Source organism: Streptomyces sp. CB01635 (assembly GCF_002803065.1).
GTDB lineage: Bacteria > Actinomycetota > Actinomycetes > Streptomycetales > Streptomycetaceae > Streptomyces.
In genome coordinates, this window is sequence record NZ_NNBL01000006.1 from 1 (window position 1) to 56,153 (window position 56,153).

General features: G+C 70.8%; 55 protein-coding genes (1 of these 55 running past the window's edge). 24 read left to right on the forward strand and 31 right to left on the reverse strand.

From position 1 onward, the window contains the following. Positions 1-262 precede the first annotated feature (262 nt). Complete coding sequence (locus CG723_RS19200) at positions 263-811, forward strand: TetR/AcrR family transcriptional regulator (protein WP_199841831.1); 549 nt, start codon at positions 263-265, stop codon at positions 809-811. Between the two features lie 80 nt (positions 812-891). Here the strand turns inward: CG723_RS19200 and CG723_RS19205 are convergent, their stop codons facing one another. Both CG723_RS19205 and CG723_RS19210 read right to left on the reverse strand, forming a co-directional pair. After that, positions 892-1,857: a DeoR/GlpR family DNA-binding transcription regulator gene (locus CG723_RS19205; protein WP_100594700.1), complete on the reverse strand. Its 966-nt coding sequence runs from the start codon at positions 1,855-1,857 to the stop codon at positions 892-894. A gap of 182 nt (positions 1,858-2,039) precedes the next feature. Beyond that, positions 2,040-3,488 carry an NAD(P)H-quinone dehydrogenase gene (locus CG723_RS19210; protein WP_100594701.1) on the reverse strand — a complete coding sequence of 483 codons (1,449 nt, stop codon included), beginning with the start codon at positions 3,486-3,488 and terminating at the stop codon, positions 2,040-2,042. 117 nt (positions 3,489-3,605) lie between these two features. Between CG723_RS19210 and CG723_RS19215 the strand changes: the two genes are divergently transcribed. The 3 genes from CG723_RS19215 (at position 3,606) to CG723_RS19225 (ending at position 6,655) form a co-directional block, all read left to right on the forward strand. Further along, positions 3,606-4,043 (forward strand): gamma-glutamylcyclotransferase, encoded by a 438-nt coding sequence (locus CG723_RS19215; protein ID WP_100594702.1) that lies wholly within the window; start codon positions 3,606-3,608, stop codon positions 4,041-4,043. A gap of 92 nt (positions 4,044-4,135) precedes the next feature. Next, entirely contained in the window at positions 4,136-4,972 is an 837-nt protein-coding gene (locus CG723_RS19220) for a purine-nucleoside phosphorylase (RefSeq protein WP_100594703.1), read from the forward strand. Positions 4,973-5,011: 39 nt separating this feature from the next. Then, positions 5,012-6,655, forward strand: a complete 1,644-nt coding sequence (locus CG723_RS19225) for a phospho-sugar mutase (protein WP_100594944.1) — start codon at positions 5,012-5,014, stop codon at positions 6,653-6,655. Between the two features lie 74 nt (positions 6,656-6,729). On the opposite strand, the gene CG723_RS19230 is transcribed toward CG723_RS19225, so the two are convergent. Beyond that, on the reverse strand, positions 6,730-7,353 hold the full coding sequence (locus CG723_RS19230; protein WP_100594704.1) for a PH domain-containing protein: 624 nt from the start codon (positions 7,351-7,353) through the stop codon (positions 6,730-6,732). Between the two features lie 462 nt (positions 7,354-7,815). Here CG723_RS19230 and deoC point away from each other — a divergent pair, with 462 nt between their 5' ends. The 3 genes from deoC to CG723_RS19245 are packed head-to-tail and all read left to right on the forward strand — an operon-like array spanning position 7,816 to position 11,118. Further along, complete coding sequence (deoC, locus tag CG723_RS19235) at positions 7,816-8,766, forward strand: deoxyribose-phosphate aldolase (protein WP_100594945.1); 951 nt, start codon at positions 7,816-7,818, stop codon at positions 8,764-8,766. A gap of 3 nt (positions 8,767-8,769) precedes the next feature. After that, positions 8,770-10,221 carry an aldehyde dehydrogenase family protein gene (locus CG723_RS19240; RefSeq protein WP_100594705.1) on the forward strand — a complete coding sequence of 484 codons (1,452 nt, stop codon included), beginning with the start codon at positions 8,770-8,772 and terminating at the stop codon, positions 10,219-10,221. Further along, entirely contained in the window at positions 10,222-11,118 is an 897-nt protein-coding gene (locus tag CG723_RS19245; protein WP_100594706.1) for an aldehyde dehydrogenase family protein, read from the forward strand. Between the two features lie 116 nt (positions 11,119-11,234). Here the strand turns inward: CG723_RS19245 and CG723_RS19250 are convergent, their stop codons facing one another. Next, complete coding sequence (locus CG723_RS19250; protein WP_100594707.1) at positions 11,235-11,969, reverse strand: TetR/AcrR family transcriptional regulator C-terminal domain-containing protein; 735 nt, start codon at positions 11,967-11,969, stop codon at positions 11,235-11,237. 121 nt (positions 11,970-12,090) lie between these two features. Here CG723_RS19250 and CG723_RS19255 point away from each other — a divergent pair, with 121 nt between their 5' ends. Then, on the forward strand, positions 12,091-12,678 hold the full coding sequence (locus tag CG723_RS19255; protein WP_234374396.1) for an NADPH-dependent FMN reductase: 588 nt from the start codon (positions 12,091-12,093) through the stop codon (positions 12,676-12,678). Positions 12,679-12,712: 34 nt separating this feature from the next. After that, positions 12,713-14,275, forward strand: a complete 1,563-nt coding sequence (locus CG723_RS19260) for an MDR family MFS transporter (RefSeq protein ID WP_100594709.1) — start codon at positions 12,713-12,715, stop codon at positions 14,273-14,275. On the opposite strand, the gene CG723_RS19265 is transcribed toward CG723_RS19260, so the two are convergent. Beyond that, positions 14,272-14,688, reverse strand: coding sequence for a hypothetical protein (locus CG723_RS19265; protein WP_100594710.1), 417 nt, complete (start codon positions 14,686-14,688; stop codon positions 14,272-14,274). The genes CG723_RS19260 and CG723_RS19265 overlap by 4 nt on opposite strands. A 155-nt stretch (positions 14,689-14,843) precedes the next feature. On the opposite strand from CG723_RS19265, the gene CG723_RS19270 reads away from it, so the two are divergent. After that, positions 14,844-15,479 carry a uridine kinase family protein gene (locus CG723_RS19270; protein ID WP_100594711.1) on the forward strand — a complete coding sequence of 212 codons (636 nt, stop codon included), beginning with the start codon at positions 14,844-14,846 and terminating at the stop codon, positions 15,477-15,479. A 159-nt stretch (positions 15,480-15,638) separates the two neighbouring features. Here the strand turns inward: CG723_RS19270 and CG723_RS19275 are convergent, their stop codons facing one another. Next, positions 15,639-16,412: a SigE family RNA polymerase sigma factor gene (locus CG723_RS19275; RefSeq protein WP_100594712.1), complete on the reverse strand. Its 774-nt coding sequence runs from the start codon at positions 16,410-16,412 to the stop codon at positions 15,639-15,641. 238 nt (positions 16,413-16,650) lie between these two features. On the opposite strand from CG723_RS19275, the gene afsQ1 reads away from it, so the two are divergent. From afsQ1 to CG723_RS19300, 5 genes are all read left to right on the forward strand, one after another. Continuing rightward, a complete protein-coding gene (gene afsQ1, locus CG723_RS19280; RefSeq protein WP_030682803.1) occupies positions 16,651-17,328 on the forward strand; it encodes a two-component system response regulator AfsQ1 in 678 nt (225 codons plus the stop codon). After that, a complete protein-coding gene (locus tag CG723_RS19285; protein WP_100594713.1) occupies positions 17,325-18,905 on the forward strand; it encodes a sensor histidine kinase in 1,581 nt (526 codons plus the stop codon). Before afsQ1 ends, CG723_RS19285 begins: the two co-directional genes overlap by 4 nt. Next, complete coding sequence (locus tag CG723_RS19290; RefSeq protein WP_100594714.1) at positions 18,902-19,513, forward strand: hypothetical protein; 612 nt, start codon at positions 18,902-18,904, stop codon at positions 19,511-19,513. The genes CG723_RS19285 and CG723_RS19290 overlap by 4 nt, the downstream gene beginning before the upstream one ends. A gap of 77 nt (positions 19,514-19,590) precedes the next feature. Further along, positions 19,591-20,133 (forward strand): VanZ family protein, encoded by a 543-nt coding sequence (locus tag CG723_RS19295; RefSeq protein ID WP_100594715.1) that lies wholly within the window; start codon positions 19,591-19,593, stop codon positions 20,131-20,133. Positions 20,134-20,241: 108 nt separating this feature from the next. Then, complete coding sequence (locus CG723_RS19300) at positions 20,242-20,442, forward strand: PspC domain-containing protein (protein WP_100594716.1); 201 nt, start codon at positions 20,242-20,244, stop codon at positions 20,440-20,442. Between the two features lie 118 nt (positions 20,443-20,560). Here the strand turns inward: CG723_RS19300 and CG723_RS19305 are convergent, their stop codons facing one another. Continuing rightward, positions 20,561-20,905 carry an ATP-binding protein gene (locus CG723_RS19305; RefSeq protein WP_100594717.1) on the reverse strand — a complete coding sequence of 115 codons (345 nt, stop codon included), beginning with the start codon at positions 20,903-20,905 and terminating at the stop codon, positions 20,561-20,563. A 142-nt stretch (positions 20,906-21,047) separates the two neighbouring features. Next, complete coding sequence (locus CG723_RS19310; RefSeq protein WP_100594718.1) at positions 21,048-22,205, reverse strand: adenosine deaminase; 1,158 nt, start codon at positions 22,203-22,205, stop codon at positions 21,048-21,050. 113 nt (positions 22,206-22,318) lie between these two features. Here CG723_RS19310 and CG723_RS19315 point away from each other — a divergent pair, with 113 nt between their 5' ends. Next, positions 22,319-23,077 carry an alpha/beta hydrolase gene (locus CG723_RS19315; protein ID WP_100594719.1) on the forward strand — a complete coding sequence of 253 codons (759 nt, stop codon included), beginning with the start codon at positions 22,319-22,321 and terminating at the stop codon, positions 23,075-23,077. On the opposite strand, the gene CG723_RS19320 is transcribed toward CG723_RS19315, so the two are convergent. Beyond that, positions 23,078-24,049, reverse strand: a complete 972-nt coding sequence (locus tag CG723_RS19320) for a LysR family transcriptional regulator (RefSeq protein WP_100594720.1) — start codon at positions 24,047-24,049, stop codon at positions 23,078-23,080. It lies immediately after the preceding gene. A 62-nt stretch (positions 24,050-24,111) separates the two neighbouring features. On the opposite strand from CG723_RS19320, the gene CG723_RS19325 reads away from it, so the two are divergent. Beyond that, positions 24,112-25,401: an MFS transporter gene (locus tag CG723_RS19325; RefSeq protein ID WP_100594721.1), complete on the forward strand. Its 1,290-nt coding sequence runs from the start codon at positions 24,112-24,114 to the stop codon at positions 25,399-25,401. 149 nt (positions 25,402-25,550) lie between these two features. Further along, the gene (locus CG723_RS19330) at positions 25,551-26,543 is read left to right on the forward strand and encodes a sigma-70 family RNA polymerase sigma factor (RefSeq protein WP_100594946.1); all 993 of its coding nucleotides are present in this window, start codon (positions 25,551-25,553) and stop codon (positions 26,541-26,543) included. Here CG723_RS19330 and CG723_RS19335 read toward each other — a convergent pair. Beyond that, positions 26,445-26,816 (reverse strand): STAS domain-containing protein, encoded by a 372-nt coding sequence (locus CG723_RS19335; RefSeq protein ID WP_234374397.1) that lies wholly within the window; start codon positions 26,814-26,816, stop codon positions 26,445-26,447. The genes CG723_RS19330 and CG723_RS19335 overlap by 99 nt on opposite strands. Before the next feature lie 187 nt (positions 26,817-27,003). On the opposite strand from CG723_RS19335, the gene CG723_RS19340 reads away from it, so the two are divergent. Continuing rightward, positions 27,004-27,927 (forward strand): AEC family transporter, encoded by a 924-nt coding sequence (locus CG723_RS19340; protein ID WP_100594723.1) that lies wholly within the window; start codon positions 27,004-27,006, stop codon positions 27,925-27,927. Positions 27,928-27,984: 57 nt separating this feature from the next. Here CG723_RS19340 and CG723_RS19345 read toward each other — a convergent pair whose 3' ends face one another. From CG723_RS19345 to CG723_RS19400, 12 genes are all read right to left on the reverse strand, one after another. After that, on the reverse strand, positions 27,985-29,262 hold the full coding sequence (locus CG723_RS19345; protein WP_100594724.1) for a thymidine phosphorylase: 1,278 nt from the start codon (positions 29,260-29,262) through the stop codon (positions 27,985-27,987). Positions 29,263-29,355: 93 nt separating this feature from the next. Further along, on the reverse strand, positions 29,356-29,745 hold the full coding sequence (locus tag CG723_RS19350; protein ID WP_100594725.1) for a cytidine deaminase: 390 nt from the start codon (positions 29,743-29,745) through the stop codon (positions 29,356-29,358). Continuing rightward, complete coding sequence (locus tag CG723_RS19355; RefSeq protein ID WP_100594726.1) at positions 29,742-31,031, reverse strand: ABC transporter permease; 1,290 nt, start codon at positions 31,029-31,031, stop codon at positions 29,742-29,744. Before CG723_RS19355 ends, CG723_RS19350 begins: the two co-directional genes overlap by 4 nt. Next, entirely contained in the window at positions 31,028-32,173 is a 1,146-nt protein-coding gene (locus CG723_RS19360) for an ABC transporter permease (protein ID WP_100594727.1), read from the reverse strand. Before CG723_RS19360 ends, CG723_RS19355 begins: the two co-directional genes overlap by 4 nt. After that, positions 32,170-33,738, reverse strand: coding sequence for an ABC transporter ATP-binding protein (locus tag CG723_RS19365; protein WP_100594728.1), 1,569 nt, complete (start codon positions 33,736-33,738; stop codon positions 32,170-32,172). Before CG723_RS19365 ends, CG723_RS19360 begins: the two co-directional genes overlap by 4 nt. 193 nt (positions 33,739-33,931) lie before the next feature. After that, complete coding sequence (locus CG723_RS19370) at positions 33,932-34,993, reverse strand: BMP family lipoprotein (RefSeq protein WP_100594729.1); 1,062 nt, start codon at positions 34,991-34,993, stop codon at positions 33,932-33,934. 209 nt (positions 34,994-35,202) lie between these two features. Further along, complete coding sequence (locus CG723_RS19375) at positions 35,203-36,462, reverse strand: amidohydrolase (RefSeq protein ID WP_100594730.1); 1,260 nt, start codon at positions 36,460-36,462, stop codon at positions 35,203-35,205. A 336-nt stretch (positions 36,463-36,798) separates the two neighbouring features. Then, positions 36,799-37,581, reverse strand: a complete 783-nt coding sequence (locus CG723_RS19380) for a glycoside hydrolase domain-containing protein (RefSeq protein ID WP_100594947.1) — start codon at positions 37,579-37,581, stop codon at positions 36,799-36,801. Between the two features lie 181 nt (positions 37,582-37,762). Then, complete coding sequence (locus tag CG723_RS19385) at positions 37,763-38,851, reverse strand: hypothetical protein (RefSeq protein ID WP_100594731.1); 1,089 nt, start codon at positions 38,849-38,851, stop codon at positions 37,763-37,765. 86 nt (positions 38,852-38,937) lie between these two features. Then, the gene (locus CG723_RS19390; RefSeq protein WP_100594732.1) at positions 38,938-39,876 is read right to left on the reverse strand and encodes an N-acetylneuraminate synthase family protein; all 939 of its coding nucleotides are present in this window, start codon (positions 39,874-39,876) and stop codon (positions 38,938-38,940) included. A gap of 14 nt (positions 39,877-39,890) precedes the next feature. Next, a complete protein-coding gene (locus CG723_RS19395; RefSeq protein WP_100594733.1) occupies positions 39,891-41,189 on the reverse strand; it encodes an N-acylneuraminate cytidylyltransferase in 1,299 nt (432 codons plus the stop codon). Positions 41,190-41,215: 26 nt separating this feature from the next. Continuing rightward, positions 41,216-42,532, reverse strand: coding sequence for a DUF6716 putative glycosyltransferase (locus CG723_RS19400; RefSeq protein WP_100594734.1), 1,317 nt, complete (start codon positions 42,530-42,532; stop codon positions 41,216-41,218). Between the two features lie 198 nt (positions 42,533-42,730). Here CG723_RS19400 and CG723_RS19405 point away from each other — a divergent pair, with 198 nt between their 5' ends. From CG723_RS19405 to CG723_RS19420, 4 genes are all read left to right on the forward strand, one after another. Then, positions 42,731-43,711, forward strand: a complete 981-nt coding sequence (locus CG723_RS19405) for a glycosyltransferase family 2 protein (RefSeq protein WP_100594735.1) — start codon at positions 42,731-42,733, stop codon at positions 43,709-43,711. After that, complete coding sequence (locus CG723_RS19410; RefSeq protein ID WP_100594736.1) at positions 43,708-45,045, forward strand: polysialyltransferase family glycosyltransferase; 1,338 nt, start codon at positions 43,708-43,710, stop codon at positions 45,043-45,045. The genes CG723_RS19405 and CG723_RS19410 overlap by 4 nt, the downstream gene beginning before the upstream one ends. Continuing rightward, on the forward strand, positions 45,042-46,187 hold the full coding sequence (locus CG723_RS19415; protein WP_100594737.1) for an acyltransferase family protein: 1,146 nt from the start codon (positions 45,042-45,044) through the stop codon (positions 46,185-46,187). The genes CG723_RS19410 and CG723_RS19415 overlap by 4 nt, the downstream gene beginning before the upstream one ends. A 94-nt stretch (positions 46,188-46,281) precedes the next feature. Next, positions 46,282-47,181, forward strand: coding sequence for a class I SAM-dependent methyltransferase (locus CG723_RS19420; RefSeq protein WP_100594738.1), 900 nt, complete (start codon positions 46,282-46,284; stop codon positions 47,179-47,181). A gap of 21 nt (positions 47,182-47,202) precedes the next feature. Here the strand turns inward: CG723_RS19420 and leuE are convergent, their stop codons facing one another. Together leuE and CG723_RS19430 are read right to left on the reverse strand one after the other, a co-directional pair. After that, positions 47,203-47,859, reverse strand: coding sequence for a leucine efflux protein LeuE (gene leuE, locus CG723_RS19425; protein WP_100594739.1), 657 nt, complete (start codon positions 47,857-47,859; stop codon positions 47,203-47,205). A gap of 65 nt (positions 47,860-47,924) precedes the next feature. Next, the gene (locus CG723_RS19430; RefSeq protein WP_100594740.1) at positions 47,925-49,505 is read right to left on the reverse strand and encodes an acyl-CoA mutase large subunit family protein; all 1,581 of its coding nucleotides are present in this window, start codon (positions 49,503-49,505) and stop codon (positions 47,925-47,927) included. A gap of 233 nt (positions 49,506-49,738) precedes the next feature. Here CG723_RS19430 and CG723_RS19435 point away from each other — a divergent pair, with 233 nt between their 5' ends. After that, a complete protein-coding gene (locus CG723_RS19435; protein ID WP_100594741.1) occupies positions 49,739-50,590 on the forward strand; it encodes a L,D-transpeptidase family protein in 852 nt (283 codons plus the stop codon). Positions 50,591-50,848: 258 nt separating this feature from the next. Here the strand turns inward: CG723_RS19435 and CG723_RS19440 are convergent, their stop codons facing one another. From CG723_RS19440 to CG723_RS19465, 7 genes are all read right to left on the reverse strand, one after another. Further along, entirely contained in the window at positions 50,849-51,994 is a 1,146-nt protein-coding gene (locus tag CG723_RS19440; protein ID WP_100594742.1) for a hypothetical protein, read from the reverse strand. Then, positions 51,994-52,680: an RNA polymerase sigma factor gene (locus tag CG723_RS19445; RefSeq protein WP_100594743.1), complete on the reverse strand. Its 687-nt coding sequence runs from the start codon at positions 52,678-52,680 to the stop codon at positions 51,994-51,996. The genes CG723_RS19440 and CG723_RS19445 overlap by 1 nt, the downstream gene beginning before the upstream one ends. A gap of 278 nt (positions 52,681-52,958) precedes the next feature. Further along, positions 52,959-53,726 (reverse strand): hypothetical protein, encoded by a 768-nt coding sequence (locus CG723_RS46270; protein WP_159032489.1) that lies wholly within the window; start codon positions 53,724-53,726, stop codon positions 52,959-52,961. After that, positions 53,723-54,340 (reverse strand): RNA polymerase sigma factor, encoded by a 618-nt coding sequence (locus CG723_RS19450; protein ID WP_199841820.1) that lies wholly within the window; start codon positions 54,338-54,340, stop codon positions 53,723-53,725. The genes CG723_RS46270 and CG723_RS19450 overlap by 4 nt, the downstream gene beginning before the upstream one ends. A gap of 113 nt (positions 54,341-54,453) precedes the next feature. Beyond that, positions 54,454-54,903 carry a hypothetical protein gene (locus CG723_RS19455; RefSeq protein ID WP_234374398.1) on the reverse strand — a complete coding sequence of 150 codons (450 nt, stop codon included), beginning with the start codon at positions 54,901-54,903 and terminating at the stop codon, positions 54,454-54,456. 153 nt (positions 54,904-55,056) lie between these two features. Continuing rightward, the gene (locus CG723_RS19460; RefSeq protein WP_100594745.1) at positions 55,057-55,515 is read right to left on the reverse strand and encodes a hypothetical protein; all 459 of its coding nucleotides are present in this window, start codon (positions 55,513-55,515) and stop codon (positions 55,057-55,059) included. Beyond that, on the reverse strand, positions 55,512-56,153 hold the 3' portion of the coding sequence (locus CG723_RS19465) for a hypothetical protein (RefSeq protein WP_234374399.1). The gene runs 192 nt beyond the window's last position; 642 of the gene's 834 nt are visible here — the last part of the coding sequence; the start codon falls outside the window, past its right edge; the stop codon is at positions 55,512-55,514. Before CG723_RS19465 ends, CG723_RS19460 begins: the two co-directional genes overlap by 4 nt.

Below are 56,153 nucleotides of genomic sequence, written 5' to 3' on the forward strand. Positions count from 1 at the left end.
CAGCGCCGAGATCGGCGCCTCCATCACCTCCGGCGCCACCATCTGCGAGATCAAGGACTGACCCTGATCTGCTGTCAGGGCACCTGACGCGAACGCCCGGCGGACCGGAAGACGGTCCACCGGGCGTTCGCGTCATTTCGGTCCGTGGTCCGGCCGTCGCGGGATCAGGCATCCTGGAGAGCGCGCGCACGACCAGGGAGGACCGATGACGACCGGCACGGACCAGACGGACCGGCCCCGCCCGGCCCCTTCCGTACGCCCCATGCGGGCCGACGCACGCCGGAACTACGAGCGACTGCTCGCGGAGGCGCGTACGGCGTTCGCGGAGCACGGCACGGGCGCGTCCCTGGAGGACGTGGCGCGGCGCGCGGGCGTCGGCATCGGGACGCTCTACCGGCACTTCCCGAACCGGCACGCGCTGATGAGCGCGGTCTTCGAGGACGCGGTGAATGATCTGCTGGCGCGCTCGCGGGCGCTGCTCGCGGACCCGCAGCCATGCTCGGCGCTCGTGGCATGGCTGCGCGACATCATCACTCATGCGGGTGAGTACCGCGGGCTCTCACGTGCCCTCATGTCGGCGTCGCACGACGCCAGTTCGGCCCTGTCGCGGTGCAGTACGCCGATGCGCGAGGCGGGCCAGGCTCTGCTGTCCAGGGCGCAGCGGGCAGGTGCCGTACGCGCGGACGTGTCGATCGGCGATCTGCTTCAGCTGACCAACGCGATCGCGCTGGCGGCGGAGGAGACCCCGGACGACCCGGAGCTGGCGGACCGGCTGCTCCGGCTGACGCTGCGAGGCATCACAGCAGGCTAGGACTGCGGCCCACGACCGGCGACCGGCCCCGACGACCCGCAGCCGTACCGAGAAGGGCTCAGCCCCGCACGGAGTGCTGCTCAGCGCCGCCGGAGGTCGGCCACCCTTGCCGCGCGCTCAGGGGGTGCCTGGTCGAGGGCGGAAGCGCTGCGCAGCTGGGGACCGCCCGGGAGCTGGGTGCGGCGCTGGCCCGGCAGAGGTACGTCCCGGCGCGCCTGCCGCGCCGGGACGGGATCTCCCCCCGCCGGCCCGGTTCCGGTCGCCGAGGCTCCGGCGATCGCGATCTGCACCCCCTGGTCGGCGAGTGCCTGGAGTTCGGTGAGGGCGCGGTCGTCGTGGCCGGGCGGTTCGTCCGTCACGAGGCGCGTGATCACATCGGTCGGCACCGTCTGGAACATCGTGTCGGTGCCGAGCTTGGAGTGGTCGGCGAGGACGACGACCTCGGCCGCGGCCTGCACCAGCGCGCGGTCGACCGAGGCCGACAGCATGTTGGACGTGGAGAGGCCGCGTTCGGCGGTCAGACCGCTTCCGGACAGGAAGGCGCGGGTGACTCTGAGTCCCTGGAGGGACTGCTCGGCCCCGCTGCCCACGAGTGCGTAGTTGGAACCGCGCAGAGTGCCGCCCGTCATGACGACCTCGACCCTGTTGGCATGGGCCAACGCCTGTGCCACCAGAAGGGAGTTGGTGACGACGGTCAGCCCGGGGACGCGCGCGAGCCGGCGGGCCAGCTCCTGCGTGGTCGTACCCGCTCCCACCACAATGGCTTCGCCTTCTTCGACGAGGCCCGCGGCGAGGTCGGCGATGGCCGTCTTCTCTGCGGTCGCGAGATGTGATTTCTGCGGAAAGCCGGACTCCCGCGTGAATCCGCCCGGCAATACCGCACCGCCATGCCGGCGGTCGAGGAGTCCTTCTGCCTCCAGTGCGCGCACGTCCCGCCGTACGGTCACTTCGGAGGTCTGGACGACGCGGGCGAGCTCTCGGAGCGATACCGCTCCATTGGCCCGCACCATTTCGAGGATCAATTGACGACGTTCTGCAGCGAACACGAAACTGACAGTAACCCCAACGACCGTCTGCTTTCAGCAGTTTGCGCCGAATAACAGAAGTTGTTCGCACGGAACGACAGGAAGTGGTATAGACGCCTATCTCCAGCGCCTATGCCCGCCGCACGGGTGGCAACAGGCTGTGACCTGCGGGAAGTTGATCGTGTCCGGTGAAAGCGCGGTCGTCAGGCTTCGTCGGCCGTCTTCCGCGTATGCAGCTGACGCGCCACTTCGGCGATCGAGCCCGAAAGGGACGGGTACACGGTGAACGCCTTCGCGATCTGCTCGACCGTCAGGTTGTTGTCGACCGCGATCGAGATGGGATGGATCAGCTCGCTCGCCCGCGGGGCGACGACCACACCGCCCACCACGATGCCCGTGCCGGGCCGGCAGAAGATCTTGACGAAGCCGTCGCGGATGCCCTGCATCTTGGCGCGCGGGTTGCGCAGCAGCGGCAGCTTCACCCCGCGGGCGTCGATCTTCCCGGCGTCGACGTCGGCCTGCGTGTAGCCGACCGTGGCGATCTCGGGGTCGGTGAAGACGTTCGAGGAGACCGTCTTGAGGTTCAACGGGGCCACCGCGTCGCCGAGGAAGTGGTAGACGGCGATGCGGCCCTGCATGGCGGCCACGGAGGCGAGCGCGAAGACGCCGGTCACGTCACCGGCGGCGTACACGCCGGGAGCGGTGGTCCTGGAGACCTTGTCGGTCCAGATGTGCCCGGAGTCCTTGAGCTTGACCCCGGCCTCCTCCAGGCCCATCCCGCTGCTGTTCGGGATGGCGCCGACGGCCATCAGGCAGTGGGTACCGGAGATGACGCGGCCGTCGGAGAGGGTGACCTCGACGCGGTCGCCGACGCGCTTGGCGGACTGGGCGCGCGAGCGGGCCATGACGTTCATGCCGCGGCGGCGGAAGACGTCCTCGAGGACGGCGGCGGCGTCCGGGTCCTCGCCGGGCAGGACGCGGTCGCGGCTGGACACGAGGGTGACGCGCGAGCCGAGGGCCTGGTAGGCGCCGGCGAACTCGGCGCCGGTGACACCGGAACCGACCACGATGAGCTCCTCGGGGAGCTCGTCGAGGTCGTAGACCTGGGTCCAGTTGAGGATGCGCTCGCCGTCGGGCTGGGCGTCGGGCACCTCGCGCGGGTGGCCGCCGGTGGCGATCAGGACGGCGTCGGCGGTGAGGGTCTCCTCGGTGCCGTCGGCGGTGCGCACGACGACCTTGCGGGAGCCGTCGGCGGCCTGCTGGCCTTCGAGGCGGCCGCGGCCGCGCATCACGCGGGCGCCGGCCCGGGTGACGGACGCGGTGATGTCGTGGGACTGGGCGAGCGCGAGGCGCTTCACACGCCGGTTGACCTTGCCGAGGTCCACACCGACGACCCGCGCGGGGCTGTCGATGTGCGGGGTGTCGTCGGCGACGATGATCCCCAGCTCCTCGTACGACGAGTCGAAGGTGGTCATCACCTCGGCCGTCGCGATCAGGGTCTTGGACGGGACGCAGTCGGTGAGCACCGACGCCCCGCCCAGGCCGTCGCAGTCGACGACGGTCACCTCCGCGCCGAGCTGGGCAGCCACGAGGGCCGCCTCATATCCGCCAGGTCCGCCACCGATGATCACGATCCGAGTCACGTACTCCATTGTCCCGCACGCTTCAAGTGCTTTCGCCCCGGGGGCCTCCGTCCGTGCGCGTCCCACGTCGGAGGGGTCTTGTGTTACAGGAGGGACCCCGGCCCCACCTGCCGTACCCTCGACCACATGTCGCTCTACGCCGCATACGCAAGCAATCTCGACGCGCGGCTGATGACGCGCCGCGCACCGCACTCGCCGATGCGCGCGACGGGCTGGCTCAGCGGCTGGCGGCTGACGTTCGGGGGCGAGCACATGGGCTGGGAAGGCGCGCTCGCGACCCTCGTCGAGGCGCCCCGCTCACAGGTCTTCGTCGCGCTGTACGACATCGCGCCGATGGACGAGGACTCCATGGACCGCTGGGAGGGCGTGGGGCTCGACATCTACCGGCGCATGCGCGTACGCGTGGACACGCTGGAGGGTGAGGAACCCGCCTGGGTGTACGTGCTCAACGGGTACGAGGGCGGCTTCCCCTCGGCCCGCTATCTCGGCGAGCTGGCGGACGCGGCGGAGTCGGCCGGAGCCCCGCACGACTACGTGATGGAACTGCGCAAGCACCCCTGCTGAGCGTGCTTCGTCGGAAACGACAACACAACGATCCCGATCCCGTGAGGTCTGTCATCTACGCGCGTAGGACCGAACCGGCTACCCTCGATCGCGTGAACGCATCTGTTACTCCGGACAACATCCAGGGCGCCACCCGTTTCGATCCCCGGGTCGCCGCCGACGCCGCCGCCTCGCGCCTGCGCGAGCTCACGGGCGCCGACACCCACGACGTCGCCCTCGTGATGGGCTCCGGCTGGGCACCGGCCGTGGACGCCCTCGGCACCCCCGAGGCCGAGTTCCCCGTCACCGAGCTGCCCGGCTTCCCGCCGCCGGCCGTCGAGGGCCACGGCGGAAAGATCCGCTCGTACAAGATCGGTGACAAGCGCGCCCTCGTCTTCCTCGGCCGCACGCACTACTACGAGGGCCGCGGTGTCGCGTCCGTCGCGCACGGCGTCCGTACCGCCGTCGCCGCGGGCTGCAAGACCATCGTGCTGACCAACGGCTGCGGCGGTCTGCGCGAGGGCATGCGTCCCGGTCAGCCGGTCCTGATCAGCGACCACCTGAACCTCACGGCGACGTCGCCGATCGTCGGCGCGAACTTCGTCGACCTCACGGACCTGTACTCCCCGCGCCTGCGCACCCTGTGCAAGGAGATCGACCCCTCCCTCGAAGAGGGCGTCTACGCGCAGTTCCCCGGCCCGCACTACGAGACGCCGGCCGAGATCCGCATGGCCCGCACGATCGGCGCGGACCTCGTCGGCATGTCGACGGTCCTCGAGGCCATCGCGGCCCGCGAGGCGGGCGCCGAGGTGCTCGGCATCTCCCTCGTCACGAACCTGGCGGCAGGCATGACGGGCGAGCCCCTCAACCACGAAGAGGTGCTCCAGGCCGGCCGCGACTCCGCCACCCGCATGGGCGAGCTCCTGGGCAAGGTCCTGGACCGCATCTGATCCCGTAGAGACACGCGAGAGGCTGGACGAACCGTGACCTTGCAGGACACCGAACTGCTCGCCAGGGCCGAGGCCTGGCTGGCCGAGGACCCCGACCCGGAGACCCGCGAGGAGCTGGCGAAGCTCATCGAGAGCGCCGACACCCCGGCGCTCGCCGAACGCTTCGCCGGCACGCTCCAGTTCGGCACCGCGGGCCTGCGCGGCGAGCTCGGCGCGGGCCCCATGCGGATGAACCGCTCCGTGGTCATCCGCGCGGCGGCGGGCCTCGCGGCGTACCTCAAGAGCAAGGGCGAGGCGGGCGGCCTGGTCGTCGTCGGGTACGACGCGCGCCACAAGTCGGCGGACTTCGCGCGGGACACGGCGGCCGTCATGACGGGCGCCGGCCTGCGCGCCGCGGTACTGCCGCGCCCGCTGCCCACCCCGGTCCTCGCCTTCGCCATACGGCACCTGGGCGCGGTCGCGGGCGTGGAGGTCACGGCCAGCCACAACCCGCCCCGCGACAACGGCTACAAGGTCTACCTGGGCGACGGCTCCCAGATCGTGCCGCCCTCGGACGCCGAGATCGCGGCCGAGATCGCGGCGATTCGCACCCTCCACGACGTACCCCGCCCGGACTCCGGCTGGGAAACGCTCGGCGAGGACGTCCTGGAGGCCTACCTGGCCCGCACGGACGCGGTCCTGTCCCCGGACTCCCCGCGCACGGCGCGCACGGTCTACACGGCGATGCACGGCGTCGGCAAGGACACCCTGCTCGCCGCGTTCGCACGAGCGGGCTTCCCCGAGCCGACCCTCGTGGCCGAGCAGGCGGACCCGGACCCGGACTTCCCGACGGTGGCGTTCCCGAACCCGGAAGAACCGGGAGCAATGGACCTGGCCTTCGCGACAGCCGGCGAAGCCGCCCCCGACCTGATCATCGCGAACGACCCGGACGCGGACCGCTGCGCAGTAGCCGTAAAAGACAACGACGACTGGCGAATGCTGCGAGGCGACGAGGTAGGCGCGCTGCTGGCGGCCCACCTGGTGGCACGAGGAGCAAGGGGCGTGTTCGCGGAGTCGATCGTCTCGTCCTCCCTGCTCGGCCGTATCGCCGAAGCGGCCGGCCTCCCCTACGAGGAAACCCTGACGGGCTTCAAGTGGATCGCCCGGGTGGACGGCCTGCGCTACGGGTACGAGGAGGCGCTCGGCTACTGCGTGGACCCGGAGGGCGTACGGGACAAGGACGGCATCACGGCGGCGCTGCTGGTCACTGAACTGGCCTCGACGCTCAAGGAAAACGGCCGCACCCTCCTGGACGCACTCGACGACCTGGCGGTGGCCCACGGCCTGCACGCGACGGACCAGCTCTCCGTACGGGTCGAGGACCTCACGATCATCGCGAGGGCGATGACCGCTCTCCGCGAGACACCGCCGACAGAACTGGCGGGCCTCCCGGTGGTGAAGGCGGAGGACCTCACCCACGGCACGGCAACGCTCCCGCCCACAGACGGCCTCCGCTACACGCTGGACGGCGAGTACCGAGCCCGGGTGATCGTCCGCCCGAGCGGCACAGAGCCCAAGCTGAAGTGCTACTTGGAAGCAGTGATCCCAGTGGCGAAGCGCTCAGACCTCCCCTCCGCCCGAGCAGAGGGAACGCGGGTACTCAACGCAATCAAGCAAGACCTGTCAGCCGCGGCAGGAATCTGAAAAAGGGCAAGCGAAAGGCCGGGGTCGAAAGCCGACCCCGGCCTTTCCCATACCTGAGCGACTACGCCCAAAGGTCAGCCAATGGCGACCAGCACGGCCATGAGAACCGCACCCACAGCCACAGGCGCAACAATCTCGTAGGCCCAGCGGATCGAGGGCTCGCCCTGGGCGGACGGCTTGTCGGCGCGGTCCCGGGCCAGCTCGCGGATCTCGTCCAAGGACTGATCGCCGGCGGCCCTGCGAGGCACGGAATCGGCCTCCCCCTTCAGGCCGCCGCCCTTGCGCCCACCCGCCGCCCGGTTGGCCTTCTTACGGGCGCGCATGGAGACCGGGATGGCCCAGAGCTGGTACTTGTCCCCACCCTCGGTGAAGACCTCGCTGGAGTAGCCGGCCCGCAGATCGGCGACGGACGCCCAGGGCAGGGTGATCACACGGAACGGATTACGAACGCGCAGCCGGTCCTCATTCGCGTACACCGCGGGCCGGACCGTGAACGCGACGACGAGCGGCGCGACGAAAAGCAGCCCCGCGACGGCCAGCCAGGCGGTGCGTGCGTCGCCATTGAGCAGGGCGTCGAAACCGAGCCAGGCCCCCATCACGAGCAGCAGGACGCCACCTGCGATACCGGCGGGAGAACGGTAGGTCCGCTCCGCTGCCACGGGTTGCGTGACGGAGTGCTGGGATTCCGGGGTCTTCATACTCCGATGATGCCTGAAGCCGACAAGGACGTTCATCACAGCCTGAGAACAACCACAGGAGCCTCTGCATACCCGTGAGCCCCACCGGCGCTCAGCCGCGTACGAGACTTGGCCGGAGACAGCGAAGTCCCACCGGCCGTGAGACGCCGACGAAACGGGAGGGGACGTGGGGGCATGTGCGCGCGCAGCCACCAGCACCACGCACAGGCAATCAGCTGGCTGACGAAAACCCATAGAACAGCGAGCACGTACATGCCCCCACGGCCCCGCACCCAAAAACGCACCTGACGAGCCCACACCGAGCCCGCACCCGCACCCGCACCCGCACCCGACAACGAAGGAACCCGCACCCGACGAAACAACGCCCCCCACGCAGCGGCACCGGAACCCGCCGGAGAGACCCGCCACTCCCCCCTCCCCCTGTACAGCAGCTACGCGCGTAGATATGCTCCCCTCGTGACCATGCCCACTGCACCCGCACCCGCATTCGCCGACGCGGTCGCTTCGGACCGTTCGCTGCGTCGCTTCCTTCACGGGCTGCCCGGGGTCGACACGGTCGGCCTGGAGGCTCGCGCCGCGTCCCTAGGCACGCGGTCGATCAAGACCACGGCCAAGGCGTACGCCATCGACCTGGCGATCTCGATGATCGACCTGACGACCCTCGAAGGCGCCGACACAGCCGGCAAGGTCCGCGCGCTCGGCGCGAAGGCCGTGCACCCGGACCCCACCGACCGTACGACTCCCCGCACAGCCGCCGTCTGTGTCTATCCGGACATGGTGGCGACGGCCAAGGAGGCCGTGGCCGGGAGTGACGTGAAGGTCGCCTCCGTGGCCACCGCGTTCCCGGCGGGCCGCGCCGCCCTGGAGGTGAAGCTCGGGGACGTCCGCGAGGCGGTCGCCGCCGGCGCGGACGAGATCGACATGGTCATCGACCGCGGAGCGTTCCTCGCGGGCCACTACCTGAAGGTGTACGAGGAGATCGTCGCCGTGAAGGAGGCCTCGGGCGCCGCACGCCTGAAGGTCATCTTCGAGACGGGCGAGCTGTCGACGTACGACAACATCCGGCGAGCGAGCTGGCTGGGCATGATGGCCGGGGCGGACTTCATCAAGACGTCGACCGGCAAGGTCGGGGTGAACGCCACCCCGGCCAACACACTGCTCATGCTGGAGGCGGTACGTGACTTCCGCGCCCAGACGGGCGTACAGGTAGGCGTGAAGCCCGCCGGAGGCATCCGGACGACCAAGGACGCGCTCAAGTTCCTCGTGCTGGTCAACGAGACCGCCGGCAGCGACTGGCTGGACAACCACTGGTTCCGCTTCGGCGCTTCGAGCCTGCTCAACGACCTGTTGATGCAGCGTCAGAAGTTGAGCACCGGCCGCTACTCCGGCCCCGACTACGTGACGGTGGACTGACCCATGACGTTCGAGTACGCACCCGCACCGGAGTCCCGCTCCGTCGTCGACATCGCCCCCAGCTACGGCCTGTTCATCGACGGCGAGTTCGCCGAGGCGGCCGACGGCAAGGTCTTCAAGACGGTGAGCCCGTCGACGGAGGAGGTCCTCTCCGAGATCGCCCAGGCGGGCGAGGCGGACGTGGACCGCGCGGTGAAGGCCGCCCGCAAGGCGTTCGAGAAGTGGTCGGCGCTGCCGGGCGCGGAGCGCGCGAAGTACCTGTTCCGGATCGCGCGGATCATCCAGGAGCGCAGCCGCGAGCTCGCGGTCCTGGAGACGCTGGACAACGGCAAGCCGATCAAGGAGACGCGCGACGCGGACCTCCCCCTGGTGGCGGCGCACTTCTTCTACTACGCGGGCTGGGCGGACAAGCTCGGCCACGCGGGCTTCGGCCCGAACCCGGCGCCGCTGGGCGTCGCGGGCCAGGTCATCCCGTGGAACTTCCCGCTGCTGATGCTGGCGTGGAAGATCGCCCCGGCGCTGGCGACGGGCAACACGGTCGTCCTGAAGCCGGCCGAGACGACCCCCCTGTCCGCCCTGTTCTTCGCGGACATCTGCCGCCAGGCGGGCCTGCCCAAGGGCGTGGTGAACATCCTCCCGGGCTACGGAGACGCGGGCGCGGCCCTCACGGCACACCCCGACGTGAACAAGGTCGCCTTCACCGGCTCGACGGCAGTCGGCAAGGCGATCGCCCGGCAGGTGGCCGGCACGGACAAGAAGGTCACGCTCGAACTGGGCGGCAAGGGCGCGAACATCGTCTTCGACGACGCGCCCATCGACCAGGCGGTCGAGGGCATCGTCACGGGCATCTTCTTCAACCAGGGCCAGGTGTGCTGCGCGGGCTCGCGCCTCCTGGTCCAGGAGTCGGTGGCCGACGAGGTGCTGGACGCGCTGAAGCGCCGCCTCACCACCCTCCGCCTGGGCGACCCCCTGGACAAGAACACCGACATCGGCGCGATCAACTCCGCGGAGCAGCTCGCGAGGATCAAGACGCTCGCGGACACGGGCGAGGCCGAGGGCGCGGAGCGCTGGTCGGCGCCGTGCGAACTCCCGGACAGCGGCTACTGGTTCGCGCCCACGCTGTTCACGAACGTCACGCAGGCGCACACGATCGCGCGGGACGAGATCTTCGGCCCGGTGCTGTCCGTCCTCACGTTCCGCACTCCGGAGGAGGCGGTGGCGAAGGCGAACAACACGCAGTACGGGCTCTCGGCCGGCATCTGGACGGAGAAGGGCTCGCGCATCCTCTCGGTCGCGAACAAGCTCCGGGCGGGCGTCGTCTGGGCCAACACGTTCAACAAGTTCGACCCGACCTCGCCGTTCGGCGGCTACAAGGAGTCGGGGCACGGCCGCGAGGGCGGCCGCCACGGCCTGGAGGCATACCTCGCCCCGTCGAGCCCGGAGGGCACGCGATAAATGAGCACTGTTGAGCGACTCACAGTCCTGAAGACCTACAAGCTGTACGTGGGCGGGAAGTTCCCGCGTTCCGAGAGCGGCCGGGTGTACGAGGTGTCGGACTCGAAGGACAAGTGGCTGGCCAACGCCCCGCTGTCGTCCCGCAAGGACGCGCGTGACGCGGTAGTGGCGGCGCGCAAGGCGTTCGGCGGCTGGGCGGGCGCGACGGCGTACAACCGCGGGCAGGTGCTCTACCGCGTGGCGGAGATGCTGGAGGGCCGCCGCGACCAGTTCGTGCAGGAGGTGGCGGACGCCGAGGGCCTTTCGAAGTCGAAGGCGGCGGCGGTCGTGGACGCGGCGGTCGACAGGTGGGTCTGGTACGCGGGCTGGACGGACAAGATCGGCCAGGTCGTGGGCGGGGCGAACCCGGTCGCGGGCCCGTTCTTCAACCTGTCCACGCCCGAGCCGACCGGAGTGGTGGCCGTGCTGGCCCCGCAGAAGTCGTCGTTCCTGGGCCTGGTCTCGGTGATCGCCCCGGTGATCGCGACGGGCAACACGGCCGTGGTGATCGCGAGCGAGACGTCCCCGCTGCCGGCGCTGTCGCTCGGCGAGGTGCTCGCCACGTCCGACGTGCCGGGCGGCGTGGTGAACGTGCTGTCCGGCAGGACGTCGGAGATCGCTCCGACGCTGGCCGCGCACCAGGACGTGAACGCGATCGACCTGACGGGCGCGGACACCGACCTGGCCCGTGACCTGGAGATCGCGGCGGCGGACAACCTGAAGCGCGTGCGCCGTCCCCAGACTGTGGACACGGACTGGACGACGGACCCGGGCACGGACAGGCTCACATCGTTCCTGGAAACGAAGACGGTGTGGCACCCGACGGGTTCGCTTGGCGCATCGGGCTCTTCGTACTAGGCCCGAGCCAGAACCCGAGGCCCGACCCGAACCCGAAGCCCCGCCCCTCCTCCGTCCAGGAGGGGCGGGGCTTCGTCATGCCCCACCGCCCCACAGCGCACGGATCCGCACACGGATCAGACCCCGAGCCGCGCGGCGATCCCGTCGAGGATGCAGTCGAGGCCGAGGTCGAACTCCCAGGTGGGGTCGTCCTTGTGGGCGGCGCCGAGCCCGTAACGCTGATAGTTCGGGTAACGGCCCGTGTCCATCAGGTAGTTCATCTGCGGGGCGAGCGCCTGCCGGGTCTCGGCGCCGCTGGACCACCCGTGCCGCTCCTTGTACTCGCGCAGGGCGAGTTCGGACTGGGTCGCGCCATGGACGTAGGAGCTGACGGTGCGGAACGCGGCCATCATCGAGTCGGCGTCAAGACCGGTCGTCGCGAGTACCTCCAGCTGCCGCTCGGCCACGGCCATCCGGGCCGGGGTGAGGGAGATGAGCGGCGTGGGCACCTGCCCCATCCAGGGGTGACGCAGCATCAGTTCCCGTGTCTGCACGGCGAAGGACCGCAGCACCTCGCGCCAGCCGGCCACCTCCGGGGGCACGGAGAGCTCGGCCGAGACGCGGTCGGTCATGAGCGCCCAGAGGTCGTCCTTGCCGGACACGTGCCGGTACGCGGCCATGGGTGCGACGCCGAGCTGCGTGGCGAGGCGGCGCATGGTGACGGCCGCGGCGCCCTCGGCGTCGGCGATCTCGACCGCGGCGGCGGCGATCCGCTCCAGGGTCAGAGTGGCGCGGGCGGGCGCGGGCCGTTCGAGCCGCTCCCACAGCGAGGGCTCCACCAGACCCTCGTCACCCTTCTTCTGCGCGGCCACGGTGCGGCCCCTCCCTGCTCTCCCACGATGACGTGTACAGCGTATCCCCAGTAGACGCCGTACACATGGATGTGTACGTTGTACTCACATCGATACACCGTACACATCCAGGGGGTTCACCGTGTCCACTCCGCTCCACGTCGCCGTACTGGTCGGCAGCACTCGAGAGGGCCGCTTCGCGCCGGTCGTCACCAAGTGGCTGGCCGGCCGGCTCGCCGAGCACGGTGACATGACCGCCGATGTCGTCGACCTCGCCGAGACGCCGCTGCCCACCGTCCTCCCGGCGTTCGGCCAGGAGCTGCCGCAGGACAGCAAGGAGCTGCTCGCCGCCGTCTCGCCGCGCCTGGCCGCGGCCGACGCGTTCGTCTTCGTCACGCCGGAGTACAACCACAGCTTCCCGGCGTCCCTGAAGAACGCCGTCGACTGGCACAACGAGCAGTGGCACGCGAAGCCGATCGCGTTCGTCTCGTACGGCGGCCTGTCGGGCGGCCTGCGCGCGGTGGAGCAACTGCGCGCCGTGATGCCCGAGTTGAACGCCATGACGATCCGGAACACGGTCAGTTTCCACAACGCGTGGGCCGAGTTCGACGCCTCGGGCGAGCACGCGGACCCGGCGGTCGAGGCCGCGGCGAAGGCGATGCTCGACCAGCTGGCGTGGTGGGCGCACGCCCTGCGGGACGCCAGGTCGGTACGCCCGTACGCGGCTTGAGACACCTACATCCGGACGGAACCAGGGGGAGCCGATGAACCAGCGCACGAAGGAAGCCGCACAAGCCGCACAACAGAGCCCGCCGAAGACCCCGACGACGTCGCCGGATACGACCCCGCCGAATGAGCCACCCTCCCGCCTGGTCGTCCTCGGCCTGCTGCTGGGCATCGTGCTCGCCACCCTCGACGGCACCATCGTCGGCACCGCCCTGCCGACGATCGTCGGAGACCTGGGCGGCCTCGACCACCTCTCATGGGTCCTCACGGCCTATCTGCTGACCACCGCGGTCTCGACCCCGATCTGGGGAAAGTTCGGGGACCTGTACGGACGCAAGGGCAGCTACCTCGCCTCCGTCGGCGTCTTCCTGACCGGCTCCGTCCTGTGCGGACTCGCCCAGGACATGGGCCAGTTGATCGCCTTCAGGGCGGTGCAGGGGGTCGGCGCGGGCGGCCTCTTCGTGGGCGCCCTCTCCCTCATCGGCACACTCCTGACCCCGGCGGAGGCCGGCCGCTCCCAGTCCATGATCGGCGTGCTGATGCCCGCGGCCCTGATCGGCGGCCCGCTCCTCGGCGGCTTCCTCACCGACCAGCTCGACTGGCGCTGGGTGTTCTACGTCAACGTGCCGGTCGGCGCTGCGGCGCTCGCGATCGTCGGACTCGGCGTGCGCGTGCACGCCCCGCGCGTCAAGGCGCGGATCGACGTCGCGGGAGCGGCCCTGCTGACCGCGGCGATCCTGTCCCTGACGCTGCTCGCGAGCTGGGGCGGTACGACGTACGGCTGGCCGTCGCCGCAGATCATCGGCCTCGCGCTGGTCTCGGCGGGCGCGCTCGCCGCGTTCGTACGCGTGGAGCGGCGGGCCGCCGAGCCGGTGATCCCGCCCCGCCTCTTCGCCGACCGCAACTTCACGCTCGCGCAGATCCTGAGTTTCGTGACCGGCGCCGCGATGATGGCGACGGCCGGCTACCTGCCGCAGTACATGCAGTTCGTGCAGAACATGTCGTCGACGGCCAGCGGGCTGCTGCTGCTCCCGCTGATGCTGGGCATGATGGGGGCGCAGCTGGCGATCGGTCGGCGGGTCACCAACGGGGGCCGCTACCGCGCGTATCCGATCATCGGCGGCGCGCTCGCCACGGCGGGCGCCCTGGCCCTGTTGACGCTCGGCGTCGGCACGCCGGCCGGCCTGGCCTCGGGCGTGACGTTCGTCCTCGGCCTCGGCGTCGGCTGCCTGATGCAGCCGTCGATGCTCATCACGATGAACAGCGCCGAGCCCCGCGACATGGGCGCCGCCAGCGGCACCACGACCCTGCTGCGCACGGTCGGCGGCTCACTGGGCGTCGCGGTGCTCGGCTCCGTCTACGCGAGCCGCATGTCCGCCGAGCTCACCGACCGCCTCGGCTCCGACGGAGCGCACCTCACCGGCGGCTCCCTCACCCCCGCCCTCCTACGGGACCTCCCGGCCTCCGCACAGGACGCCGTCCGCACGGCAGTGACCGGCGGCCTGCACGGTGTGGCCCTGGGCACGGCCGCCCTGTGCGCGGTCACGTTCGCCGCGGCCTGGCTGATCCGCGAGGTCCCCCTGCGGACGAAGGCGTCCTAGCCGGGCAGCAGAGAGGCGGCCGCTCCCACCAGCGGGAGGTCGGCGAGGGCGCCGCCCTTGGCCAGGGGGCCGGTCGCGACGGCCGTGGTCACGGGCTTGAAGTCGGCGACCTGGGTGCCGACCGCGTTGTCGAGCGGATCGACCCCGGTACCGGAGAGCGGGTTGAGCTTCAGGTGCTTGACCGGGGCGAGACCCCCGCTCGCAGCGCTCCCGAGCGCCCCCGTCACCGCTCCCCCGGCCGCAGCGGTGTCGAGGTCGCCGACCGGCGAGGCGAGAGGCGTGGCGGCGGGCTCCGCCGCACCGGCGCTCACCGCACCCCCGCCGAGCGCCGCCCCCGCGGCGGTGAGGGTGAGCCCCGCGCGCAGCAGCGCCCGCTGGGCCGCCGAGGACTTCTTCGCTGAGTGTCGTGCCATGAAGTGCCGCCCGTTTCCGGTACCGGCGGCCGGTTGCCCCGCCGCCGCAGATCGAGTAATCGTGAGCGTACGCAGAGTAGTTGAGGCGTGGCTGTGCCACAAAGGCCGACCCGCGGGGTCCACCGGGGGCGGAGGATGCAGCACACTGGTGTCTCGTGAGTTCTCATCCCCCGATACCGACCCGGGTCGTCCTGCTGGCAGGTCCTTCCGGCTCCGGCAAGTCGTCGTTCGCGTCCCGCTCCGGACTTCCCGTGCTGTGCCTGGACGACTTCTACAAGGAGGCCGACGACCCGACGCTGCCGCAGGTGCCGGGCAGCTCGGACATCGACTGGGACTCGCCCCGCTCCTGGGACACGGAGACGGCCGTTACCGCGATCGCGGAGCTGTGCCGCACGGGCCGCACCCGCATTCCCGTCTACGACATCGCGACCAGCTCACGGGTGGGCGAGGAGACGCTCGACATCGAGCGCACGCCCCTATTCATCGCGGAGGGCATTTTCGCCGCGGACATCGTGGAGCGCTGCCGGGACCTCGGGCTGCTGGCCGACGCGCTGTGCCTGCGCGGCCGCCCGTCCACGACGTTCCGCCGCCGGCTGCTGCGGGACCTCAGGGAAGGCCGCAAGTCCGTGCCGTTCCTGCTGCGCCGCGGCTGGCGCCTGATGCGCGCGGAGCGCGGCATCGTGGCCCGCCAGACGGCGCTCGGCGCGCACGCGTGCGGCAAGGAAGAAGCCCTCGGCCGCCTGGCCGCGGCCGCCGCGGGCCGGTGCGTGAAGGCCCGCGCCCAGGCGTGAGCGCCCCGCAGACCCCGTACACATGAAAGCGGGACCGGAGAGACCCCCCGGCCCTCCGGTCCCGCTTCATTCCCCCGTGAAGATCCCCCGTGATCCCCCCGGTACCGCTCCCCCGTACAACCGTCGCGTCCCCCCGGAGCGACGGCCCGCCCCCAGCCTTCAGGCCACCAGCTCGCCGAAGGACTCCTCCAGGTCACGGCCGAAGCTGAGGGCCTCGTCCTCGCGCAGCCGGCGCAGGGAGCGCCAGATGCTCGACTTCACCGTGCCGACACTGATGTCGAGGATGTCCGCGATCTCGGGGTCGGTACGACCCTCGTAGTAGCGCAGGACGAGCATCGTGCGCTGCAGTTCGGGGAGGCGGGCCAGGGCCTGCCAGAGAACCGCGCGCAGCTCCGTCCCGCGCATCGCGTCCGTGTCGCCCGCCGTCTCCGGCAGTTCCTCGGTCGGGTACTCGTTCAGCTTGCGGCGGCGCCACGCGCTGATGTGCAGATTGGTCATGGTGCGGCGGAGGTAGCCCCCGACCGCCGCCTTGTCGCTGATCCTGTCCCAGGCGCGGTACGTCGAGAAGAGGGCGCTCTGGAGCAGGTCCTCGGCCTCGAAGCGGTCACCGGTCAGGTGGTAGGCGGTTGCGTACAGGGAGGCGCGGCGTTCCTGTACGTAGGCCGTGAACGCCGCTTCGGCATCTGCAGCCTCCGACAGGGACTTCTTCCGCTCCCCCGATTCCTCCCCGTACGCGGCTCCCCCGTCGGATGCCGCCTGGTTCGCGTCAACCACCGTCATGTACGCGGTGTGCTGACGCCCGGTGCCGCGAGCGCACCCCCGCCCGCTCACGGCACCGGACAGCTCGTGCTTCCCGGAACCGGGACTCCGCACGAGAGCGTCATGAAGACGTGTGACAACTGCGCCAGTGGTGGTGCTGTGCAGCGTGTTCATCTCGCGCCCCCCGTCGTGGAGTCTCGGTTTCCCGTGGCTCGTAAGGACTTGCGTCCTTGCGATGTCCAAAAGCTTGCCCGGGCCACTTCATGACGGTGTCCGTCGACTGTCACAGACCTGTCACAGGGCCCGGGCGTGTGCGAGTCGTGTGTGGATGGGGCCCGAAGCCCCCTCATTACGAGCCTGGGAGCGCTCCAACGGTCGAACTTGAGCCGTGCCATGGGACAGAATGACGTCTGTGCCTTCCCTGTTGCTGATCGAGGACGACGACGCCATCCGAACGGCCCTGGAGCTGTCCCTTACGCGCCAGGGTCATCGGGTTGCCACCGCTGCCACCGGCGAGGACGGTCTGAAGCTGTTGCGCGAGCAGCGGCCGGACCTGATCGTGCTGGATGTGATGCTGCCCGGCATCGACGGGTTCGAGGTGTGCCGGCGCATCCGGCGCACGGACCAGCTGCCGATCATCCTGCTCACGGCGCGCAGTGACGACATCGACGTGGTGGTCGGGCTGGAGTCCGGCGCCGACGACTATGTCGTGAAGCCGGTGCAGGGGCGGGTGCTCGACGCCCGGATCCGGGCGGTGCTCCGGCGGGGCGAGCGGGAGGCCAACGACGCTGCGTCGTTCGGCAGCCTCGTCATCGACCGGGCCGCGATGACGGTCACGAAGAACGGCGAGGACCTCCAACTGACGCCCACGGAGCTGCGGTTGCTCCTCGAACTGAGCCGCAGGCCGGGACAGGCGCTGTCGCGGCAGCAGTTGCTGCGTCTGGTGTGGGAGCACGACTACCTCGGTGACTCGCGGCTCGTCGACGCGTGTGTGCAGCGGCTGCGCGCGAAGGTCGAGGACGTGCCGTCGTCACCGACGCTGATCCGTACGGTGCGCGGGGTCGGCTACCGGCTGGACACGCCTCAGTGAGTGATGCGCACGACCGACTGCGGGGGTGGGCCGCGGCGAAGAAGGCGATACTCGCCGGCCTGCGCTTCACGAGCCTGCGGCTGCGGCTCGTCGTCGTCTTCGCCCTGGTGGCGCTGACCGCGGCGGTGTCGGCGTCCGGGATCGCGTACTGGCTCAACCGCGAGGCGGTGCTGACCCGGGCGCAGGACGCGGCGCTCAGCGACTTCCAGCAGGAGATGCAGAATCGGGCCGCGGCGCTGCCCGAGCATCCGACGCAGGGCGAGTTGCAGCATGCGGCGAACCTGATGGCGAGCAGCAGCCAGCACTTCAGTGTGCTGCTGATCAGCGACGACAAGGACGGCCGGCGGATCGCCGGGAACTCCGACCTGGACGCGATCACGCTGGCCGAGGTGCCGCGTTCGCTGCGGGACGCGGTGAACAGGGAGCAGCCCCTCACGGACGGCAACAAGCATCCGTACCACCTGTACTGGCAGCGGATCGTCAGCAATGACACGCCGTATCTGGTCGGTGGGGCGCGGGTGATCGACGGGGGGCCGACGGGCTACATGCTCAAGTCCCTGGAGCCGGAGGCGAAGGATCTCAACTCCCTTGCCTGGTCGCTCGGGATCGCGACGGCGCTCGCGCTGGTCGGTTCGGCGCTGCTCGCGCAGGCCGCGGCGACGACGGTGCTCAAGCCGGTGCACCGGCTCGGGAGGGCGGCGCGGCGGCTCGGCGAAGGAAAGCTGGACACGCGTCTGCGGGTGTCCGGTACGGATGAACTGGCCGATCTTTCCAGGACGTTCAACAGGACCGCGGAGAATCTGGAGAAGAAGGTCGCCGACATGAGTGCGCGCGAGGAGGCGTCGCGGCGCTTCGTCGCCGACATGTCGCACGAGCTGCGTACGCCACTGACGGCGATCACCGCCGTGACGGAGGTACTCGAGGAGGAGCTCGACGCGGAGACCGGTTCGGTCGACCCGATGATCGAGCCCGCCGTACGCCTCGTGGTGAGCGAGACGCGCCGGCTGAACGACCTGGTGGAGAACCTCATGGAGGTCACCCGCTTCGACGCGGGCACCGCCCGGCTCGTCCTCGACCAGGTCGACATCGCCGACCAGATCACGGCCTGCATCGACGCCCGTGCCTGGCTCGACGCGGTGGACCTGGACGCGGAGCGCGGCATCATGGCCCGCATCGACCCGCGCCGCCTCGACGTCATCATGGCGAACCTGATCGGGAACGCGCTCAAGCACGGCGGCTCGCCGGTGCGGGTGTCCGTGCGGCTTGCGGACTCGGAGCTGGTGATCGAGGTCCGTGACCACGGGCCCGGTATCCCGCAGGACGTGCTCCCGCACGTCTTCGACCGGTTCTACAAGGCGAGCGCGTCGCGGCCGCGTTCGGAGGGCAGCGGGCTCGGGCTGTCGATCGCCCTGGAGAACGCGCACATCCACGGCGGCGAGATCACGGCCGCCAACTCCCCTGAGGGCGGGGCCGTGTTCACGTTCCGGCTGCCGCTCGACGCGTCACCGCTGACGCTGCCGCCCGATGACGAGGGCGCCGACGTCGGCGGTTCCGGTGAGGAGGGCGGCCCGCGATGACCGCACGCAGGACAAGAAGGCGTTACGCGGTGCTGGGCGCGGCGGTGCTCGCCGTGCTGCTCGCCGGGTGCGGGATCAGGCCGACGGAGGTGCCGACGGACTTCGGGGCCGCGCCGTCGCGGGTGCCGTGCACGCTGTCGGACCCGGATCTGGAGTCACGCACGGGCGGTGAGTTCGCCGTGCAGGTGTATCTGGTCTGTACATCGCAGCTGGTGAGCGTCGACCGGACGGTGACCCTGCCGAAGGGGCGGGGCGCCTCGGACCGGGTGCGGCTCGCGCAGGCGCTGCTCGACGAGCTGGAGCAGTCTCCGGCCGGCGCCGAGCGGCAGGCGGGGTACACCACGGACGTCAGGCCCGGGATGACCGTCTCGGGGCCGGGCAAGGGTGACCCGGACAACGCGCTGCGGCTGAGCGTCCCGCCGGACGACCTCTCGCCGTACGCGCTGGCCCAGATCGTGTGTACGTATGCGAACGGCGGGGCCGCGGCAGAGGACGACAAGGTCGTGCTCGGCGGCCCTGGCGACGACGCTCTGCGCGCGTACGACTGCTCCCCGGAGATGCGGACGCGACCGGGGCTCGTACCGGCGCCCGCCGAGACGGTCGGCTGACGGGGGCGGGCGCGGTTGTCGCGGGCGGACGCCGGCGACGCGGAACCGATCGTCCCGCCGTCCGCGTCTAGGGGGGCGTGCAGCGCCATCGCCCGGGCGGCTCCAAGGCCGCCATCCGCTTCCGTACGGCAGGGATAGTCCTCCTTGCCGCGCATCTGCTTCTCGTCTGCTGGATCACGCTGCGACCACTGGACGTGCCGTGGGTCAGCGCCGCGAACCTGCATCCGTTCGCCGGGATCAGGGCGGATCTCGCGCTCGGTCCGGCGGAGGCGGTGCGGCGCATCGGCAAGGAGCTGGTGCTGCTCGCGCCTCTGGGGGTGCTGCTGCCGATCGCCGGAGGGCGGCTCGTCGTCTCGCCGCTGGGTTCGCTGGTGCGTACGGTCGCCGCCGGAGCGCTGCTCTCGCTCGGCATCGAGCTGCTGCAGACCGGGGTGCCGGGACAGGTCGTGGACATCGACTCACTGTTCCTGAACACGCTGGGCGTGGCCCTCGCGCACGCGGCCGTGGTGCCGACCCTCAGGGGCAGGCTCCGCCGCAGGGCCGAGGTCCCCGCCCTCCCCCGGGAGGAGCCCTCTCAGGGGCGGACCCCGACGATTTCCAGGGTCGGCATCGCCCCGTGAGCTGACGCTTCGCCCGGTTCGTCACCGTAGCTTTGAAGCCATCAGAGACGTCCCGGCCGTCCCGGCCAAGGGGGCGCCTCACCGCTACGGTTCGCGAAGGAGCCCACCATGACCGCCCTTGCCCGCCCCACGAACGGACGGATGATCGGCGGAGTGTGCGCAGCGCTGGCAAGGCGCTTCGGCACCTCCGCGACCACGATGCGCGTGATCTTCGTGCTCTCGTGTCTGCTTCCCGGTCCCCAGTTCCTGCTGTACATCGCGCTGTGGATCCTGCTGCCGAGCGAGGGCAAGGTCCGCCAGGCGTGGTGACGACGGGGCCCGCAGGCTGATGTGCGACAAGGCAGGCTGACGTACGACAGGGAGGGGCGCACCCGCGCGAGCGGGTGCGCCCCTCCTGTGTGTCCGTGTGTGCGCCGTGTCGGGTGGGTCAGCCGACGGGCAGGGCGCCGCCGGCGGGCAGCGACTTGACGGGCAGGCCGCCGAGGAGCCCGGAGACCGGGTCGCTGCCGTTGGTGGGGAGGGCCTTCGTGACGGCGGGCGTGGCGGCCTTCAGGCCACCGGCGACGGCGTTCTTGCCGGCGGTGAGGGACTCGGTGCCACCGGCGGGCAGTACCTGCGCGACCTGCTCGGCGGGGAGCGTGCTGGTCACGGTGTCCAGGGCGGAGCCCGCATCCGGGAGGGCGGGGGCGGCGGACGCGGCACCGGCGCCCGCGGCGGCGAAGGCGGCACCGAGAGCGGCGACACCGAGGGTCTTGACAGCAGACTGCTTCATTGTGAAATGAGTCCTCGTGAACGGGGGCTTGAGCGGTCCACGACCGTAAACATGTGTCAGGGCGCGTCGCAACCGGCGAAAAACGCGGAGAAGCGGCCGGGAGTTAATGCTCCCGGCCGCTTCGGATTCGCACAAAGAGACGCTACTGCGCGACAGAACCCCTGGTCGATGCGGTCTGACGGAACAGCCATTCGGATTTCAACTCGGCATATCCGGGCTTGATGACGTCATTGATCATGGCCAGTCGTTCATCGAAAGGAATGAATGCTGATTTCATCGCATTGACAGTGAACCACTGCATGTCGTCGAGCGTGTAGCCGAATGCGTCGACCAGGTGCTCGAATTCGCGGCTCATGCTGGTGCCGGACATGAGGCGGTTGTCGGTGTTCACCGTGGTGCGGAAGTGCAGCTTGCGGAGCAGGCCGATGGGGTGGGCCTCGAAGGAGTCGGCGGCGCCTGTCTGGAGGTTGGAGCTGGGACACATCTCCAGGGGGATGCGCTTGTCGCGTACATAGGAGGCGAGGCGGCCGAGCTTGACCGTGCCGTCGTCCTCGACCTTGATGTCGTCGATGATCCGCACGCCGTGGCCGAGGCGGTCGGCTCCGCACCACTGGAGGGCCTGCCAGATGGAAGGCAGGCCGAAGGCCTCGCCCGCGTGGATCGTGAAGTGGTTGTTCTCGCGCTTGAGGTACTCGAAGGCGTCGAGGTGGCGGGTGGGAGGGAAGCCGGCCTCCGCGCCCGCGATGTCGAAGCCGACGACGCCCGTGTCGCGGTAGCCGTTTGCGAGTTCGGCGATCTCCAGGGCGCGGGCCGCGTGCCGCATGGCGGTGAGCAGGGCGCCCACGCGGATGCGGTGGCCGTTGGCCCTGGCGCGGCGCTCGCCTTCCCGGAATCCTTCGTTGACCGCCTCGACGACCTCTTCGAGGGTGAGGCCCTGTTCGAGGTGCTGCTCGGGGGCGTAGCGGATCTCGGCGTAGACGACGCCGTCCTCGGCGAGGTCCTCGGCGCACTCGGCGGCGACCCGGAACAGCGCCTCGCGGGTCTGCATGACGGCGCAGGTGTGGGCGAAGGTCTCCAGGTAGCGCTCGAGGGAGCCGGAGTCGGCGGCCTCGCGGAACCAGATGCCGAGCTTGTCGGGATCGGTCTCCGGGAGGTTCTCGTAGCCCTGTTCCAGGGCGAGTTCGACGATGGTGCCGGGGCGAAGGCCGCCGTCGAGGTGGTCGTGCAGCAGCACCTTGGGGGCGCGAACGATCTGCTCGGGGGTCGGAATCTGCGAGTTTCCGCTGGTCTGGCTCGTCATTTCCGCACTCTAACGCCTACGCGCGTAGATACTCGGTGACGTCCGCCTGTCGATACGTAACGGTGACCCTGCGGACGGGTGGCGTACACCGCGCCTTCTGACACTGTTCTGTCATGGGACAGCAAGCGACGACGGTCCGTGAGGCCCGGCTCGGGAAGGCGATGGGGCCCGTTTCCGCGACGGTGAGCGGTGTGGTTCTGCTGCTTCCCGCAGGTGAGGAGACCTCCGCGCGCAGGCCGTCACCCCTGGCCTCGGCGGCCGTACGGACCCTGGGGCGCGCCCTCGTGCGCGAGGGACGGCGGGAAGGCCTTGCGGCGCATGTCGTGCACTACCGCGGCCGCGGCTGGAACGGCGCGCAGGCACAGCTCGCGCGCGACGCCGACTGGGCCGCGGACGAAGCCGTACGGCGCTACGGCGACATCCCCGTCTGCCTCGTCGGGGTCGACATGGGTGCCCGCGCGGCGCTGCACGCGGGCGGGCACAGCGCCGTGAACTCGGTGCTCGCGCTTGCCCCTTGGCTGCCCGAGGAGGACGTCGCCGCGCCACCTGAACCGGTGAAACAGCTCGCGGGCCGCCGCGTTCTGATCGTGCACGGCACGAACGACGAGCGCACGGATCCCGAGCTGTCGTTCCGCCTGGCCGCCCGCGCGAAGAAGTCCAACCGCGACATCTGCCGCTTCGAGGTGCACTCCGACGGCCACGCGCTCCACCAGCACCGCACCGAAGTCCACGCCCTGGCCCGCGACTTCGTGCTCGGCTCGCTCTTCGGCCGGGCGTTCTCGCGGCCGCTGCAGGACGCGCTGGCCGCGCCGCCGCCGCTGGGGCTGCGGATGCCGCTGGCCTCGGGCTTCGGCAGGTCGCTCGCGCGGTGACTACTCCTGCGCGCGCGTCCACTCGGAGAGCAGCTTGCCGCGCCGGGAGAGCAGGAACTTCTTGAACGCCGCGACGGGCGGGGTGTCGGGATGGCCGTCGAGCCAGGCCACGCCGATCTCGCGCACCGCCCGCTGCCCGGTCACGGTCAGCTCCACAACCCCCGGGCGCGGTACTGCGGGTGGCGGCAGGAGCGCCACACCGAGGCCCGCCGCGACCAGGCCGCGCAGGGTCTCCGTCTCCTCCCCTTCGAAGGCGACACGCGGCTTGAACCCCGCCTCCGCGCACAGGCCGTCGGCGATGCGCCGCAGCCCGTAGCCGGGTTCGAGGGTCACGAACGGCTCGTCGGCCGCCTCCGCGAGGCGGACGCGCTTGCGGCCCGCGAGGCGGTGGTCGTCGGGGACGACCAGGCGCAGACGCTGCTCGTCGAGGCGGCGCGCGACGAGGCCGGGCTCGTCGGGAACGGGCGAGGTGAGGCAGAGGTCGAGCTCGCCGGCGCGCAGGCGCTCCAGCATCGCCTCGCCGTAGTTCTGGACGAGGCTGAAGCGGATACGGGGGTGGTCGGCGCGGAAGGCTCGGATCAGGCCGGGCACGGTCTCGGAGCCCATGGTGTGCAGGAAGCCGAAGGCGACCTTGCCCGACGCGGGGTCGGCGTCGGCCCGTACGGACTCGGCGGCGCGGCCGACCTCGGCGAGCGCCCTGTCGACGGACGTGAGGAACGTACGGCCCGCCGGGGTGAGCGAGACGGTGCGGCCGTGCCGCGCGAACAGCTCCACGCCGAGGTCCTGTTCGAGGCGGACCAGGGCACGCGACAGCGTCGACTGGGGGATCTCCAGCTCGTGCGCGGCCCGCGTGACGTGCTCGGTGCGGGCGACCGCGGCGAAGTACGACAGGCGGGGCGCGAGCGTCGTCACGATGTCTTCTGTGTCACTGGACGGTGACAGACGAGTCTCTGAACTCTGCTTATGCGCCATGGGATTGATTATGGCGTTTTCATGCATTGGACGCATGAAACACGGAGGCCTACCTTCGAGATATGCCTCCTGCCAGTAGCGGGGCGGCCGCCACCCACGCGGTCGCCGCCCGTAAGCCGTCGTCCCCCGAAGCCCCCGACACCCGTCTGAACCCGGGCGGACCCGGTTACCGCCGGATGAGCTTCGCCCTCTTCCTGGCCGGGGTCGCGACCTTCGCCCTCCTCTACTCCACGCAGGCCCTGCTCCCCCTCGTCTCCGCCGACTTCGGCGTCAGCGCGAGCGCCGCGAGCTGGACGGTCTCCGGCGCGACGGGCGCGCTCGCTCTGTGTGTACTGCCGCTGAGCGCCCTGTCGGAGCGGTTCGGACGGCGCACCGTGATGACGGCGTCCCTGTCGGTGGCGGTCGCGGTCGGCCTGCTCGTCCCCTTCGCCCCCTCGCTCGGCGCGCTGATCGCGCTGCGGGCCCTCCAGGGCGCCGCGCTCGCCGGTCTGCCGGCTTCCGCGATGGCGTATCTCGCGGAGGAGGTGCGACCCAAGGCGCTGGTCGCCGCGATCGGTCTGTTCGTGGCGGGCAACTCCATCGGCGGGATGAGCGGCCGGGTCATCACCGGGTGGGTCGCGCAGGAGTGGGGCTGGCGCGCGGCGGTCGCCACGATCGGCGTGATCGCCGTGGCGTGCGCGGTCGCGTTCCGGCTGCTGCTGCCGCAGCCCCGGCACTTCACCCCGGGCTCGCTGCGGCCGCGGGTCCTGGCCCGCACCGTGCGCGGCCACCTCGCGAACCCGCTCCTGTGCCGTCTGTACGTGATCGGCGCCCTGTTCATGACGGTCTTCGGCGCCGTCTACACGGTGATCGGCTACCGGCTCACGGCCGCGCCGTTCTCGCTCCCGCAGGGCATCATCGGCTCGATCTTCCTGGTGTACCTGGTGGGTACGGTCTCCTCGGCCGCGGCCGGCAAGCTCGTCGCGCGGCTCGGGCGGCGCGGGGCGCTGTACCTGGCGGTGGGCACGACGGCGTCCGGGCTGCTGCTCTCGCTCGGCGACGCGATCGCCATGGTGCTGCTCGGCCTCGTCCTGATCACGGCCGGTTTCTTCGCGGGGCACGCGGTGGCCTCGTCCTCGGTCAGCCACACGGCGACGCACGGGCGGGCGCAGGCGTCCGCGCTGTACCAGTCCGTGTACTACATCGGCTCCAGCGTGGGCGGCACGCTCGGCGCGGTGGCCTTCCACGCGGGTGGCTGGGCCGGGACCGTGGCCCTCGGGCTGGTGGCGGTGCTCGGCGTCGTGTCGGTGACCCTGTGGGGCTCGCACGCGGCGCGGGTGCAGCAGCGGCAGACGCTCGTGGCGGCGCACTGACCGCGTTCGGATCATGCTGAGAACGGCCCCCGGACAGGCGTATTTCGCCGGTCCGGGGGCCGTTGTCAGTGCCCTGCGGTAGCTTCCAAAGTGCTGGGACTTGCATGGACTTTCGGGACTTGCCAGAAGCCGCAGGGCGGGGTGTGGACATGAGTGACATCGCAGGGACGACCACCGAGGTGGACGTCCGTCTCGAGAAGTACCGGGTCGAGCTGACCGGGTACTGCTACCGGATGCTGGGCTCGGCCTTCGAGGCCGAGGACGCGGTGCAGGACACGATGGTCCGCGCCTGGCGCAGCTTCGACAAATTCGAGGGCCGCTCCAGCCTGCGGTCCTGGCTGTACCGCATCGCGACGAACGTCTGCCTGGACATGCTGAACGCGGGCAACAAGCGGGCCCGGCCGATGGACCTGACGGCGGCGGCGCCGCTCGCGCAGGCGGCTCTCACACCCCGGCCGGACAATGTGTGGCTGGAGCCGATGCCGGACGCGCGCGTGCTGCCGACCGTGCACGACCCGGCGGAGGCGGCGGTGGCGCGGGAGTCGGTGCGGCTCGCGTTCGTGGCGGCGCTCCAGCAGCTCCCGGCCAAGCAGCGGGCCGTGCTCATCCTGCGGGAGGTCCTGGCCTGGAAGGCGCAGGAGGTCGCCGAGCTCCTCGACACCTCGGTGGCGTCGGTGAACAGCGCGCTCCAGCGGGCCCGCGCCACGCTCGCCGAGGTCCCGGCCGAGAAGACGAGCGCGGACGACGAGCTGGACGAGGAGCACCAGGCGCTCCTCGAGCGCTATGTCGCCGCGTTCGAGGGATACGACATGAAGGCGCTCACGGCGCTGCTCGCCGAGGACGCCATCATGACGATGCCGCCGTTCGACCTGTGGCTGCGCGGCACGCCGGACATCACGGGCTTCATGACGACGATCGGCGCCTCATGTGCCGACAGCCGGCTGGTGCCCGTCGAGGCCAACGGCTCGCCCGCGTTCGCCCACTACAAGCCCGACCCGGACAAGGGCGGGTTCTCGCCGTGGGCCGTCCAGGTCCTTGAGGTGTCAGAGGGCCGGATCACCGGACTCCACTGCTTCCTGGACACAGCGCGCTATTTCCCGCTGTTCGGCATGCCGCTCCATCTCGACGACGAGACCGCCTAGTCCGGGCAGGCCGACCAGCTGAAGCAGGGCCCACAGAGCCGGGGACGGATCGCGCAGCCGCAGTCCTGACCCGGCCCTGCGGGCAGCGAGCTGCATCCGGGCGAGCGCGTCCACGCTGGCGAGATCGGCCGTGGTGACGGCCGCGAGGTCGCAGACGATGTCGCGTGCGGGGGCGCGGGCGCACGCCGTGCGCACCTGGTCGCACAGGTGCGGCACGTCGCCGCGGCGCAGGGGGCCGGCGGGAGCCAGGTCGGGAGGTCGGAAAGCTGCCACGCCAGGGAGACCGGCTCGGCGGCGGGAACTCATCGGCGGCCCGGCCGCGCGCCGAGTGCCGTGCATCACGTTGCCCTGGTGTCGCGCGCATCACGTTGACCCCGTGTCGGATGGCCTCCGAGGGTAAGAGGATGCCCCTTGATCGCGTACCTGCCCAGCCGTCCGCACGACGCCGGCAGGGGGCATCGTGGCAGGGGTGCTGAACGGGTTCGCCGTCATCGCAGTGGTCATCGCCGTCGGCTTCCTGATCGGCAAGCGCGGCTATCTCGGGGACAACGGCCGCGAGGTCCTCACCAAGCTCGCCTTCCATGTCGCCACGCCCGCGCTGCTGTTCACCACGCTCGCGAAGGCCGACCTCTCGGTGATCCTGTCGCCGCGGCTGCTGGTGACGGCGCTGAGCACGGCGGCCGCCGCCGGGGTGTTCATCGCGGTGGGCGTCGCGCGCCGGTGGGGCGTGGGGCGGACGACGATCGGCGCCCTGTGCTCCAGCTACGTCAATTCGGGCAACCTCGGCATCCCCATCGCCGTATACGTCCTTGGCGACGCCTCGCTGGTCGCGCCCGTGCTGCTCTTCCAGCAGATCGTGGTGACGCCGATAGCGATGACGGTCCTCGATCTCTCGGAGGCCGGGGAGACGCGGTCCCTGTGGCAGCGGATCGTCACACCGCTGCGCAACCCGATCGCGGTCGGCGCGCTCGCGGGCGTGATCGTGGCGGCGACGGGGTGGACGGTGCCGGGTCCCGTCTTCAACCCCGTCGATCTGATCGGCAAGATGTCCGTGCCGGTGGTGCTGCTCGCGTACGGGATCTCGCTGTGCGGGAGCTCGCTGCCGGCCCGGCGAGGTTCCGACCGGGTGCCGGTGCTGCTGTCGGTGGCCCTGAAATCAGTGGCCCAGCCCGCGGTGGCGTGGGTGCTCGCGGCGGGCGTCTTCGGCCTGCGGGGCGCGTCACTCCTGGACGTGGTGGTGACGTCGGCGCTCCCGGCGGCGCAGAACCTCTTCACGTACGCCTCGCGCTACAACGTCGCGGAGAGACTGGCGAGGGAGTCGATCCTGCTGTCGACGCTGGCGTCGGTGCCTGCGCTGGTGGTGGTCGCGGCGTTGCTGGGGTGACCGAACGGGACCGGCAGAGGTCTGCCGATCCCGTTCACCTGTACGGGGAAACCCAGGTCAGCCGATGCGTTCCCGCACGACCGGCGTGGGCTCGAATGCCGTGCCCAGGGCCGAGATGTCGTAGGAACCCTCGACGGACTCAAGGGCGTACTCGAAGCGCTCCGGGGTGTCCGTGTGCAGGGTCAGGAGGGGCTGGCCCGCGGTGACGGGGTCGCCCGGCTTGGCGTGGAGTTCGATGCCGGCGGCGGCCTGGACCGGGTCCTCCTTGCGGGCGCGGCCCGCGCCGAGGCGCCAAGCGGCAACGCCGATGCCGTACGCGTCGAGGCGGGTCATGACGCCGGACTTCCCGGCCACCACCACGTGCTGCTCACGGGATGTGGGCAGCGCCGCGTCGGGGTCGCCGCCCTGCGCGGCGATCATGCGGCGCCAGACGTCCATCGCGGAGCCGTCGGCGAGGGCCTTCGCCGGGTCGGCATCCTTGATGCCCGCCGCGTCGAGCATCTCGCGGGCCAGGGCGAGGGTGAGCTCGACGACGTCGGAGGGGCCGCCGCCCGCCAGTACCTCTACGGACTCCCGGACTTCGAGCGCGTTGCCGGCGGTGAGGCCCAGCGGCGTCGACATGTCGGTGAGCAGGGCGACCGTGCGCACGCCGCTGTCGGTGCCCAACTCGACCATGGTGGAGGCGAGTTCGCGCGCGTCCTCGATCGTCTTCATGAACGCGCCGGTGCCGACCTTGACGTCGAGGACGAGCGAGCCCGTGCCCTCGGCGATCTTCTTCGACATGATCGAGGAGGCGATGAGCGGGATCGCCTCGACGGTGCCGGTCACGTCGCGCAGCGCGTAGAGCTTCTTGTCTGCGGGGGCGAGTCCGTCGCCGGCCGCGCAGATCACGGAGCCGACGGTGTCGAGGACGTTCAGCATTTCGTCGTTGGAGAGCAGGGCGCGCCAGCCGGGGATGGACTCCAGCTTGTCGAGGGTGCCGCCGGTGTGGCCGAGGCCGCGGCCGGAGAGCTGCGGGACGGCGGCGCCGCACGCGGCGACCAGCGGGGCGAGCGGCAGCGTGATCTTGTCGCCGACGCCGCCGGTGGAGTGCTTGTCGGCGGTCGGGCGGGACAGGGACGAGAAGTCCATGCGCTCGCCGGAGGCGATCATCGCGGCGGTCCAGCGGGCGATCTCCGTACGGTTCATGCCGTTGAGGAGGATCGCCATGGCGAGCGCCGACATCTGCTCGTCCGCGACGACGCCGCGCGTGTACGCGTCGATGACCCAGTCGATCTGCTCGTCGCTGAGTTCGCCCCGGTCCCGCTTGGTCCGGATGACGGAGATGACGTCCATGGCGTTGTCCTTCCGCAGGTGGCAGCAGGCCGACTCTACGCGCATAGAGCGACCCGTTGAAAGTGGCCCCGCCCAACCGGGCGGGGCCGTAGGTCAGTTGAGGTGCTGGGGTCCGAACGCGTCGGGGAGCATCTCGCCGAGCGGGCGGATCCCCGACGTCGTCTCCAGGAGCAGCTCGGTGCCCCCGAACTCGTAGAGGAGCTGGCGGCAGCGGCCGCACGGCATCAGGATCTCGCCCTTGCCGTCCACGCACGTGAAGTGCGTCAGCCGGCCGCCGCCGGTGAGCTGGAGCTGCGAGACGAGCCCGCACTCGGCACACAGGCCGAGCCCGTACGACGCGTTCTCGACGTTGCAGCCCGACACGGTGCGGCCGTCGTCCACGCGGGCCGCGGCGCCGACCGGGAAGGCCGAGTACGGCACGTACGCGCGGGACATGGCCTCGCGGGCCGCCTCCCTGAGTGCTTCCCAGTCGGCTTCCGTCACTTGCCCTGACCCTTCCGGTAGCGCATGCCGTCGGCCTTGGGCATCCGCAGCCGCTGCGCGGACAGGGAGAGCACCAGGAGGGTGACGACATACGGGGTGGCGCCGACGAAGTCGCCGGGCACCTCATCCGTCAGGAGGTACCAGACCAGGACAACCACGGCAATCACCGCGCTGATCGTGGCCTGGATCATGGCCTTGCGGTACGCCTTCCAGCCCGCAAGCAGAGCCAGCAGCACGACCAGCAGGAGCAGCAGCGCGTGGACGGTCTCGCCGCCGTTGCGCAGCTGGAGCGCGTCGGAGAAGCCGAACAGGCCCGCGCCCATGGCGAGGCCGCCCGGCCGCCAGTTGCCGAAGATCATGGCGGCGAGGCCGATGTAGCCGCGCCCGCCGGTCTGGCCCTCCAGGTAGCTGTGCGAGGTGACCAGCGCGAGGAACGCGCCGCCGAGACCCGCGAGTCCGCCGGAGATCGCGACGGCGGCGTACTTGTGCGCGTACACGTTGACGCCGAGAGACTCGGCCGCGACCGGGTTCTCGCCGCAGGAGCGCAGGCGCAGGCCGAACGAGGTGCGCCACAGCACCCACCAGCTGCCCACGAAGAGCAGCACGGCGAGGATCGTGATCACGGAGACGTTGGTGACCAGGCCGCCGAGGATGCCGGCGAGGTCGGAGACCAGGAACCAGTGGTGCTGCTCGATGGAGTGCAGTCCGCTGGACAGGCCCGGGATCGTGACGTCGCCGAGCGACTCGGCGGGCGGCGACTGCTTGGGGTTGCCGCCCTTGGCCGCGGGCTCGCCGTCGGCGAAGAACAGTTTGGCGAGGTACTGGGTGGCGCCCAGGGCGAGGAGGTTGACGGCGACACCGGAGACGATGTGGTCGACGCCGAACGTGATGGTGGCGACGGCGTGGATCAGACCGCCCAGCACACCGAAGCCGATGCCACAGACGAGGCCGAGCCAGGGGCTGGTCTGCCAGCCGAGCCAGCCGGCGCCGAACGTGCCGAGGATCATCATGCCTTCGAGGCCGATGTTGACCACGCCGGCCCGCTCCGACCACAGGCCCGCGAGGGCCGCGAGGCCGATGGGCACGGCGAGTCCGAGGGCGGCGCTGATCTGGCCGCCGGAGGTGAGCTGGTCGGCACCCGTGATGACGCGGACGGCGGAGACCAGGAACAGCGCACCGACGACGATCATCAGGGTCTGGCCCGTGGAGAGCCGGCCCCGCGCCTTCTTGGCGCCGCTCACCGCGGGGGCCGCCGGCGGCGGGGTGTCGGTCGTCGTGGCGGTCATCCGGCCACCTCCTGCTTGTCGGTGCGGACGGCGGCGGCCTGCGCGGCGAGTTCGGCGCCGACCCTCTGCTGCTGGCGCTTGAGCCCGTAGCGGCGTACGACTTCGTAGGCGATGACGACGCACAGGACGATGACGCCCTGGATCACGCCGAGGATCTCCTTGTCGTAGCCCTGGAACTCCAGGTGGTTGGTGGTGCGCTCCAGGAAGCCCCACAGCAGGGCGCCGAGCGCGATGCCGACCGGGTGGTTGCGGCCGAGCAGCGCGATCGCGATGCCCGTGAAGCCGAGGCCCACCGGGAAGCTGTTGTCGTACTGGTGGCTGTCGTTGAGCAGCGTCGGCATGCCGACCAGACCGGCCACGGCACCCGAGATGACCATGCTGGTGGCGACCATCTTCTTGACGCTGACGCCGCTCGCGGCGGCCGCCGACTCGGACTGGCCGACCGTGCGCAGGTCGAAGCCGAAGCGGGTGCGGCCGAGGACGAACCAGTACGCGACGCCGACGAGCACGGCGATCACGATGAAGCCCCAGACCTGGCCGGCCGGTCCCGCGTCGATCATGAAGAAGTTCGAGGACTCGGGCAGCGGCTTGGTGGACACCAGGGTGCCCGCCTCGTCGAGCTGGCCGAGCTGCTCGGGCTGGAGGAGGTACGCGATGATCGCGGTCGCGATCGAGTTGAGCATGATCGTCGAGATGACCTCGCTGACACCGCGGGTCACCTTGAGGATGCCCGCGATGGCGGCCCACAGGGCACCGGTCGCCATGGCGGCGAGCAGGATCAGCGGGATGGAGAGCCAGCCGGGCAGCGTGAGCGCCCCGCCGAGCACGGCCGCGACGAACGCGGCGAGCCGGTACTGGCCGTCGACACCGATGTTGAACAGGTTCATGCGGAAGCCGATGGCCACCGCGACACCCGCGAGGTAGTACGTCGTCGCCTTGTTGAGGATGTAGACCTGGCTGTCGCTCGCGGAGCCGTAGGTCACCATGTCGCTGAACGCGGCGAAGGGGTCCTTGCCGGTCGCCGCGATGATCACGGCGGTGACGACGAGTGCGGCGATGATCGCCAGGAGCGGGGCGGCGACCGCGAGGATCAGCCGCTCCTTGTCGATCCGGGACTTGCCCCGGGATATCAGTGTCTTCATCGGGCGTCCCCGCCTTCGGCGTCTTCCGTGTGCTCGAGGTGGCCGGAGGCCGCACCTGTCATGGCGGAGCCCAGCTCCTCCGGGGTGATGGTGGCGGGGTCGGCGTCGGCGACCAGGCGGCCGCGGTACATCACCCGCAGGGTGTCGGACAGGCCGATCAGCTCGTCCAGGTCCGCCGAGATGAGCAGCACGGCGAGGCCCTCGCGGCGGGCGCGGCGGATCTGGTCCCAGATCTGGGCCTGTGCGCCGACGTCCACACCGCGGGTGGGGTGAGCGGCGATCAGCAGCTTGGGGGCGTGGCTCATCTCGCGGCCGACGATCAGCTTCTGCTGGTTGCCGCCGGACAGGGAGGCCGCGGTGACCTCGATGCCGGGGGTGCGGACGTCGTAGTCGCGCACGATGCGCTCGGTGTCGGCGCGGGCGGCCTTGAGGTCGAGCAGCCCGCCCTTGGAGTTGGGGCGCTCGGTGACATGGCCGAGGACCCGGTTCTCCCACAGCGGCGCTTCGAGGAGCAGCCCGTGACGGTGCCGGTCCTCGGGGATGTAACCGACACCGGCTTCGCGGCGCTTGCGGGTGGGGGTCCGGGTGACGTCGGCGCCGTCCAGAGCGACGGTGCCGCGGTCCGGGGCCCGCATGCCCATGATGGCCTCGACGAGTTCGGACTGGCCGTTGCCCTCCACGCCCGCGATGCCGAGGACTTCGCCGCGGTGGATGGTGAAGCTGACGTCGTCGAGGATGACGCGCTCGACGCCGTCCAGGTCGGTCTGCGTGAGGCGCACCCCGCCCAGGTGGAGCATCGGGGTGTCGGTGACCGTCGACTCCTCGGTCTCCGGCGACGGCAGCTCGCTGCCGACCATGAGCTCGGCGAGCTGCTTGGTGCTCGTGCTCTTCGGGTCGGCCGTGCCGACCGTCGTCCCGCGCCGGATGACCGTGATCTCGTCCGCGACGGAGAGCACTTCGCCCAGCTTGTGGGAGATGAAGATGACCGTGAGGCCCTCGGACTTGAGCTCGCGCAGGTTGTCGAAGAGCGCGTCGACCTCCTGCGGCACGAGGACCGCGGTGGGCTCGTCGAGGATCAGCGTCCGGGCGCCCCGATAGAGGACCTTGAGGATCTCGACGCGCTGCCGGTCGGCGACCCCGAGCTCCTCGACGAGGACGTCGGGGCGCACCCCGAGGCCGTACGCCTCCGAGATCTCGCGGATCTTCGTACGTGCCTTGCCGCCGATGCCGTGCAGCTTCTCGGCGCCCAGGACGACGTTCTCCAGGACGGTGAGGTTGTCGGCCAGCATGAAGTGCTGGTGGACCATGCCGATGCCGCGCGCGATGGCGTCGGCGGGCGTGGCGAAGGCGACCTGGGTGCCGTCGACAGCGATGGTGCCCTCGTCCGGCTTCTGCATGCCGTAGAGGATCTTCATCAGGGTCGACTTGCCGGCGCCGTTCTCACCGCACAGGGCGTGGACGGTGCCCCGCCGTACGGTGATGTCGATGTCGCGGTTGGCGACGACGCCGGGAAAGCGCTTGGTGATGCCGCGCAGTTCGACGGCGGGAGGGCTGGACGCGTTGATGGCGCACTCTCCTCGGGGGACAGGACGTACGTACGGAAGGGGTGAACGGTCGCGCGGAGCCGCGCGGGGGCGCGTCGGCGACGGTAATACGCCAACCCATAGCTACACGCGTAGAGTTGACACATTGTTATGGCCCGGCGAGGGGAAGCTTTCGCCACTCCCCCCGCCGAGCCGGGCCCTCAGGGGCCTCAGGTCACGGGGTGGTCTTGACCTTGACCTTGCCGCTCGCGATCTGCTCCTTGGCGGCGTCCAGCTTGGCCTGGATGTCGTCGATGTAGCCGCCGGAGGTGGCGAGCGAGACGCCGCCGTCCTTCAGGGCGTAGGTGTTGGTGCCGGTCTTCGGCGAACCGTCCTTGACCGACTTGATCAGGTCGTAGACGCCGATGTCGACGTTCTTGACGACCGAAGTCAGGATCGAGGACTTGTACTTGGCCAGACCCGGGATGTTGTACTGGTCCGAGTCGACGCCGATCGCCCAGGCGCCCTTCGTGCCGGAGACGGCCTCGATGGCACCGTTGCCGGAGGAGCCGGCCGCCGAGTAGACGACGTCGGCGCCCTTGTCGAGCATGCCCTGGGCGGCTTCCTTGCCCTTGTCCGGGGAGGCGAAGCCGGAGGTGTCCGAACCGTGGCTCAGGTACTGGACGTCGACCTTGATCTTCGGGTTGGTGGCCTTGACGCCCTGGACGTAGCCCGCCTCGAACTTCTTGATCAGCGGGACGTCGACACCGCCGATGAAGCCGACGTGGTCCTTCTTCGTCTTCAGCGCGGCGGCGACGCCGGCCAGGTAGGAGCCCTGCTCCTCGGTGAAGACGATGGAGTCGGTGTTCTTGGCGTTCACCACGGAGTCGACGATGCCGAAGGTGGTCTTCGGGTACTTCGCGGAGACCTTGGTCATCGAGGTGGCGTACGCGTAGCCGACCCCGATGATGGGGTTGTAGCCGGCGTCGGCCAGGTCGGACAGGCGCTGCTCGCGGTCGGCCTCGGTGTCGGAGGTCTTGGCGGTCAGCTCCTTGAGGTCACCGCCGAACTCCTTCTTGGCCTTGTCGGCACCGCGCGCGGCGGAGTCGTTGAAGGAGTGGTCGCCACGGCCGCCGACGTCGAAGGCGAGGCCGATCTTGACCCCGCCCTTCTTGCCGGAGTCCGACGAGGAGCCCGAGGACTCGTTGTCCGAGGAAGTGCCGCCACATGCGGTGGCGGTGAGAGCGAGTGCCGCGGTGGCTATGCACGCAGCAGAGATTTTGGCTACCCGGCGCAAGGGAGGCTCCTTCGACCTGACCTGAGCGCCGGGCTCCCGGCGCTGGTTTTCGGACGGATCGTAACGCGCGTAGATGTCAGATAAAGGGCCGTTCCGCAGCCGTTATCGGATTGACGCGAACGACGCCCGGCGGTCCGGTCTACGGGGCGTTACGGGGGTGGGTCGGGTGGGTTACGTGCCGCCCACACCGACCCTTTCCCCGCACCGATTTACGCCCCCTGCTCCCGTGCGGCCCCGTCCATCAGCGCCGCCGCGGTGAACAGCTCCACCCCGACGGTGATCGCCGACTCGTCGGCGTCGAAGTCGCCCTGGTGCAGGTCGCGTCCGCCGCGCTCGCCGGGGGTGCGCACCCCGAGGCGGGCCATGGCGCCGGGGACGTGCTCCAGATACCAGGAGAAGTCCTCGCCGCCCAGGCTCTGCTGGGTGTCCTCGACGGAGTGGGCGCCGCGGCGCAGCGTCATCGCGGCGGTCAGGAGGTCGGTGACCTCCGGGTCGTTGACCACGGGCGGCACCCCGCGGATGTAGTTGATCTCCGACTTGGCGCGGTAGAGGTCGGCGACCTCCTGGATCGCGCCGTGCACCAGGTCGGGCGCCTGCCGCCACGCTTCGAGGTCGAGGCAGCGGACGGTGCCGGACAGCTCGGCGTGCTGCGGGATGACGTTGCACGCGTGGCCGGTTTCGATACGTCCCCAGGTCACGGCGAGGCCCGAACGGGCGTCGATGCGGCGGGCGACGAGCGCGGGGACCTCGGTGGCCACCTTCGCGGCGGCGGTCACGAGGTCGGTGGTGAGGTGGGGGCGCGCGGTGTGCCCGCCGGGCCCGTCGAGCGCGACCTCGAGACGGTCGCAGGCCGAGGTGATCGCGCCGTGCCGCAGCCCGATCCGGCCCGCGTCGACCTTCGGGTCGCAGTGCACGCCGATGATCGACCCGACGCCTTCGAGCACGCCCGACTCGATGGCGTCGGGGGCGCCGCCGGGCAGCACCTCCTCGGCGGGCTGGAAGATCAGGCGTACGGGGTGCGGGAGCCGGCCCTGGCGGTGCAGCTCGGCGAGGACCAGGCCCGCGCCGAGCACGACCGTCGTGTGCACGTCATGGCCGCAGGCGTGGGCGCGGCCGGGCACGGTGGACCGGTAGGCGCAGCTCGCCTTGGTGTCCGGGATGGGAAGCGCGTCGATGTCGGCGCGCAGGGCGAGCATGGGGGGCCCGCCCCGCCACTCCCCTTCCGCCGTGCCGATGTCGCAGACGAGTCCCGTGCCGATGTCCAGAATGCGTGGAGTGAGCCCGGCCTTCTCCAGGCGGGCCCTGATCGCCGCCGTCGTGCGGAACTCCTGGTTGCCGAGCTCGGGGTGCATGTGCAAGTCGCGGCGGAAGGCAACCAGTTCGGCACGGAGCTCTTCGGACAGCGTGCCGGGGAGCGCTCCGGAGGGGACCACTTCCCCGGGCTGACCGGCCTCGGACTCTCGGGACATCAGTTGGTTCACCCTTTGAAGGGTAGGCCGGGGCGGGGGTCAGCCGCCCCACGATCAACAAAAGTTCAACCGAATTGGGGTAAGAAATGCGGCCGGAGTGCGCATGCACTTCACGCGAAGTGGGTAGGACGTCTCTTTCGCGCCGAGTTGTCTTCGGCCCCTCCGCCACCCGCCGCCTCGCCCTTCGCGGGCCCGATGAACTCGGACGTGCCCACCTCCGAGGCAGCCCCGGGAGGTGGACACGGCCCGGCCCTCCCTGGCACCGGCCAGGTCGAGGGCGAGCGGCCCGGGCAGCGTCTGCTCCCGGGCGCACCCCCGCCCACGTGATCTCGGCGGTCAGCCGACGATCGCCACCGGCGCGTCCCACGCGTCCCGGTCCACCGTGATCGTGTAACCGCCGCGCGACTCCTTGCTGTTCACCATGTACTGGTGGGCGCGGCGGTGGCCGGTCCACAGAGTGGAGGCGAAGGGCCAGTCCGTAGTGGTCGTGTTGACCTTGTCCCAGAGCGCGTACCAGAGGATGTCCGGCATGTCCGTGCGGTTCGTCGTCGTGGCGACGGCCTTCGCGCTGGAGCTGCGGAAGCCGTAGAAGCCGGTCCGGTAGCTCTTGGCGTGCACGGCCTTGTCCCAGGCGCGGACATAGGTGAGGACCGCGTTGTTGCAGGACGTGTTCGTCGTGTCGTACGACTCCATGTCCAGGTAGAGCGGGGATCCGGCCTTCATGCCGAGGGCGGCGGCCTTGGTGACGGCGTCGGCGCCGTCCTTCGCGCCGAGCGAGGCGGCGGTGGACGCGGTCATCTTCTCGGGGTTCGCGCCGGACTGGCATGGCGGCTGGGCCCCCACGTAGAGCGGGATCAGCTTCCAGCCGGATGCGCTGACCGACTTCACCCAGGACGCGGTGAGGTTGGGCTGGGCGCAGCCGCGGTTCTTGCCGCCGACGTAGACGGCGGCGGCGCCGTAGAAGCCGGTCTTCCATGCCTTCATGGCGGAGAGGGAAGGGGCCGTGCAGGTGTCGAAGGCGCGGCCGGTGTACGTCTTGGCCGCGGGCAGCGTGGTGGCTGTCGCCGACTGGGCGACGATCGCTCCGGTGGCGGCCAGTGCCACGCCTGCGGCGGACATGGCGACGTAGCGGCGTCTCTTGGAGAGGCGGTGTCGGGGGTGCGTCACGGATTCCTCTGGGCGCTGTGTGCGGAGTGGGGGGTGCGGTGGGTTTGACCTGCCGGCACCCCGTGGGGTTGCCCTTCGGATTGCTACGCGATCACCAAGGTCTGGCCAAGAGCGGGCCCGCGGGGCCCGGCGGTCAGACGGCCGGGGCGACCGAGGCGAGGCGGTGTACGTCGCGTGCGGTGCCGGTGACGCCGGAGAGGAAGCCCTGGGCGCGCGGTGAGGCGTTCTCCGTCAGCCAGGCGGGGTCGATGTCGCAGACGGCGACGCGGACCTCGGTGCCGACGAGGGCCAGGGGCAGGGTGTGGACGACCGTCGAGGGGAAGCTGAGGATCGTACGGCCGATGGGGCCGCGGCGGGCGATCAGTTCGAGGGGGAGGTCGGGGCGGACGATCTCCAGGCCGGTCTCCACCGCGAGGCGGTGCAGCTTGTCCGAGCTCTCGCGGCGGTGGGCGAAGTAGCGGGTCGCGCCGTGGGCGCGGGCGAGGGCGCGGACGGCCTCCAGGTAGCGGTCCGGGTCGACGACGCCGGTCTCGACGAGGGACGTGCCGACGAGGTCGGCGCCCTTCGTCATGCGGGGCGGGCCGAAGCGGGCGCGGGTCCAGGTGAAGTCGTTGCGGGTGACGCGGACACCGTCGGGGACGGAGTCGATCGGCATGGCCGAGAAGACCTCGACGGTGCGGCGGGTGCCGTCGGGGGTGAGGCGGCGGCGGGCGGCGGCGGACACGGGCGCGAAGACGACGTCGCGCGGTCCGGGGCGGCCGCCGCGGCGGTGCCAGCGCACGAGGCGCTCACCGCGGGCGAGCTGGGAGACGAACTCCATGGTCGCGGTGCCGTCGTCGACGACGACGAGTTCGGGGGCCCGGGTGATCGTCAGCAGGAGCTGCACGTAGCGGGAGAACGGGTCGCCGATGACGATGCGGGCGGCCTTGCGCAGCGCGCCCGCGAGTCCGCCGATGGTGTGGAAGGGCGCGGTGGCGCCGCCACGCGCCTCTTCCCAGCGGACGATGTGGCCCTCGTCGCGGGCGAGTTCGGCCATGCGGCGCAGCTGGCCGCGGGTCATGGGGTCCGTGGGCGACAGAACGACCAGGGTGATCCGGTCCGTCTTGTCGGTGCTCTCGGCGCGATGCGCCCATTCCAGGACGTTGAGGAGCTGGACGGGGCTCTCCACGAAACACAGGGTTCCGGAGCGGCGTCCGGAGCGTGCTGCTGACATGGGCGACATGGGCCCTCCGAGGGACCTGTGGGGGGTTGGGGCCCGTGGGCCGGCGCCCGGCTGGGCGCCGGCCCACACGGGCGGACGTCGGACGGTCAGACGCCGACCGGCTCGCCCGCGGCGACGGCGATCTCCGACTCGGCGACGACGCCCGCGACGCGGCGGAGCTTCTTCATCGGGCCGAGCTCCGACTCGTAGACCTTCTTGACGCCGTCACCGAGGGACGCCTCGATGGTGCGGATGTCGCGCACGAGGCGGGTGAGGCCCTGCGGCTCGACGGAGGCGGCCTGGTCGGAGCCCCACATGGCGCGGTCGAGGGTGATGTGACGCTCGACGAAGGTGGCGCCGAGGGCGACGGCGGCGAGCGTGGTCTGCAGGCCGGTCTCGTGGCCGGAGTAGCCGATCGGGACGTTCGGGTACTCGGCCTGGAGGGTGTTGATGACCCGGAGGTTGAGCTCCTCCGCCTGCGCCGGGTAGGTCGACGTGGCGTGGCACATGAGGATGTTGTCCGAGCCGAGGACCTCGACCGCGTGACGGATCTGCTTCGGCGTCGACATACCGGTGGAGAGGATGACCGTGCGGCCGGTGGCGCGCAGGGCGCGGAGCAGCTCGTCGTCGGTGAGCGACGCGGAGGCGACCTTGTGGGCCGGGATGTCGAACTTCTCCAGGAAGGCGACGGCCTCGGTGTCCCACGGGGAGGCGAACCAGTCGATGCCGCGCTTCTTGCAGTGCTCGTCGATCTGGCGGTACTCGTCCTCGCCGAACTCGACGCGGTGGCGGTAGTCGATGTACGTCATGCGACCCCAGGGGGTGTCGCGCTCGATGTCCCACTGGTCACGCGGGGTGCAGATCTCGGGGGTGCGCTTCTGGAACTTGACGGCGTCACAGCCGGCCTCGGCGGCCACGTCGATCAGCTTGAAGGCGTTGTCGAGGTCGCCGTTGTGGTTGATGCCGATCTCGCCGGTGATGTACACGGGCTGGCCGGGGCCGGCGGTCTTCGAACCGAACGTGCGCAGGCGGGAGTTGGTGCTCATGACTGGGGAGTTCCTTACTTGTTGAGGGAGTCGAGAGAAGGGCCGAGGATCCAGGTGGCGATCTCTCGGATCGCGCCGTCACCACCGGGGAGAGTGGTGACCGCGCGCGCGGCGCCTCGTACGACGTCGTGGGCGCTCGCGACCGCCACGGGCCAGCCGACAAGGCCGAAGCACGGGAGGTCGTTGACGTCGTTGCCGACGTAGAGCACGCGCTCGGGCGCGATGCCCTGTTCCTCGCACCACTGCTTCAGTGCGAGGTCCTTGCGGTCGATGCCGTGCAGGACCGGGATCTGGAGCTTCCTGGCCCGGGCGGCGACGACCGGGTTCTGTTCCGTGGACAGGATCAGCAGCGGCACGCCCGACTTGCGCAGGGCAGCGATGCCGAGGCCGTCACCGCGGTGCACGGTGACGAACTCCCGTCCGTCGGAGTCGATCAGCACCTTGTCATCGGTCTGGGTGCCGTCGAAGTCGAGGACGACCGCGTCGATGTCTTCGGCGGTCGGGAGGGAGCCGGGCCTGTTCGCGTCGAAGAGCGGCGCGAGGGCCCGGGCGCGGGAGAGGTCGTGCGGGTCGTCGATCTCCAGGACCCGCGCGGGGTCGGTGCGGACGAGTTCCGTGCGGCCGAAGAAGCGGTGCTCGGCCTCGCGGAAGCCCCTCGCGTCCATGGCGTAGACCGCGCCGGTCTCCAGGAGGTCCTGGGGGCGGTCCTGGCGCATCTGGCGGAAGGACTTGTCGTGGTTGACGCCGTAGCCGCCGCTGGTGGCGGCGGGGGCGACGAGGGTGTCGGTGCCGCCCTCGACGGAGGCGCGCTCCACCGCGGGCGCGGCCGGCTCGTCATCGGCGTCGCGCCACACGAACCCGTGGAAGGGAGCGACGGTCAGGGCCGTGTCGGCGCCCTTCTCGACGATCGCGTTGACGACGCCGTCGATGTCCTCGCGGACGATGAAGGGGCTGGTGCACTGGACGAGGAGCACGACGTCGACCGCTGCGCCCTGGAGGGCCTCGTGGGCGTCGAGGGCGTGCAGCACGGCCGCCTCGGAGCTCGACTTGTCGCCGGCGATGGCGGCGGGCCGCAGGACGACCTCGGCGCCCGCCTCGCGGGCCACGGCGGCGATCGCGGCGTCGTCGGTGGAGACCACGACGTCCGTGACGAGCCGGGTGGCGCGGCACTCGCGGACGGTGCGGGCCACGAGGGGCACGCCGCCGACCGGGGCGAGGTTCTTGGCGGGCACTCCCTTGGAGCCGCCACGGGCGGGGATCACGGCGAGGACGCGGCGGACCGGTGCCGCTGTGCCCGCTTCCGGGTTGGTCATCAGGTCTCCTTGAGGGGTACGGGCGTTCACAGCTCGCCCATCCGCCGGATGACGGGCGCCACGCGCTGCACTCCGTGCCGGTAGGCGCCACGTGCGGCGCGGCGCACGATCTGCCGGACGGGGCCGGGCTCCTTGCCTGCGGCGGGTGCGCCGGGCAGCGGCGTCCCGTCGGGGGCGAGGTGGTGGCGGGCGAGGATGCGCGGCAGGTAGCCGGGGGCGGTGGTGAGGCTGTAGTAGGGGGCCAGGGGCGGGAGCCGGTCGGCTCCGGTCAGGCCGGTGACCCGGGCGCGGGCCGTGTCGAAGGCGGTGTCGTACGTGCCGTCGGCCGCGACGCCCTGGCGTGCCACCCACTCCTCGTCGGCCTTCGGCAGGTGGCCCGCGTCGAGCTGGTCCCAGGAGGCGAGGCAGCCGGAGCCGGTGAAGTGGTGGTTGCCGAGCGCCTCGCGCACCCCGAGGTCCGTGAGCAGGGCCGTGGGGATGCGCCGGTGCAGGGCTTCGAGCGCGGCCGTCGAGCTGACGGTGACCAGGAGGTCGGTGCGGTCGAGTACCTCGCCCATGTGCCCGTAGACGAGGCGGCAGTTGGCGGGCAGTCCGCCGTCGATCCGCTGGGCGAGCTTCTGGTAGGGCGCCTCTTCGATGTGCGTGGTGTGCTCGCCCGGCTTGCTGCGCAGCTTGAGCAGTACCTCGCGCTCGGGGTGCAGACGGGCGTGTCCGACGAGCCGCTTGAGCAGGTAGGCGCGGTCGGCGGGGGTGTCCGGTACGGAGGGCTGCGCGGCGAAGACGACCGTGTACGGGTCGTGCCTCTCCTCGTAGGGCGTGCCGCCGAGGAACGGCAGCGCGCACTCGGTCACCGAGGAGGCATCGGTGTCCACACCTTCGTACACGGCGCGGAAACGGTCCGCGTCGTGGCGGGAGTTGGCGAGGACGAGGTCGGCGCCGTGCCGCAGGAGCAGCCCGTCGGCGAGCTTCTCGTAGACGACTCCCACGTAGCCGGTGACGACGACGGGCCGCTTGGCCCGGCCCTGCCAGGCCCGCGCGAGGCCGTGGAGCATGGCCTGGACGGCGCCGCCGACGAGGGCGAGGACGACGACGTCGTACCGGTCGGCGTCCTGCTCCATACGGCGCAGGAATTCGACGGCGGTGACTTCGTCGAGGCTGTCGGCGCGGACGCCGACCTCGTCGAGCTGGCGGGGTGTCGGGGTGGCCCGGCCGCGCAGGAGGAATCCGTTGAGCGGACTCTCGTCGGTGGTGAGGCGGCGCGCGGTGAGCGCGCCCCACTTCCACCGGGTGTCGGAGTCCGCGAGCACGGCGACCCGTCGGGTCTCAGAGGTACTTGCTGGCACACCGAAGAAGCTAGGAAGCGATTCCGATCGACGGCCCAACCGGAGTGCAACAAACGGTTAACAGCGCACCGACGAATGGCGAATCCGGCCGGGAAGTGCCCAGGAAGCAGGCGGGTTCACTATTCCGCCACGCGTCGTTCACCTGACATCTCACCATCGGTCAAGACGAATGCCGGGCCGCCGCCTAGCGTCCTTCACGTGGTCAAGCTCTCCGTCATCGTGCCGTTCTACAACGTGCAGCAATACGCGCCCGACACCCTCAGAAGTCTTCGTGCCAACGCGCGCGACGACTTCGAATTCATTCTCGTCGACGACTGTTCGAAGGACGAGACCCCGGACATTCTCGCGCGCGCCGAGCGCGAGCTGCCCGGCGCCGTCCTGGTCAGACACGAAAAGAACGGAGGCCTGGCCACCGCGCGCAACACCGGACTCGACGCGTCGCGCGGTGAGTACCTGACATTCCTGGACGGGGACGACTGGCTCGCCCCTGGATACTACGAGCGACTGCTCGCCTCCATCGAAGGCCTGGGCTGCGATTTCGTCCGTACGGACCATGTCCAGTGCACCGCGCGGGCCCGCACCGTCCACCGCGTGCCGACCGGCAGGCGCGGTGTCGTCATGGATCCGCGCGAGGCGATCCTGCCCGCCGACCGCTCGACGTCCGTCGACTACGCGTACGCGTGGGCCGGCATGTACCACCGGCGGCTCGCCGACGCCGGCCTCCTCCACTTCACCGACGGCCTGCGCACGGCCGAGGACAGGCCGTGGATCTGGCGGCTGCACCGCGAGGCGAAATCCTTTGCCGCGGTGGGACTTCTCGGCGTGTTCTACCGGCGCGGTGTCGCTTCGTCGCTGACGCAGATCGGCGATGTGCGGCAGCTCGATTTCATCAAGGCGTTCGATCAGGTGGTGGCCGAAACGGCGCAGGACCAGGACGCGGAAAAACTTCTGCCGAAGGCCGTCCGTACGTACTGCGCGATTATTTCGCACCACCTGGGATCCATCGAAAGGTTCGAACCGGCAGTGGCGCGCAAATTGAAGACACTGAGTTCCGCGGCGCTGAAGCGCATGCCGCAGGACGTACTCGACGACGCGCTCGACTCGATGGACGTGCAGCGGGCGACGCGCCTGCGCCGGCTGCGGCGCCGCCCCGCCGCGGCGGGGGTGGCTGCCGCGTGACCACACAGATCTTCTTCGCCTCCACGCTGTACGGGACCGCGACGCTCGCCGCGGCCCTCGACGCGGACTGCTTCGCGCCCGCGGACCGGCGCATCCTGCTCGTCGCCAACAACGCGGCGACCCCGGAGACGACGCCCGCCGTCGACGAGATGCCGGGCTTCGAGCGGCTGCGCGGCCGCTTCGACGACATCGTGTCGTGGAACGAGACCATCGCGCCGTTCCACCCCGGCGGCTGGGCCCCGCGCCCCGACGACGTACCGCTGTGGGAGCGCCATCTGCGTCTCGCCTGGGGCCTGGGCGACGACGACGTCGAGCTGGCCGTGGAGTCGATCCAGGTCAACCCGGCGATGGCCGTGGCGCAGATCTTCACCGGCGTCCCCGTCGACGTGTACGCGGACGGCCTGATGAGCTACGGCCCGACCCGCAACAAGATCGACCCGCTGGTCGGCACCCGCGTGCGGCGGCTGCTGCACCTGGACCTCGTACCGGACCTGAAGCCGCTGCTCCTCACGGAGTTCGGCGTGGAGCCCGAGGTCGTGCCGACGGACGTCTTCGTGAAGGTGCTGGCCGAACTGGGCGACGTGAGCGGCGAGTTGCCGCACGTCGGGCCCGAACCGGCCGTGCTGCTCGGGCAGTACCTGTCCGCGCTCGACATCCTCACCGCGCAGGAGGAGGAGGACCTGCACGTGCGGATGATGCGCGGCGCGGTCGCCCTCGGCCACACGCGGATCGTCTTCAAGCCCCACCCGACGGCGCCGGCCACCTGGTCGCGCACCCTGGAGGCGGAGGCGGAGAAGCTCGGCGCCGAGCTCACCGTCCTCGACACGCCCGTGCTCGCCGAGGTCCTGTACCAGCGGATGCGCCCGGCCCTGGTCGTCGGCTGCTTCTCGACGGCGCTGCTGACCGCGTCCGCGTTCTACGGCATCCCGGTCGCCCGCATCGGCACCGGCACCCTCCTCGACCGCCTCGCGCCGTACCAGAACAGCAACCGCGTCCCGGTCACGATCGTGGACGCGCTGCTGCCCGAGCTGTCGGAGCAGGCTGCCGTGACCGCGCAGGAGTCCGGCACGGCGAACGCCGAGCTGAACCAGCTGGTGCGCGCGGTCGGCTTCGCGATGCAGCCGAAGATCTACCCGGACCTGCGGGCCGCGGCCGAGCGGTACCTCTCGACGCACTTGAGCGACCACACGTGGCGCTACTTCAAGCGCCGCCGGCTCACGTCCCTCGCGCTGCCTGGCGCCGTCCCGGCTCAGCTCGCGTTCATTCCGCGCAACGCGACGGTGCGCCGGGTCGCCCGCCGCGCGCGCTCGTTCAAGCGGGCTGCCCTCGGATGAGTACTTCACAGACGACGCTCCCCAAGCTTTCTCCGGGAGCGGACGCCACGGTGCGGAGCGCACGCCCCCGCGCGCACGCACCGCGGCTGAGAGCCCTGGACGGCCTGCGACTCATAGCCGCCCTGATGGTCGCCGCGTACCACTACGGCGGCCGTGACGGTGAGGTGTCCCAGGCCTGGGGCACCTCACCGAAGGTCCAGTTCCCGTCACTGCACCAGTGGTTCGCCTACGGCTGCCTCGGGGTGCAGATCTTCTTCGTCATCAGCGGCTTCGTGATCTGCATGAGCGGCTGGGGCAAGCCCCTGCGCTCGTTCTTCGCCTCCCGCGCGTCCCGACTGCTGCCGTCCTACTGGGCGGCCGTGATCCTGGTGACAGCGGTCTTCGCGCTGCCCGTGGTCGCGTACAAGGCGGTCTCGCCCAGTGACGCGCTCCTCAATCTGACGATGCTCCAGCAGCCGCTCGGCGTGGACCGGGTCCTCGGCGTCTGCTGGACCCTGTGGGCCGAGGTCCGCTTCTACGCGCTGTTCGCCCTGTGCATCGTCCTGCCGGGCGCGAACCGGCGCCGCGTCGTGCTGTTCTGCGCCGTGTGGACGCTCGCTGCCGCGATCACCCAGGCGTCCGGCGAGCCGGCCCTCAAGGTCATCCTGATGCCGGAGTACGCGCCGTACTTCATCGGCGGCGTCGGCCTGTATCTGCTCCACCTCAACCACCGCGACATGACCGCGTGGGGCATCGTCCTCGTGAGCTGGCTGATCGGTCAGCACTACGCGGTGGCCGCACTGTGGCATGCACCGAACCCTCACTTCTTCTCGTACCGGGGGTCGGGCTCGATCATCCTGATAGTGACCCTCGGCTTCGTGGCGGTGGGCGCGATAGCGCTCGGGCTGCTGAACCGGATCAACTGGGGATGGCTGACGGTCGCCGGTGCGCTGACGTACCCGTTCTACCTGGTCCACGAGCATCTGGGCTGGGTGGTGATCGAGATGCTGCACCGGCGTCTCGGGCTGCCGTCCGCCGTGACGTTCACCCTCACGGTCGCCGCGATGCTCACCCTCGCATGGCTCCTGAACCGCTTCGCGGAGAAGCCGCTTGCACCTTTCCTGCGCAAACAGCTGAACCCCACGCCCGCCAGGATTCACTGAGGATTCATACCCGGCGGAGTTTGCTGCCCGATTGGCGGATGCGATCTCTGAGCGCCTTGACCCTGTCGATTAGGAGCTCATAGGTTCGCGTCCCATGACTGCTGTGCACACCACCGCCCGGCGCCCGATCGACCTCGACGACGTCCCCGGCTGGTTCCCCCCGCTCGACCAACTCCTGTTCACCTGGCTCCTCGAACGGCAGGCGCAGCGGGAGGTCCGCGGGGATCTGCTGGAACTCGGCGTCTACATGGGCAAGAGCGCGGTCCTCCTCGGACAGCATCTGCACGGCACCGAGAAGTTCACCGTGTGCGACCTGTTCGAGGGCGACGCCCCCGACGAGGCGAACCAGGCCGAATCCACCAAGTCCTACGCCTCACTGACCCGGCAGGCCTTCGAGGAGAACTACCTCTCGTTCCACGACGAGCTGCCGAAGGTCGTCCAGGCACCCAGCTCCGTGATCTCCGACGAGGTCGACCCCGGCACCTGCCGCTTCGTCCACATCGACGCCTCGCACCTCTACGAGCATGTGTACGGCGACATCGGCGCCGCCCGCGAGCTGCTCGGCGCCGACGGCATCGTCGTCCTGGACGACTTCCGCTCCGAGCACACGCCGGGCGTCTCCGTCGCCGCGTGGGAGGCCGTACTCAACCGCGGCCTGCGCCCGCTCTGCCTGAGCACCCAGAAGCTGTACGCCACATGGGAGGACCCCGAGCCCCTCCAGGACGAGCTCCTCGGCATGCTCAGGGAGCGCGACGACATCGCCCTCAGCGTGCAGCAGGCGGCTGGTCACCGCCTGGTCCGCACGAAGTCGAAGGCGGTCAAGGCGCCCGCGTTCCCGCGCTCCCGCCACCATGTGGAGCACCTGGCGGAGCCGAAGGCGGCCTCCGCCCCGGATCCGGCTCCCGTACGCAAGCGCAGCCGCGCCCGCAGGATCGCCGTGGACCTGACGCCGCCGGTCATCACCCGGGCCCTGCGCCGCGCCCGCAGGGGCTAGGCCGAAAGCAGCCCGGGGGCCTCAGGCCCCCGCGAGGGACAGCTTGACCGCGAAACCCAGGAACAGCATGCCCGCCGCCGTGGTCGCGCCCGCCGAGAGCCGCCTGCGGCGCCGGAAGGCGTCGGCCAGGCGGGTACCGCTGAAGATCAGGGTGGAGAGGTAGAGGAAGCTCAGGACCTGGAGCAGCCCGCCGAGGACCACGAAGGACAGCGCCGGGTAGGCGTAGCCGGGGTCCACGAACTGAACGAAGAAGGAGATCAGGAACAGGATCGCCTTCGGGTTGAAGAGGCTGACGATCAGGGCGCGGCGGTACGGGTGCTCGTCACCGCTCCCGGTCACCGTCTCGGTTCCGCTCTCCACGTCGGGCTCACCGCGCTGCTTCCACAGCGCCCGCGCCGACCGGATCATGCCGATCGCCATCCACGTCAGGTAACCCGCTCCCGCGTACTTCACGACGAGGAAGAGCAGGGGCGTCGTCTGCAGCACGGAGGCCGCGCCGAGCGCGGCCAGTGTCATCAGGACCGTGTCCCCGGTGAAGACACCGGCGGCGGCCGCGTATCCGGTGCGTATGCCCTTGCGGGCGGCCACGGAAAGCACGTAGAGGGAGTTCGGTCCTGGCAGCAGGACGATGAGGACGAGACCGGCCAGATAGGTCGGGAGATTGATGACACCGAGCATGAAAGGGAGTGTCGCACGCCTATATGGCCATACGACACTCCCTGCTCAGAGGGTGATACGGGGCCTCAGAACGCGTCGGTCGGGATGTACGTGCCCCACACGTCGCGCAGCGCGTTGCAGACCTCGCCGACGGTGGCGCGGGCGCGCAGGGCGTCCTTCATCGGGTACAGGACGTTGTCCTCTCCCTCGGCCGCCTTCTTGAGGGCCGCAAGTGCCGCGTCGACGGCCGCCTGGTCGCGCTCGGCGCGCAGCTTCGTGAGGCGCTCGGCCTGCTGGGCCTCGATCGCCGGGTCGACGCGCAGCGGCTCGTAGGGCTCCTCGGCGTCGAGCTGGTAGCGGTTGACGCCGACCACGACGCGCTCGCCGGAGTCGGTCTCCTGCGCGATGCGGTAGGCGGAGCGCTCGATCTCGTTCTTCTGGAAGCCGTGCTCGATGGCGTTGACCGCGCCGCCGAGGTCCTCGACCTTCGTCATGAGTTCGAGCGCGGCGGCCTCCACGTCGTCCGTCATCTTCTCGACGACGTACGAGCCGGCGAACGGGTCGACGGTGGCGGTCACGTCGGTCTCGTAGGCGAGGACCTGCTGGGTGCGCAGGGCGAGGCGCGCGGACTTGTCGGTCGGCAGCGCGATGGCCTCGTCGAAGGAGTTCGTGTGCAGCGACTGCGTGCCGCCGAGCACGGCGCCGAGGCCCTGGACGGCGACGCGGACGAGGTTGACCTCGGGCTGCTGGGCGGTGAGCTGCACGCCCGCGGTCTGCGTGTGGAAACGGAGCATCAGCGACTTGGGGTTCTTCGCGCCGAACTCCTCCTTCATGACCTTGGCCCAGATCCGGCGGGCCGCTCGGAACTTGGCGACCTCCTCCAGGATCGTCGTGCGCGCCACGAAGAAGAAGGACAGGCGCGGCGCGAAGTCGTCGACGTCCATGCCGGCCGCGACGGCCGTGCGCACGTACTCGATGCCGTCCGCGAGCGTGAACGCGATCTCCTGCGCGGGCGAGGCACCGGCCTCGGCCATGTGGTAGCCGGAGATCGAGATGGTGTTCCACTTCGGGATCTCGGCCCTGCAGTACTTGAAGATGTCGGCGATCAGCCGCAGGGAGGGCTTCGGCGGGAAGATGTACGTGCCCCGCGCGATGTACTCCTTCAGCACGTCGTTCTGGATCGTGCCGGTCAACTGGTCCGCGGGGACGCCCTGCTCCTCGCCGACGAGCTGGTACATGAGCAGGAGCAGCGCCGCCGGGGCGTTGATCGTCATCGACGTGGACACCTTGTCCAGCGGGATGCCGCCGAACAGGATCCGCATGTCGTCGATCGAGTCGATGGCCACGCCGACCTTGCCGACCTCGCCGGACGCGATCGGGGCGTCCGAGTCGTGGCCCATCTGGGTGGGCAGGTCGAAGGCGACGGACAGGCCCATCGTGCCGTTGGCGATGAGCTGCTTGTAGCGGGCGTTGGACTCGACGGCGGTGCCGAAGCCGGCGTACTGGCGCATCGTCCAGGGGCGGCCGGTGTACATCGACGGGTAGACGCCCCGCGTGAAGGGGTACTTGCCGGGCTCGCCGAGCTTCTCGGCCGCGTTCCAGTCGGCCAGCGAATCAGGGCCGTAGACCGGCTCGATGGGCAGTCCTGACTCAGACTCGCGCGCCATGGTTGTGCCTCCAGCTCGGATGTTACTTGCCAGTTGGGTCGACCCTCGCGACGGACTGTAGCGGCGCGCCTGCTCGCCATGGAGAGCCGCAGGCTGGGACCTTGCTCACAGCCCGTCCTTCACCTTTACTCCATCCCACAATGCGCGGCACTTACGCCGAGTTCGCAACCGGACGCGCGCGGGAAACATCTCTGTTGGCACATCGGACTAGTGGCGAGACTGCGGGGGCCCGGATGCGTGCGACCGTCATGCGTGGATCACTCGCCGTCGCCGGGGTCATCGCCCTGGCCGGCGGTTGCAGGACACAGGCCGTCGACACGGGGGGCAAGCAGCCGCCGCCGAGGGCGGACGGCTCCGCATCACCGGCCCCCTCCGACGACGCGAAGGAGCCGGGCGCGAAGAAGCCGGGCGTCGCCCCCTCCCGCACTCCGTCGGTGAGACCGACACCGCCGCCGAAGGTCCTCATGGCGCGCGGCGCCAGCGGCGGCAAGGTGCGCGAACTCCAGGCCAGGCTGCGGCAGATCGCGTGGCTCTTCGAAGGGCCGAACGGAAAGTACGGCCCCGCGACGACCAAGGCGGTCGAGGGTTTCCAGGGCAAGCGGGGCCTGCCGCGCACGGGGAACACGGACACGGTGACCTGGGCGCGGCTCGTAGGGATGACGCACACCCCGACGCGCGACGAGCTGTACGCGTCCGGCGGGCAGCCCGCGGCGAAGCCGGACCGGCGCTGCATGACCGGCCGCGTCGTCTGCATCAGCAAGACCAGCCGCACGCTGACGTGGATGATCGACGGCAAGGCCCTGATGACGACGGACGTACGGTTCGGCTCGCAGTTCACGCCCACCCGCGAGGGCGTCTTCAGCGTGTACTGGAAATCCCGCCACCACGTCTCGACGATCTACCACACGGCCATGCCGTACGCGATGTTCTTCAGCGGCGGCCAAGCGGTGCACTACTCCGCGGACTTCGCGGCCCGCGGCTACAACGGGGCGTCGCACGGGTGCGTGAACGTACGGGACGAGGGGAAGATCGCGTCACTGTTCGCGCAGGTCCGCAATGGCGACAAGGTCGTCGTCTACTGGTGACCTGCTGAGAAGTGGAGTGGGGCGCGGGCGGGACCGGGGGAACGTGTCCCGCCCGCGCCAGTGGCACAGAGCCGAAGGTACGGGGGGAACCCGCGGCTCGTGCACGGCCGATGACCAGTCGGCTCACTTGTTACTGCGCCATGCCGTCCAAAAACGTCACACCCGCCTCGGAAATTCTTTGTCTGCGCAGGTCAGGGCGGTTCAGAGCAGGTCTGAGCGGGCTGGCCCGAGCGCGCTCAGGGACGGCTGAGAACAGGCTCAGGACTGTGCGGGCGCGGCGCTGTACGAGGCCGAGGCCGTCGTGGACGGCGTTGTCGGCGCGGTGTCCGAGGCGTCGCCGCCGGGCTCGGACGGGACCCACGAGGCGGTCGGCACGGCGCCGCTGACGCCGGAGTCCTCGCCGTTCTGGCTGTCCTCGTCGCCGTTCTTGCCGCCGTTCTTGTCGTCGCCGTCCTGGCCGCTGCCGTCGTCGCCGCTGCCGGAGTCGTCGGCCTCTTCGAGGATGCGGGCGCAGAACCGGTCGGGGTCACGGTCCCGCTTCTTCGTGGCGATGCGCTTCGCCGCGGCCCTGAGACGCTCCGTCTGGGAGTCGCTCAGGGCGCCGTCGCGGTACTTGCGGCAGGCGTCGACCAGGCGCTGCCGCCAGGCCTCCCGGTCCGCGGCGTCCGATTCGCGCAGGCCGGTGCCGGGCCGCGTCGTCGCCGGGCCGGCCCGGTCCGCCGTGTCGTCCTGGGACGGGGCGCCCGAGCCGGGCTCGTGCGAGTGGCCGTCGGGCACGGCGCTGCCCGAGCGTCCGCCGTCGGTCTCCGAGATGTCGGGCGACGGTGAGGCGAGGGGCTGTTCGGGAGACGCGGCAGCGGAGACGCTGGCGGCGGGACCGGGTTCGTTCCGTCCGCCGAACGGCGACGGGAGCACTCCGGTTCCGGCCGCGACGGCGACGCCGCCGATCATGCATCCGGCGAACGCGGCGGCCAACCCGAACCGCACCGGGCGGCCCCAGCGGACGGGCCGCGCGTCGGGTCTCGCGAGGCGGACACTGCCGACGTCGGCCGCGGCGTGCCCGTCGGCGCCGGCATTTGCGTTCGCGTCGCTCTCCCGGCCCACGGGTCCGTGGAGCGAGGAGACCGGGGCGAGAGCCCCGCGGGGCCTGGCATGGCGTGCCTTCAGGGGCGCCGCGCCCGGCTCCTCCGCCACGGATTCGCGCGCTTTGCGGAACGCCGCCAACGCGGCCGCCTCGCCCCGCAGTTCGCCTCCCTCTACGCGTGTCACTGCAAGTGCGTCGAGTGTCTCGGCCAGACGGGCGGCCCGGGCGCGGGTGGCTGCGTCGACGGCTTCCAGGGGCTCACCGCGCAGCAGACGCTCGGCCGCGTCCCGGTCCAGCCACTTGTTGTGCTCGTCGGCCATCACATGTCCTTCTGCGTCCGCGTCCGCGAATGCGTCACACCGGCGGACGTCACCGCGTGCCCGCGCGGCTCTCTCGGGGGCGGTACGGCGTCGAGCGTGCCGTCCCGGCCGGCGAGCGCCGTCTGCACATGCGAACCCTCGGCACCGAGCAGCTCGGCGAGGCGCTTGAGGCCGCGGTGCGCCGCGGTCCTGACGGCGCCCGGACGCTTGCCGAGGGTCTGGGCGGCACTCTTCGCGTCGAGCCCGACGACGACACGCAGGACGACGGCCTCGGCCTGGTCCTGCGGAAGCTGGGCGATGAGCGCGAGCGTGTCACCGGTGGCGAGGAGTTCCATCGCCTCGTCGGCGGTGTCGGACACCGCGGGCCGACCGGTGAGCTCGGTCTCGTCCCCGCCTATGGCGGGCCGGCGTCCCCGCATCCGTATGTGGTCGAGGGCGCGGTTACGGGCTATGCGTGCGGCCCAGCCGCGGAAGCGGTCGGCGTCCCCGCTGAACCGGTCGAGGTCCCGGGCGATCTGCAGCCAGGCCTCGGACGCGACGTCCTCCGCGTCCGGTTCACCGACGAGTGTCCGTACGTACCCGAGCAGGCGTGGATGCACCGCGCGGTACACAGTCCGGAACGCGGTCTCGTCCCCGTCCTGCGCCGCATGCACCGCGGCCGTCAGCTCCGCGTCGTCCCCCAGCACTGCGCCACCCTTGCGCTTAAACCCTGCGCCGCTCACCGACGCGAACCAGCACGCTACGGCCTGATACGGCTCCCCGTCCACGTTTGGTACAACCCGCAACTAGCACGTGACACAACGCGGTGTGACAGAAAACGCACGCGCGGCGCTGAAGGTAGTACGGGCCGCCGCGCGGCCCGTACCGCGCGACGGCCGGGGCCTCTCCTGTGGGGGGTGGCGGCCTCGGCCGTCCCGGCGGTGCCTCTTCGTTGACGGCGCTTCGATGCCGCGAGGGTGCGCGGCTACTTCCCCGGCTTCTCAGGCTTCTCGGCCTTCGGTGGCTCCTCGGCCTTCGGCGGCTTCTCCGACTCCAGCGGCTTCGCCGGCTTCTCCGGCGTCCCGGCCTTCGGCTGAGGACCCGGCGTCCCGTTCCCGGGCCTGTGCCCCGCCGGCCGGCCGGCGCAGTACGCGTCCACCGACGCCTCCCCGCCCGCCGCCGCGACCAGTCGCTGCCACGCCGGCGCGCCCAGAGCCTTCCCCCGGCCGCGGACGGAGTCGTACGCGCGGCACTTGGCGAGAAGGTCGCGGGCCTGGTCCGGGTGACCGGCGGACCGGCCCCGCCCGTGGACCCCGGGCGACGTCAGCGCCGCGGCGGGTGGCCGGATCTGTTCGAGGAACTGCCGTCCCGGGGTGCCGGGAGCGCTGCGCCGGGGCGTGGGCGGCCGTCCGGCGTCGTCGCCGGACGTGTCGTTGACGGCACCGATACCGGCCATGGCGACGCCGCCGAGCGTGATGCTCGCGAGCAGCGCGCCCATCCCCGTGCGGACGGACCAGCGGCTCAGCCCGTGCCGCCGGCGCGGTCGCCAGTCGTCGCGGCGCCGCGTCCTGGCCGAGTGCGCCCCCCGGTCGCGGGCGGCGCGGAACGCGGCGACGGCCCGTTCCTCGCCGCCGTCGCGCGGCTTCGCGGAACACACCGCGGCGGCGAGCAGGTTCTCGAAGCCTCCGGCCCCCTCCGGGCCGGTCGGCCCGGCCGGACCCTCATCGGGGCCAAGTGGGTTTTCAGTCCTCATCTCGAATCCCCCAGCGTTGTGGGGCCCTCATCCGTCACACCTCGCGCGCCGAGCCGGTCCGCGAGTTTCTTCAGGCCCCGGTACGCGGCGGTCCGCACTGCGCCCGGGCGCTTGCCGAGGACGCGCGCGGCGGACGGCCCGTCGAGCCCGACGACGACGCGCAGCAGCACCGCCTCGGCCTGGTCGCGAGGGAGGTCGCTGATCAGCGTGAGCGCCTCTTCGGTGGAGATCGTCTCCAGGGCCTGGTCGGACGTGCTGTGGGTGCCGGGGAGTTCGAGCATGTCCTGTTCGAGGCCGGAGGGGCGCGGGCGCACCTTCTGGCGGCGCAGCAGGTCGAGGGCGCGGTGCCGGGCGATGGTGGCGGTCCAGCCGCGGAACCCGGCGCCGTCCCCGCGGAAGCGTCCGAGGTCGCGGGCTATCTCGAGCCAGGCGTCGGAGGCCACGTCCTCGGCCTCGTCGCCGACGAGGCCGCGCAGGTATCCGAGGAGGCCGGGGTGCACAAGCCGGTACGCGACCGCGAAGGCGGCCTCGTCCCCCTGCTGCGCCCGCGCCACGGCCATGTCCAGCTCTTCGTCGCGCGCGTGCGTGCGACGGGGCTCCCCACCCTGGCCCAACCGTTGTCCTCTTCGTACGTCTGCGTACTGACCCGACGTGGCACAGATCAATGCGTCCATGCCCTCACGGTCATCAGCGTCCGGGCCCACAGAAATGTCACTGGGCGCACCTGTCACAGGGCGGCACAGGTCTTGCCCGTACCGCGGTCGCCGCCGCGCCCGTGGAGGGTCAGGTAGAAGGTCTGGAGGGATTCCTCGCGGCCGAGTTCGAAGCGGTTGACCACTTTGCCGAGGGGGTTCCACATGCGTCCGTCGGGCATGCGGACGCCGGCGGGCTGACCGAAGTAGGCGCGCTGGGCGGCATCGAAGTCGACCCAGACGGCCCCGGCCCGCCGCACGAGCACCTCGCCCACGTAAGCGCCGATGCCGAACAGGGCCCCCGCGACCGATGCCCGGTCCGAAGTCCCTTTGCGCAGGCCGTCGACGAGGAAGTCCGCGACGCGGAGGCTGGCGACGGTGTAGTCGAGCGGGAGCCGGTTGCGCGCGGTGGCGTGCGCGACGAATCCCGCGGCGTGCCGCCGCATGTCCGCCGCGTTCGGCTCAGGCTTGTGGCCAGCTCCCATGACGTCCGCCCCTCATCCAGTACGGGGAGCGGCCTGCGCGACTCCCCCGCCTGGCCCAGCGGCTGGCACCACGCAAGCATCACGCGTCGCACACATGTCGCTTCTCACATGAGCAATTACCCGAGCCCGTACAACCTTTGAGGCAGTTGCGCGTCAGTGCAGATACCCGGCCAGCCGGTCCCGCGCAGGCGCCGAAAGCCGGTCCACCGCCATGTCCTCGAGCGTGACGCGCAGCATCTCCGGCTGCATCAGGGGGATGGCCGCGACGAGGAGTTCCTCACTCGCGTACAGCGGCTCCACCAGCTGGTAGAACACGGCGGATGCCACGGGCTGGGTCGAGTTCAGGAGCAGGTTCTCGGCGAACTCGGCGCATCGGCCGAGCAGTTCGGTGTCACGCTCCGCCTCGGGCATGAGCAGCTCGGGCCGGACCAGGTCGCGGAAGACCACGTCGCGCAAGAAGTCGTAGAGATCGAACCATTCGAGATCCCCGGAGACGGCCTGCTCGGCGGACATCCCCGCCACGGCCTCGATCCCCTCCCGGGACTCGGGGACCATGATCAGGAGGAGGCCGGGGATCTGGTGTCTGCCGATGCGGGACCCGGGCGAAGTCATTTCCCGGACCTTACGCGCTCCCCGGTCTTTGCTGCGGAACCGGTCCGGGCCGCCTGCCCTCCGCCCGCGGTCGTGCTCTCCTGTCGTGGGTACATCAGCACCGCCGCGCACGCCACGGCGGGAAGTCCGACGGCGGGCACGGTCCACCACGGGATGCCGGTCCACGCTGTCGGGAGCCCCACCCCGAAGCAGACGATGATGCTGGTGCAGAGCATCCGCCTGCCGTACGGCTCCCAGGTGAAGGGCGCGTAGGCACGGGGACTGACCAGGCGTACCGCGCCGAACGCGAACGCCTGAGCCGCGAAGAACGCGGCGAGCATGCCCATGGCGGCGTTCATCTGGATCTCGTCACGGGGTGCCTCCGAGGTGTTCTGCCGGACGCCGTCCTCGCTGAGTACGACGATGTCGCGGCGCCAGGCGGTGGCGGTGACCCGGTCGCCCGGCTTCAGGCGCTCCAGGAGCGGCCCCTGGTCACCGAAGTCCACGACTCCCTGCCAGGAGTCCCCGTCCTTCAGCGTCGCCTTGTAGCGGGAAGCCTTCCCGACGTTCTTGATCTCCGCCTTCACCACGGTGAGATGCCAGGTGCTCAGGCAGTCCGTCGCCGTCGCACGAGCGGGGCACGGCTCGGCTGCCACGTA

Bases quoted from the DNA above. Each gene is read 5' to 3' on its own strand.
- CG723_RS19200 (WP_199841831.1), top strand. From the start codon at position 263: ATGCGGGCCGACGCACGCCGGAACTACGAGCGACTGCTCGCGGAGGCG.
- CG723_RS19210 (WP_100594701.1), bottom strand. From the start codon at position 3,488: ATGGAGTACGTGACTCGGATCGTGATCATCGGTGGCGGACCTGGCGGA.
- CG723_RS19215 (WP_100594702.1), top strand. From the start codon at position 3,606: ATGTCGCTCTACGCCGCATACGCAAGCAATCTCGACGCGCGGCTGATG.
- CG723_RS19230 (WP_100594704.1), bottom strand. From the start codon at position 7,353: ATGAAGACCCCGGAATCCCAGCACTCCGTCACGCAACCCGTGGCAGCG.
- deoC (WP_100594945.1), top strand. From the start codon at position 7,816: ATGCCCACTGCACCCGCACCCGCATTCGCCGACGCGGTCGCTTCGGAC.
- CG723_RS19240 (WP_100594705.1), top strand. From the start codon at position 8,770: ATGACGTTCGAGTACGCACCCGCACCGGAGTCCCGCTCCGTCGTCGAC.
- CG723_RS19245 (WP_100594706.1), top strand. From the start codon at position 10,222: ATGAGCACTGTTGAGCGACTCACAGTCCTGAAGACCTACAAGCTGTAC.
- CG723_RS19260 (WP_100594709.1), top strand. From the start codon at position 12,713: ATGAACCAGCGCACGAAGGAAGCCGCACAAGCCGCACAACAGAGCCCG.
- CG723_RS19265 (WP_100594710.1), bottom strand. From the start codon at position 14,688: ATGGCACGACACTCAGCGAAGAAGTCCTCGGCGGCCCAGCGGGCGCTG.
- CG723_RS19275 (WP_100594712.1), bottom strand. From the start codon at position 16,412: ATGAACACGCTGCACAGCACCACCACTGGCGCAGTTGTCACACGTCTT.
- CG723_RS19290 (WP_100594714.1), top strand. From the start codon at position 18,902: ATGACCGCACGCAGGACAAGAAGGCGTTACGCGGTGCTGGGCGCGGCG.
- CG723_RS19300 (WP_100594716.1), top strand. From the start codon at position 20,242: ATGACCGCCCTTGCCCGCCCCACGAACGGACGGATGATCGGCGGAGTG.
- CG723_RS19305 (WP_100594717.1), bottom strand. From the start codon at position 20,905: ATGAAGCAGTCTGCTGTCAAGACCCTCGGTGTCGCCGCTCTCGGTGCC.
- CG723_RS19310 (WP_100594718.1), bottom strand. From the start codon at position 22,205: ATGACGAGCCAGACCAGCGGAAACTCGCAGATTCCGACCCCCGAGCAG.
- CG723_RS19315 (WP_100594719.1), top strand. From the start codon at position 22,319: ATGGGACAGCAAGCGACGACGGTCCGTGAGGCCCGGCTCGGGAAGGCG.
- CG723_RS19320 (WP_100594720.1), bottom strand. From the start codon at position 24,049: ATGGCGCATAAGCAGAGTTCAGAGACTCGTCTGTCACCGTCCAGTGAC.
- CG723_RS19325 (WP_100594721.1), top strand. From the start codon at position 24,112: ATGCCTCCTGCCAGTAGCGGGGCGGCCGCCACCCACGCGGTCGCCGCC.
- CG723_RS19330 (WP_100594946.1), top strand. From the start codon at position 25,551: ATGAGTGACATCGCAGGGACGACCACCGAGGTGGACGTCCGTCTCGAG.
- CG723_RS19345 (WP_100594724.1), bottom strand. From the start codon at position 29,262: ATGGACGTCATCTCCGTCATCCGGACCAAGCGGGACCGGGGCGAACTC.
- CG723_RS19355 (WP_100594726.1), bottom strand. From the start codon at position 31,031: ATGACCGCCACGACGACCGACACCCCGCCGCCGGCGGCCCCCGCGGTG.
- CG723_RS19360 (WP_100594727.1), bottom strand. From the start codon at position 32,173: ATGAAGACACTGATATCCCGGGGCAAGTCCCGGATCGACAAGGAGCGG.
- CG723_RS19375 (WP_100594730.1), bottom strand. From the start codon at position 36,462: ATGTCCCGAGAGTCCGAGGCCGGTCAGCCCGGGGAAGTGGTCCCCTCC.
- CG723_RS19380 (WP_100594947.1), bottom strand. From the start codon at position 37,581: ATGTCCGCCGCAGGCGTGGCACTGGCCGCCACCGGAGCGATCGTCGCC.
- CG723_RS19385 (WP_100594731.1), bottom strand. From the start codon at position 38,851: ATGTCGCCCATGTCAGCAGCACGCTCCGGACGCCGCTCCGGAACCCTG.
- CG723_RS19390 (WP_100594732.1), bottom strand. From the start codon at position 39,876: ATGAGCACCAACTCCCGCCTGCGCACGTTCGGTTCGAAGACCGCCGGC.
- CG723_RS19395 (WP_100594733.1), bottom strand. From the start codon at position 41,189: ATGACCAACCCGGAAGCGGGCACAGCGGCACCGGTCCGCCGCGTCCTC.
- CG723_RS19415 (WP_100594737.1), top strand. From the start codon at position 45,042: ATGAGTACTTCACAGACGACGCTCCCCAAGCTTTCTCCGGGAGCGGAC.
- CG723_RS19420 (WP_100594738.1), top strand. From the start codon at position 46,282: ATGACTGCTGTGCACACCACCGCCCGGCGCCCGATCGACCTCGACGAC.
- leuE (WP_100594739.1), bottom strand. From the start codon at position 47,859: ATGCTCGGTGTCATCAATCTCCCGACCTATCTGGCCGGTCTCGTCCTC.
- CG723_RS19430 (WP_100594740.1), bottom strand. From the start codon at position 49,505: ATGGCGCGCGAGTCTGAGTCAGGACTGCCCATCGAGCCGGTCTACGGC.
- CG723_RS19435 (WP_100594741.1), top strand. From the start codon at position 49,739: ATGCGTGCGACCGTCATGCGTGGATCACTCGCCGTCGCCGGGGTCATC.
- CG723_RS19440 (WP_100594742.1), bottom strand. From the start codon at position 51,994: ATGGCCGACGAGCACAACAAGTGGCTGGACCGGGACGCGGCCGAGCGT.
- CG723_RS46270 (WP_159032489.1), bottom strand. From the start codon at position 53,726: ATGAGGACTGAAAACCCACTTGGCCCCGATGAGGGTCCGGCCGGGCCG.
- CG723_RS19455 (WP_234374398.1), bottom strand. From the start codon at position 54,903: ATGGGAGCTGGCCACAAGCCTGAGCCGAACGCGGCGGACATGCGGCGG.
- CG723_RS19460 (WP_100594745.1), bottom strand. From the start codon at position 55,515: ATGACTTCGCCCGGGTCCCGCATCGGCAGACACCAGATCCCCGGCCTC.